We start from the raw sequence: 54,675 nt of genomic DNA on the forward strand, positions 1-54,675 counted from the left end.
GACAACGAACTGGCCGAACTGGAGGCGCTGGTCGCCTCCTTGCAGTCGCGTCGACAGGAGCGCTGATATGGACATGCTCATCGCGCTGATGCAGACGGTGCTGGGGCGGCTGGCGTGGGCCACGCTGCAGTCGCTGCCGCTGGCCGCCGTGGTGTGGGCGTTGTGCCGCTGGGTGCCGCGCCTGGGCGCAAACGCGCGCTGCTGGCTGTGGTGGCTCGTCTCGCTGCAGCTGGTGCTCGGGCTGTGCTGGCCGAGCCCGCTTCGCCTGGCGCTGTTGCCTGCACCGCAAGCCGCTCCGGTGGTCACGCTGAGCCAGCCTGCGACGACCCCCGGCACGGCGGGTGCCACTGTCAGTGCCCGCGCCGCCGCGACGACGCAGGCCGCCGTGACGATCGACGCCGCGCCGACGACGCCGACGCCCGCGTCCACGCCCACACCCGTGACCGGCCGCGCCCCGGCCTGGATGGCGTGGGCGCTGTGGAGCGCCTGGCTCGCCGGGGTGCTGGCGATGGCGATGCGCAGCCTCGCCGACCTGCGCGCCACCCGCCAGCGCCTGCGTACCAGCGAGGCGCGCCTGCCGCCCGCGCTGGCCGCGCAGTACCGCGAACTCACCGCGCGCCTGCACCTGCGCCGCGCCCCCGCGCTTCGCCTCGGCGAAGGGCTGGATTCGCCGCAACTGGCGGGCGTGTGGTCGCCCGTGCTGCTGATGCCGGCACAGCTGCTGCCGCGCATGTCCCCGGCGGCCGTCGAGATGGCGCTGCACCACGAACTGGTGCACTGGCAGCGGCGCGACCTGTTCTGGGGCTGGATCCCGGCCCTGGCGCAGCACTTGTTCTTCTTCCATCCGGTCGCCCATCTGGCCGCCCGCGAATATGGGCTGGCCCGCGAGGCCGCCTGCGACGCGGCGGTGCTCACCGACGATCGCCACGCACCGCAGGACTACGGCCGGCTGCTGCTGCAGTTCGGCGTGGCGCCGCGCGCGGTGGCGGTGGTGGGTGCGGCGTCGCCGAGCTTTGTACTGCTCAAGAGGAGACTCACCATGCTGCAGTCCCGTTCCGCTCCCTGGCGCGCAGGCGCCTTCGTGCTGGTCGCCGCGATCGCCGCGACCGGCGTGCTGCCGTATCGCGTGGTCGCCGCCGCGCCGGATGACCTGGACCCGGCGCACCGCGCCAACCTGGCCGGCGCCGCCGCGCCGGCGGCCAAGCCGGTCGCCAAACCCGTGGCCGCCGCGTTGCCCGCGCCTGCCGCCAAGCCGGCATCGCAGCCGGTGGTCAAGCCGGTCGCCGCGGCGCAGCCGCAGCCGGTGGTCGTGGCGGCGCCGGTGGTGAGCAGCGTGGCGGTGACCACGCCGCGCGTGGTCGTCGCCGGCACGCCGGGGATCGGCGACGTGCTGCCGCCGCCGCCGGCACCTCCGATGCCGCCGAGCCCGGTGGCCCCGGTGCCGCCCGCGCCGCCGGCACCCGCCGTCCAAGCGGTCCCGCCCGCGCCGCCCGCACCGCCGGCGTCCCCGGCGCCCGCGCCGATGCGCGGCACCTTCACCTTCGTAGACAACGACGATGCGCGCAACGCGTGGGTGTTGATGGAAGGCAACCACGTACACGCCTTCGGCACGCCGGACGACCTGCGGGCGGCGCGCTCGCAGCAGAAGAACGGCGAGGCCTTGTGGTGGGTGCGCGAGGGCAAGCAGCGCTACGTGGTGCGCGATGCCGCCACCTTGGCGCGGCTGCGCGATGCCTACGCGCCGCTGGCCGCACTCAGCGCACAGCAGAGCGCGTTGGGCGAGAAGCAGGGTGAACTGGGCCGTGCGCAGGGCGAACTCGGTGCCCGCCAGGGTGAGCTGGGTGTCAAGCAGGGCGAGATCGCCACACGCATCTCGCGGCTGGCGCTGGAACAGCGCAACGCGGAGATGTCCGGCAAACCGCTTTCGCAGGCGCGCCAGCAGGCCGCCGAGCGCGAGCAGCACGAGCTTGCCCGGCAGATGCAGGCGCTGGCCGCGCAGCAGGCCGCGTTGGGCAGCCGCCAAGGCGCGCTCGGCACCCAGCAAAGCGAATTGGGCAAGCGCCAGCAAGCGGCGCTGGCGCAACTTCGCGCCGAGGGCGACCAGCTGGCGCGCGACGCGATCGCCAGCGGCAAGGCGCAGCGGCTGTAACGCCGCCGCGCGATCAGTGCTGTGCCGGTGCGGTGGCTTGCGTAGCCAACGCCGCGCCGGCAGGCGCGACGGGCGCGGCCGTGGCGGAAGGCGCATCGCCGGCCGCGGGCGCATCCGGCATGCGCGTATCGGCATCGGGCAGCACCGGGCCCACGGCCAGCGGCCGCGCGCCTTCGCCCAGCAAGGCTTCCTCCGCATCGTGGGTCATCACCACGATGCTGATGCGGCGATTGATCGGGTTGTCCGGCTGGGTCTTGTCGAATAGCACCGACGAGGCCAGGCCCACCACGCGGCTGACCTTGTCCTCGGCCATGCCGCCATCGACCAGCGCGCGCCGCGCCGCATTGGCGCGGTCCGCGCTCAACTCCCAGTTCCCGTAGCCGCGCGTGTTGCTGTAAGCGGTGATGTCGGTGTGGCCGGTGATGCTGATGTGGTTGGGCACCTGGTTGATGAACTGCGCCAGCTCGTGAAGGATCCCGCCGGTGTAGTCCTTCAGCCGCGCGCTGCCCATGTCGAACATCGGCCGGTTCTGCTTGTCCACGATCTGGATGCGCAACCCGTCGGGCGTGAGGTCCAGCAGCAGCTGGTCCTTGAACGGCTCCAGCGCCTGGCTCTTGCCGATGGCTTCCTTCAGCTCCTGCATCAGCGATTCGAGCTGCGCCTTCTCCTGCGCCTTGCGCTCTTCCTCGGTGGGCCCGGAAGCCTTCTTGTTGAACGGGTCCGGCCCCTGGCCCTTGGGAATTTCCATGGTGCCGCCGAGCTTGATCATCGAGGTGCTCGCGCCGCCGGGCCCGTTCATGCCGGGCGCCGGCGCGGGGCTCTTGCCCTGCAGGGGGCTCGGGTTGCGGAAGTATTCCGACACCGCTTCGCGTTGCTTGGTGGTGGTCGCGCCGACCAGCCACATCACCAGGAAGAAGGCCATCATCGCGGTGACGAAGTCGGCATAGGCGACCTTCCAGGCCCCCCCGTGGTGGCTGGCCGCCTGCACCTTCTTGACCCGCCGCATGACGACGGTGGATTTCTCCGCCATGGCCGCGCGTCCTTACTTGATGCTCTTGAGGTGGGCCTCGAACTCGGAGAAGCCCGGGCGCACGTTCGATGGCAGCGTCTTGCGGGCGAACTCCAGGGCGATCTTCGGGTTGTAGCCGCGCAAGCAGGCCAGCAGGGCGGTCTTGACCGACTCGTAGATGCGCGCGTCCTGTTCGGCACGCGCTTCCACCGCCGCGGCGATGGGCCCGATGAAGCCATAGGCCAGCAGGATGCCCAGGAACGTGCCGACCAGCGCGCCGGCCACGTGCGCGCCGACCTCGGCGATGTCGCCGCCGATGGCGCCCATGGTGATCACGATGCCCAGCACCGCCGCCACGATGCCGAAGCCGGGCAGGCCATCGGCCACCTTGGTCAGCGCGTGCGCCGGGGCCATCACTTCGTGGTGGTGCTTTTCCAGTTCCAGTTCCAGCAGCGGCTCGAGCTCGTGCGGTTCGATGTTGCTGCCGATCATCAGGCGCAGGCAGTCGGTGATGAAGTCGATCAGGTGGTGGTCGGCCAGCACCTTGGGGTAGTTGGCGAACAGGGCGCTCTCCTGCGGGCGCTCGACATGGTCTTCCAGCGCCATGAAGCCCTCGCGCCGCGCCTTGTTGAGCAGCTCGTAGATCAGGCTCAGCACGTCCAGGTAATCCTGGTTCTTGTACTTGGGCCCCTTGAACACCGCCGGCACCGCGGCCAGCGTGGCCTTGACGGTCTTGGCCGGGGTGCCGACCAGGAAGGCGCCCAGTGCCGCGCCACCGATGATCACCAGCTCGAACGGCTGCCAGAGCGCGGCCAGCTTGCCGTGCGCGCCGACGTAGCCGCCCAGCACGCTCAGGACGACGATGAGGAGACCTACGATGATGAGCATAGTGGCAGGGGGGAGGACGGATATCACAGTTTTCGGCCCCCCGGCCGATTTCTGAAGGTCGATCTGCCGCGCTGGCGGCGTGGCGGCGGCCGCGTTGTGTCAGCTGCCCGCGGGGGCGGCCTTCGTGCAGGCCTGCGCCTTGCCGCCGGCGAGGGTAAGTGTCGATTCCCCCTGGTGTTCCCAGAACTCGTTGCCGGCGGCATCGGCGTAGCGGGCGCCGGACGCCGACACGGCCGCGGGCAGGGTCAGCAGCTCGGGACCCACCTGCAGGCGAACCTCCTGGCGGCGGTTGTCGTAGTCGGCAGCCACCGGCTTGCCGTCACAGTTCCAGGCCACGGTGACGTGGCCGTTGTCGGCCGCAGGGGCGCTGGCGCCGCCGGCGTCGGTGCCGGCGGGCGGGGGCATGGTGTCGGCGCTCGGCGTGGCGGGGGACGCCGGGTCGGCGTCCGGTTGGCCGCAGCCGGCCAGGATCAACAGGGCCGCGCCGAGCGGCAGCAGGGCCGGAAGGACGGCGGGGATATCGGCGAGGCGGATGCGCATCGGCGTCTTCCGTGGGGGAAAGGTCGCCGAAGGCTAGCCGCGCACAGGGTGCGCGGCCGTGAAACGCGCGTCCCGGTCAGGCCGTGCCGGCTTCGGCGCCTTCGCGCCCCAGCGGGTTCGGCAGCGGCTGGCCCTGCTCGGTGAAGCCCAGCGAGACCGAGTTGAGGCAATGGCGCTGGCGGGTCGGCGGCGGGCCGTCCGGGAACACGTGGCCGAGGTGGCTGCCGCAGCGTGCACAGGTGATCTCGGTGCGGATCATGCCGTGGCTGGTGTCGCGGATCTCGCGGATGTGCGCCGGGTCGAACGGGGCGAAGAAGCTCGGCCAGCCGGTGCCCGAATCGAACTTCGCGCTGGAGCGGAACAGCGGCAGCCCGCACAGGCGGCAGGTGTAGACGCCCTCCAGCTTGTTGTCGAGGAACACGCCGCAGAACGGCGCCTCGGTACCGTGCTGGAGCAGCACGCGCTTTTCCTCGCCGGTGAGGCCGGCGATCAGGGCGTCGCGCTGCGCGGGGGAGGGAGGCGAGAGGTCGAAATCGCTCATGGCGGTGCGTTCCGTGGAGGCGGCGGGAGCGCCGGTTCGCCAGTGGTAATGTGGGCGCCCCGGTCGCGTTCAAGGAACCGCCATGCCGCATGCCACGGGCAGCTTCGAGGTGAAACTGCAGCCACAGCCCGCCCGCGAGGACGCCGGGCTGGGGCGGATGTCGCTGGACAAGGTCTTCCGCGGCGCGCTGGAGGCCACCTCGCGCGGCGAAATGCTCGCCGCGCGCACTGCGCAGGAAGGCTCGGCGGCGTATGTGGCCATCGAGACCGTGCAGGGCACGCTCGACGGCCGCGCGGGCGGCTTCGTGCTGGTGCATCGCGGGCTGCTGGACCGCGGGGCGCAAACCCAGGCCATCAGTGTAGTGCCCGATTCGGGAACCGGCGCGCTGGCCGGCCTGCGGGGCGAGATGAAGATCCGTATCGAAGGCGGCGCGCACTATTACGACTTCGATTACACCGTGCCGGCGAACTGAGCCGCCGGCCACGCAAGGAGACTGCATGCCGAACAAGAAGCCGCTGGTGGTTGCGATGTCGCTGGTGTGGCTGGCTGCGAGCCTGCCGGCCGCCGCGCAGGTGGTGGACCCGACGCAGACCCGCTCGACCACGCGCGTGGTGGTACCGCCGCCGCCCCCGCCGCCGCCGCGTCCAATCGACACGCCGCGGCCCACGCCGCCGCCGGGCATGCCCACGCGCCTGGACCAACGCGATACGCCCGCGCCGATCCAAGCGCCGGTGCAACGCGCGCCGCAACGCGACAACGACGACGACGGCGCGCGGCGTATCGGCGCGCAGCCGGCAAAGGTGTACGACCGCAATGGCCGGGAACTCTCCGGCATGGAACAGGCCGGGCCCAACCGCGTGCGCGATACACGTACGGGCAAGTACTACGACACCGTGCCCTCCGGCGACGGGCAACGCATCCGCCCCTGAGGCTGAACGCGACGGGGGCATGAACGGTTCAATCCGTTGTGGCGCAGTCAGCTCGATCAATGGCGGAATCACCGGCATTTCTCGCGTGATTAACTGCTTTGGGGCGACCTTGTACGCGTGCCGCAAAACATTGCGCGGCGCATCCCCAAACCAAATAGAGAGTGCCGTCATGGGTAACCAGAATCAGCAGAACCAGCGCGGTCAGCAGGGTCAGCAGGGTGGCATGCAGCAGGACCAGCAGGGCCGGCAGGGTCAGCAAGGTCAGCAGGGTCAGCAGCAGTGGGATCAGGACCAGCAGCGCAACAAGCAGGACCAGAAGCAGGACCAGCAGCGCAGCGGCCAGAAAGACCAGCAGCGCTGATTTCCATCGCTGACAAGACAGACGGCGCGCCTTGGGCGCGCCGTTTCTTTTGCGCGGTCCTGCGCGCGGTCAGTCCGGGATCGGCAGCGCCAGCGTCTCCTTGACCTCTTCCATCACGATGTAGCTCTTGGACTCGCGCACGTGCGGCAGCGTGAGCAGCGTGCTGCCCAGCAGCTTGCGGTAGGACGCCATCTCGTTGATGCGCGCCTTGATCAGGTAATCGAAATCGCCCGACACCAGGTGGCATTCCAGCACGTTGGGCAGCTTCAGCGCGGCGCGGCGGAATTCCTCGAAGATGTCGCCGGACTTGTAGGCCAGGCTGATCTCCACGAACACCAGCAGGCTCGCCTTGAGGTACTGCGGGTCCAGCCGCGCGTAGTAGCCGGTGATGGCGCCCTCGCGTTCGAGCCGGCGCACGCGCTCGGTGCAGGGCGTGGTCGAGAGGCCGACGCGCTCGCCCAGTTCGGTGAAGGAAATGCGTCCCTCCTGCTGGAGGATGCGCAGGATCTTGCGGTCGATCTTGTCGAGTTCGCGGCTGCGGCTGGCCATCGCGTTCGGTCCGGGGTGGTCTGTGTGGGGAATTCCACTGGATGCTTCCATCCAAACGGGATAATGCCCTAAGACTTCGCGAATACAATGTGGCGGATTGGCTGCCTGCCGCCCTCGTGGCAGGGAAAACGACCGGACAGAGGCGAACATGCGGGTACTCGTGCTGGGCAGTGGAGTGATCGGCACGACCAGTGCCTGGTACCTGGCGCAGGCCGGCTTCCAGGTCACCGTGGTCGACCGCCAGCCGGCGCCGGCGCTGGAAACCAGCTACGCCAACGCCGGGCAGCTGTCCTTTGGCTACACCTCGCCGTGGGCCGCGCCGGGCGTGCCGCTCAAGGCGGTGAAGTGGCTGTTCGAACAGCACGCCCCGCTGTCCATCCGCCCGACCCTGGACCTGCAGCAGTACGCCTGGTTGGCGCGGATGCTGCACAACTGCACCGCCGAGCGCTACGCGGTCAACAAGGCGCGCATGGTGCGCATGTCCGAGTACAGCCGCGACTGCCTCGACGCGCTGATGGCCGAGACCGGCATCCAGTTCGAAGGCCGCCGCCTCGGCACCACCCAGCTGTTCCGCACGCAGGCGCAGCTGGATGCGGCCGCGCAGGACATCGCGGTGCTGGCCGAGTACGGCGTGCCTTACGAGGTGCTCGACGCGCGCGGCATCGTGGCCGTCGAGCCCGGCCTGGCCAACGCCGGCGTGGACCTGGTGGGCGCGCTGCGCCTGCCCAACGACCAGACCGGCGACTGCCGCCTGTTCACCCAGCGCCTGGCGAAGATGGCCGCCGAGGCGGGCGTGGAATTCCGCTTCGAGCAGAACATCGAGCGCCTGGTCGGCAGCGGCGGGCGCATCGAGGGCGTGGTGATCGACGGCCGCCTGGAGAAGGCGGATCGCTACGTGCTGGCGCTGGGCAGCTATTCGCCGCTGCTGGCGCACCCCCTGGGCCTGAACCTGCCGGTCTACCCGCTCAAGGGCTTCTCGCTGACCCTGCCGATCGTCGATGCCGCCCGCGCGCCGACGTCCACCATCCTCGACGAAAGCTACAAGATCGCCATCACCCGCTTCGACGACCGCATCCGCATCGGCGGCATGGCCGAGGTGGCGGGCTACGACCTGTCGCTGAACCCCAAGCGCCGCGCCACGCTGGAAATGGTGGTGCGCGACCTGTACCCGGGGGGCGGTGACCTGGCCCGCGGCGAATTCTGGACCGGGCTGCGGCCGGCCACGCCGGACGGCACGCCGGTGATCGGCGCCACGCCGTATTCGAACCTTTTCCTCAACACCGGGCACGGCACGCTCGGCTGGACGATGGCTTGCGGCTCGGGCCGCTACCTTGCCGACCTGATGAGCGGCCGCGCGCCGCAGATCAGCCGCGAAGGGCTGGACATCTTCCGCTACCGCCAGCACGCCGCGCCCCGCACCACCGGAGCTGCCGCGTGCGCCCAGCCCACGCCCTGATCGACCTCGGCGCATTGCGCCACAACTATCGCCTCGCCCGCCGGGTCGCCGGCGGCAAGGCCCTGGCCGTGGTCAAGGCCGACGCCTACGGCCACGGCGCGGTGCGCTGCGCGCAGGCGCTGGAACCGGAGGCCGACGGCTTCGCGGTGGCGTGCATCGAGGAGGCGCTGGAACTGCGCCAGGCCGGCATCCGCGCGCCGATCCTCCTGCTGGAAGGCTTCTTCGACAGCGAAGAACTGGCGCTGGTCGCCGAGCATGACCTGTGGACCGTGGTCGCCACGCCGTGGCAGGTGCAGGCACTGGCCGCCTTCAATAGCCCGCGGCCGCTGCGCATCTGGTTGAAGATGGACAGCGGCATGCATCGCCTGGGTTTGTCGCCGGAGGATTTCCGCGCCGCCTGGCTGCGCCTGCACGGCCTGCCGCAGGTCGCCTCGATCGTGCTGATGACCCACCTGGCGCGCGCCGACGAGCTGGACAGCAGCCGCACCGACGAACAGGCGGTGGCCTTCGCCCTCGCCAGCCGCGGCATGCAGGCCGAGACGAGCCTGTGCAATTCGCCCGGCCTGCTCGGTTGGCCGGCCTTGCGTGGCGACTGGGCGCGCCCCGGCCTGATGTTGTACGGCGCCAACCCGTTCCCGACCCACAACGACTTCACCACGCAGCTGCGGCCGGTGATGTCGCTGCGCTCGAAGATCATCTCCGTGCGCGAGCTGGGTCCGCACGAGCCGGTGGGCTACGGCGCGCGCTTCGTCACCGAGCGCGCCGTCACCCGGGTGGGCGTGGTCGCCATGGGCTACGCGGACGGCTACCCGCAGTTCGCGCCGAACGGCACGCCGGTGTGGGTGGACGGCCGCGCATGCGCGCTGGCCGGCCGCGTGTCGATGGACATGCTTACCGTCGACCTCACCGACCACCCCACGGCCGATGTCGGCAGCCCGGTGCAGTTGTGGGGCGATGCGCCGGATGCCTCCACGCTGGCCGCGCAGTGCGGGGTGAGCGCCTACCAGATGCTGTGCGGCGTGAAGCGCGTGCCGCGCCGGTACCTCGACGCGACCTGAGGTCGACGCGGCCCGCGGCCGGGCGTTCCGGCCCGCGGGCGCAGGGCATCAGCGGCCGGCGGTCGCCTTGCCGTCGAATTCCTTGCGGGTCCAGTCGTCGATCATGCGCTTTTCATAGCGCAACTGGTCGCTGTCGGTGATGTTGATGTTGTTGGTGAGGAAGCCGGCGTCGATCAGGCGCTTCTCGCCCTGCGACACCACCTGGCCATTGGCATCGGTCCACACGTAGTTGAAGCGGATGCGCGGCGGGTAGATGTCCTTCACCACGCGGATGTCCTGCCCGCGCGGGCCGTGCCACGGCTCGTATTCGCCGGCGCGCTTGATGTCGGTGATGGTGATGTCCAGCTTGTCGCCCGGCGGCAACTGCTTGGCCGCCGAGGTGCGGAAATAGGTGGCCAGCGTGGTCACCCAGTCGCCCTGCTGGGCCTGGAAACGGTTGCCGCTGGAGCGAATCTCGGTGAACTGGTTCGGATCGGTCCATTGCACCGAGACCGGCCCGTCGGCCGGCAGTGCGCGGGGCGCGTTGGGGTCGGTGACGTTGCGCACGCGCGCCTCGGCGGCCGACAGGCCGAGCAGGCAGGTGAGCAGCAGGACAGCGCAGGTGAGTGAACGCTTCATGGCGGCGCGCTCTTGGCAGTGGGTGCGTGGGCCGAGTGTGCGCCCACCGCCGGGCGCCAGCAACGTTCGAAAGCCGCTGGCCTGCGAGGGTTTGTGCGCGGTTCATGCGTGACGCGCGGTTCACCACGCTTCGGCACGCGCTTCACGCCAAGGCCGGCAGACTCGCCTTCCATCCCCCCACCTCTCCGGCCAGATGAAGCCCTTCCAGCCGCCTCCCCACGACCTGCGACTGCAGTTCATCGACTGGGCCAAGCAGCACGGCCACAGCCCCCAGACCGGGGCGGCCCCGTTCGTGGACCTGCAGAGCGATTTCGACTTGGCCGGCGGCCCGGCCGACGACGGCGTGCGCGAGCGCGTGCGCCAGGACCTGGCCGCACTGGGCGATGAAACCGACGTGGCGGTGCAGTTCCCCCCGGTCTACGCCTGCACCAACGCCCGCGGCGAGCAGTACCGCTATTCGCTGATGCTGGTGATCGCCGAGGACAGCGTGGAGTGGACCGGGCGGGTATGGCGCGGCCTGGACTACCAGGGCGTGCTGACCGGGCGCGGTTCGGGCCCGCGCAGCAACTACACCCACCTGGCGCGGATGGCCATCGAGCGCGAGCTCGAGCAGCCGCAGCCGCATTACACCCGGGGTTGATCCGTGCACGAGCCGATCATGCCGATCCCGGTGCGTTCCCAGGCCTGCTGGCAGCAGTGCGAGCAGCTGGGCGTGACCCGCGTGCGCGTGCTGCTGGCGCGGGAGGACCTGGCCGAGCCGTTCCCGGGCTGGCGCAACGATGCGCGCGACTGGCTGGACGCGCGCCTGGCGCGCCAGGGCGTCTACGCCTATCGCGGTGTGCTGGGTGCGATCGTGGCGCTGGGCGCGCTGATCACGGGGATGGCCTGGTGGGGTTGGTGAAGGCGCGCGTCCTTGCGCGCTTGACGCGCCTAGTGCGGGTTTTTCACTCTATGCCGGCGCGCGACCGCGCAGCCGGCGCGGACGTATCCCGCGGGTGATCCCATGCAAGCAGGCGACACATTGAAACAGACCGGCCCCGCCGCCAACCGCCCCGTCGTCAGCGCCGCACCCGCGCAGCCCTGCGACGCCGTGTACCGCGAAATCTTCGAGAACGTCGACGCCGGCTTCAGCCTGGTGCGGGTGGTGTTCGACGAAGGGCGTCCGGTGGACTACGTGTTCCTGGAGGTCAACGCCGCCTTCGAACGCTTCACCGGCCTGCAGGACGCGGTGGGCAAGTCGATGCGCGACATGCGGCCGCAGCACGAGGACGAATGGTTCCAGCGCTATGGCGAGGTCGCGCGCACCGGCCGGCGCATGCGTTTCGAGCTGCAGGCGCGCGCGCTGGGCCGGTGGTATACGGTCGATGCTTTCCGCATCGGCGAACCCTCCGAGCACCAGGTCGCGATCCTTTTCATCGACATCACCGAGCGCAAGCGCATCGAGCGCGAGCTGGCCGAGAGCGAGGCGCGCTTCAGCGCGCTGGCCGACGGCCTGCCGATGCCGGTGTGGGTGCTGGACGTGACCGGCGTGATGCGGTTCGTCAACAGCGCCTATGGCGACTTCTTCGGCCTGGATATCTCCAGCGGCGTGGTGTCGGCATGGAGCGAGCTGCTGCATCCGGAAGACCTGCCGGTGTTCCAGTTCGAGTTGTCCGAAGCCCTGGCGCAGCAGCGCGGCATGCGCGCGCTGGTGCGGGCGCGGCGACACGACGGGCGCTGGCGCTGGATGGAGATGAGCGCCACGCCGCGCTACTCGGCCGACGGCCGCTTCATCGGCCTGGCGGGCAGCAGCCCGGACGTGACCGAACGCCGCGAGATCGAACTGGCACGCGAGCAGCTGCTGGAATCCGAGCGCATCGCGCGCGGCGAGGCCGAAAGCATGGCGCGGCTGAAGGACGAATTCCTCGCCACGCTGTCGCACGAACTGCGCACGCCGCTGACCACCATCCTGGGGTGGAGCGAGCTGCTGCTGCAGCGCGTGGGCGAGGGCGACCAGAACTACAAGGGCTTGTCGGTGATCGCCAGCAGTGCGCGGGCACAGAAGCGGCTGATCTCCGACATGCTCGACCTGAGCAGCATGTTGCTCGGCAAGGTACAGCTGGAAGTGGAAACGCTGGACCTGGTGGAACTGCTGCGCGAGGCGATCGGCGCGCAGGATCTGGTCGCCGAGGGCAAGGACCAGCAGGTCAGCCTCTCCGCGCCGTCCACGCCCTGCCTGGTGCTGGGCGACAGCACGCGCCTGCAGCAGGTGTTCTGGAACCTGCTGTCCAACGCCATCAAGTTCACCCCCGCGCACGGCAGCATCGAGGTGCGCGTGGGCCGGGAGGGCAGCCATATCGTGGTGGCGATCCAGGATTCCGGCGACGGCATCGCGCCGGAATTCCTGCCGCACCTGTTTGGCCGCTTCCGTCAGGCCGATGGCACCACCACGCGCCGCCATGGCGGCCTGGGCCTGGGGCTGGCGATCGTGCAGCAGTTGGTGGAAATGCACGGCGGCGAAGTCAGCGCGAGCAGCGCCGGCCGCGGCTGTGGCGCCACCTTCCGCGTGCGCCTGCCCGAGCAGCCGGCGCAGGGGCAGCGGCCGCGCCGCGAGCTGCGCCGCCGCCTCGGCCACGAGCAGGTGGTGGAAGCCCAGGCCCTGGCCGGGTTGCGGCTGCTGGCGGTGGAAGACCAGCCGGACATGCTGGAATACCTGCGGCGTTTGCTCGAGGAACAAGGGGCCGAGGTCGTGATGGCCGGCAGCGCCACCGACGCGCTCGCGCTGCTGGACGACGGCGGCCACGAACGGTACGACGCGCTGCTCACCGATATCGGCATGCCCGGCATGGACGGCTACGGCCTGATCCGCACGCTGCGCGAGAACATGGGCCTGGATGCCGGGGCGATACCGGCCATCGCCGTCACCGCCCTGGCCCGTGCGGATGACCGCAACCGCGCCCTGGCGTCGGGTTTCCAGGAACACCTGGCCAAGCCCTACAGCGTGGCGCAGTTGGTCTCGGCGGTGCGCGCGGCGAGCCGTCATCGCGGCTGAGCCGGTGTTGCCCCGCCTTTCACGGACACGCGCCTAGGCTTGAAGCGTTCCGACAGGAGGTGCCCGCATGGCCAAGTACGCCGAACACGTCTATACCGACCAGGCACAGATCGCCGCGCTGGAAGCCTGGGTGCGGCAATTGCCCGACGAGGCGCGCGTGCAGCTGACGCTGGACGATGGCAGCCGGCTGCTGGGCACGGTCGCCGTGCGGCCTACCGTGCAGTCGTTCCGCGACGAATCCGAGAACGAGGGTGTCAACGGCTTGCTGCGCCTGGACGATCTGGACAGCCCCGCGCAGCAGCATCTGGTGTGGCTGGATAGCATCCGCGAAGTGCGGCCACTGCCGCCGATCGGGCCCTGAGCGCCGTGCGCGGGCCGCATGCGTCCGCGCGTTTGACGTTCTCTTTACCCCCCGCGCGCCGGGGTGGGGCATCATCGCGGACCCCACACCGCAGAGCGAGGGTGCCCCTTCGATGCAATCGCGCGTGATTTCCTTCTCCCGACCGATGGCGCGCTACGCGGCGCCGACCCTCGCCCTGCTGGCGCTGGCCTCCTGTGGCGACACCGCCCGGTACCCGCTGGACGCCGGCACGGGTCCGGACCCGCAGCTGCCCGCGCCGGTCAAGCGCGTGATTCCCACGGTCAAGGTGGCGCCGGTCAAGCGCTGGACCGGCGACGCCGCCCCGGTGCCCGCCGACGACCTGCGCGTGGTGGCGTTCGCCCGTGACCTCGACCACCCGCGCTGGATCTACGTGTTGCCCAATGGCGACGTGCTGGTGGCCGAGACCAATGCGCCCCCGCGGCCCAAGGAAGAAGAAAGCGGCATCCGCGCCAAGGTGATGGCCTCGATGATGCGCAAGGCCGGTGCGGCCACGCCGAGCGCCGATCGCATCACGCTGCTGCGCGATGCCGATGGCGACGGCGTGGCGGAGGTTCGCACCCAGTTCCTGAGTGGCCTGTATTCCCCGTTCGGCATGGCGCTGGTCGGCGACCGTTTCTACGTCGCCAACGCCGATGCGCTGGTCAGCTTTCCCTACAAGCCCGGCGATACGCATATCACCGCCGCGCCGAAGTTCATTGCCAACCTGCCGGGCGGCATCAACCACCACTGGACCAAGTCGCTGGTGGCCAATGCCGATGGCAGCCGCTTGTATGTCGGCGTGGGCTCCAACAGCAATGTCGCCGAGAAGGGGATGGAGGCCGAGTTGAACCGCGCTGCCATCCTGGAGGTCGATCCGCAGAGCGGCAGCACCCGCGTCTATGCCAGCGGATTGCGCAACCCGGTCGGCATGGCGTGGGAACCGGCGCGGCAATCGCTGTGGGTGGTGGTCAACGAACGCGACGAACTGGGCAGCGACCTGGTGCCGGACTACCTCACCCAGGTGAAGGAGGGCGCGTTCTACGGCTGGCCTTATAGCTACTACGGCCAGCGTGTGGACGAGCGTGTCAGCCCGCAGGACCCGGCCAGGGTGGCCTCGGCGATCAAGCCGGATTACGCCCTGGGCGCCCACACCGCCTCGCTGGGCCTGACCTTCGGCACCAGCGATACCCTGCCGTCGCGCTACCGCGGCGGCGCCTTCATCGGCCAGCATGGTTCGTGGAACCGCGATCCGCCGAGCGGCTACAAGGTCGTCTACGTGCCATTCGCCGACGGCAAGCCGCAGGGCAAGCCGCTCACCGTCCTGGAAGGGTTCCTCGATGCCGACGGCAATGCGCAGGGCCGCCCGGTCGGCGTGGCCATCGACAACAAGGGCGGCCTGCTGGTGGCCGACGATGTCGGCAATGCGGTGTGGCGGGTGACGGCGAAGGTCGCCGCGCCGTCTTCGCCGTAATGCGCCAGGCCGGTGCGCTTCAGCGCACCGGCAGCGTCGGGGTGGCCTCGAAGCGACGCGCGTAGCCGCGCTCTTCGGCGATGCGATCTACCTCTTCGTCGGGCAACTCGGGTGCGCCGTACACCACGTAGGCCACGGTGCCGTCGCCGCGCGTGCCCACCTGGTGCAGGCGATAGCGTGGGCGTCCGGCCCCGGTATTTTCGGGGTAATGCAACGGCGGGGGCGCGTTGTCCAGGTCCATTTCGCTGTTGTCGACCACGCCGCCGATGAACAGGGCACGCATGCTTCGCTCCTTCGTGTGGGGTCGCGTTCCACCCTACTCAGGTAATTGTTCGCATTGCATCAATTCGGCGTGGACGGGGACGGGCGAGGGGCGCCGCGCGCGGGGGAGTAGAATGCCGGTCCCCGCACAGCCCCCGACCCGATGTCCGTCGCCGCCGACGCTCCGCTGCACACCCTGTTCCTGCCCTTCGCCCAAGGCTTGCTGCGCTGGCCCGCCGGGCCCGTGCTGTTCCTGCGCGCCCGCGAGGGCTGGCCGCTGCGCGAGCATGCCCAGCCCGGCCAGCTGGACTGCGTGCAGAGCTTCCGGCCCTTCGCCGAAGCGCTGGAACGCGCCGGCTACCCGGTGCACGCCGACCTGCCGGAGGCGGACGACCGCCGCTACGCCCTCGTCCTCGTGCTGCCGCCGCGCCAGCGCGACGAAGCGCGCGCGCTGATCGCCCAGGCGCTGGCCCGGCTGGCGCCAGGTGGTATCGTGGTCGCCTGCCAATCGAACAATGAAGGCGCCCGCTCGGGCGAAGCCGACCTCAAGCAATTGGCGGGCTTGGGCGGCAACCTCACCAAGCATCATTGCCGCGTGTACTGGACCGCCCCGCAGCAGGGCGCGCACGACGCTGCGCTGGCGCAGCGCTGGGCCGCGCTGGACGCGCCGCGTGCGGTGCTCGGCGGCCGCTTCACCAGCCGGCCCGGCGTGTTCGCCTGGGACCGGGCCGACCCGGCCTCGGTGCTGCTGGCCGAACAGCTGCCGGCCGACCTGGCCGGCCAGGGGGCCGACCTCGGCGCCGGTTATGGCTACCTGTCGGCCGAAGTGCTGGCGCGCTGCCCGAAGGTCACCGGCCTGGATCTGTACGAAGCCGAAGGCCGCGCGCTGGCCCTGGCACAGCGCAACCTCGCCGCGCGCGCGGGCCAGGTGGCGCTGGGTTACCACTGGCAGGACGTCACCGCCGGATTGCCGCGCAGCTACGATTTCATCGTCAGCAATCCCCCGTTCCATACGCCGGCACGCGAAGACCGGCCCGACATCGGCCAGCGCTTCATCGCCGTGGCCGCGCAGGCCTTGCGCCCGGGGGGGCGGCTGTTCGTCGTGGCGAACCGGCACCTGCCTTACGAGCAGATCCTCAACGACCGCTTCGGCGACGTGCGCGTGGCGGCCGAGCGCGATGGCTTCAAGGCCATCGTCGCCCGCCGCGGAGGGCGCGCATGAAGCTGGTCAAGCATCTGGCCAACCTGGGCTATGGCAGCCGCAAGGACGTCACCTGGATGTTCCGCGAAGGCCGCATCACCGATGCCGCCGGCGAGGTGTTGTACGCCGATGACCAGGTCGCACACGAAGACGTGCGCGTGGATGGCGAGCCGCTCGATCCGCCGGCCGGCCTCACCCTGCTGCTGCACAAGCCGACCGGCTACACGTGTTCGACCAAGGACAGTGGCCGGCTGATCTACGACCTGCTGCCGCCGCGTTTCCGCCTGCGCGCCCCGCTGCTTTCGCCCGTGGGACGGCTGGATCGCGACACCAGCGGCCTGCTGCTGATGACCGACGACGGCGCGCTGCTGCACCGGATCGTCTCGCCGAAATCGCGCCTGGACAAGGCGTACGACGTCACCCTCGCGCAGGACCTGCGCGGCGACGAAGCCGCGCAATTCGCCAGCGGCACCCTGATGCTCGAATCCGAGGAAAAGCCCTTGTTGCCTGCCGAGATGGACGTGCTGGGCCCGCGCACGGCGCGATTGGTGCTGCACGAGGGGCGCTACCACCAGGTGCGCCGGATGTTCGCGGCGGTCGGCAACCACGTAGCCGCGCTGCACCGCAGCCGGGTGGGCGGGCTGGGCCTGGACGACCTGCCGGAAGGGCAGTGGCGCACACTCGACGCCGCCGACCTGGCGCGGCTATTCGGAGCGCCGGCATGAATGCGCCCGCGCTGCCGTTCCTGCCGCAGGCGGTGATCTTCGACATGGATGGCCTGATGCTCGACAGCGAGCGTGCCATCACGCGTTGCCTGGCCAAGGCGGCGAACGAGCAGGGGCAGGCGATCGAACCGGCGTTCTGGCTGCGCATGGTCGGCAAGGGCGACGCCGCCTGCCGCGCGATGCTTGCCGAGCGCATCGGCGCCGAGGCCGGGCAGGCGCTGCTGGATCGTTGCCACGTGCTGTACGACGAAGTCGTGGAGGCGGGCGTGCCGCTGCGTCCGGGCATTGTCGCGCTGCTGGAGCTGCTGGTGGCGCGCCGCATTCCGCGGGCCGTGGCCACCTCCACGCGCCGCCCGCTCGCGCTGCGCAAGCTCGCGGCCGCCGACCTGCTGCGCCGCTTCGATACCGTGTGCACCAGCAGCGACGTCGCCCACCCCAAGCCGGCGCCGGACATCTACCTGCTCGCGGCCGAACGCCTGCGCGTGGCGCCGGCGCAATGCCTGGTGCTGGAAGATTCGCCCACCGGCGTGCGCGCCGCGCTGGCCGCGGGCATGACGCCGATCCAGGTGCCGGACCTGCTGGCGCCGGACGAGGAAGTGCGCGCGCTGGGGCACCGCATCGTCAACTCGCTTGCCGATGCGCAGCGCTTGCTGGAGCTGCGGTTGGAAGCGGGCGCGTAAGGTGAGATTCCCGACATACGATTGATGGAAGTCCCGAGTTGACGACGCGTAGCGCCAAGGCTACCGTGGCCCCACAACTCCCCCCTCGCCGCGTCATGATGACTCACCGGCTTGGGAAGAAAAAACCGCCGCAAGGCGGTTTTTTCATGTCTGAGGGAAGTGGTGATGGTCAGGAAGACCGCTGTCTACATCGACGGGTACAACCTCTACTACGGTCGGCTTCGCGGCACCGGATTCAAATGGCTGGACGTGGTGTCACTGTTCGAGCACCTGCTCCGGGTCCAGGACGCGGACGCGGAGGTGCGACGGGTGCATTACTTCACCTCGCCTGCGTTGGGACGGCTTGCTACCCATGGTGCGGCCTCGGTCCTGGCACAGCAGGATTACCATCGCGCGCTCACGGCGCTGTATCCGGAGCGCCTCGTGATGACATTCGGCAATCACAGCATCGATCGTGGGGGCACCTGGATGCCGGAATACGTCGCGGGCAGCCCGTGCGACCGCCAGCGCCGCGTAAGGGTGTGGAAGATCGAAGAGAAGCAGACTGACGTCAATCTGGCCTTGGCCATGTGCCGTGATGCGGCATCAGGCGAGTTTGGCCAGTTGGTCATCTGCAGCAGCGACAGCGACTTGACTCCTGCATTTGCAGCGATTCGGGAGGATTTCCCGCAGATTCGGCTCGGTGTGGTGGCGCCGCGGCCACCTGCCCTGGCCCGGGAGCGGGGCCGCGTCGTCAGCGCGGCCCTGGCGGCGCGCGCCGATTGGACGATACGGCACCTGCTGGATGAGGACCTCGCCGGCCACCAACTGCCGCTACGCGTGCCCGCGCGCAAGCGCGCCATCAGCCGGCCGCCCCATTGGTAGCTCCTCAGGCGTACTGCATCTTCCGCGTCATGCCCCCATCGACGATGAAATCCTGCGCGGTGACGAAGCCCGACAGCGTCGGCGCGAGCAGGTAGACCGCCAACTGGGCAATATCGCCCGGGACACCCACGCGGCCCGCCGGGTGCTGCGCGTGGTCGCGGCGCGAGTGCTTCGGCTGCCGCCGCCGCGCGGGGGCGCGCCATGCCTCCGTGGCGATCCAGCCGGGGCTGATGCTGTTCACGCGCACCGCGGGTCCCTCGCTCATCGCCAGGGCATGGGTGAAGGCCACCAGCCCGCCCTTCGCAGCGGCATACGCTTCGCTGTGCGGCTCGGATTGCCAGGCACGGGTCGAGGCGATGTTGACGATCGCCCCGCCACCGTTGGCCTGCACCAGCGAGGGCAGGGCGTGTTTGCTGCACAGGAAGGCGCCGTGCAGGCTCGACAGGCGGCGCTGCCATTGCGCCCAGTCCAGCTCGGCCAGGGGCGCGATGTGGGGGTCGGCGATGCCCGCGTTGTTCACCAGCCCGTCGATCCGGCCGAAGCGGCGCAAGGCCGCCGCGGTGAACGCGGCCACGCTGCGCTCCTGCGCCACATCCAGGCGCTTGAACAAGGCGCGCTCGCGCAGGCCCCACTCGGCGATGCACGCGCGGCCGGCTTCGGCGTCCAGGTCGCCGATGACGACCTGGCCGCCGGCACCCAGCACCGCCTGCGCGATGCCTCGCCCGATGCCCTGCGCACCGCCGGTCACCAGGATGACGCGGCCGGCCAGCGGCTGCGCGGGCCAGTGTTCGAGGGGAGGGGCCAGGCTCATCGGGGGACCTCGCGATACGGGAGGTCCATCATCGCGCGCCGCCGTGCAGCGCGCGTGCAGGTCATTCGCGCAACAGCTGGTGCCACCCGTCGGCACCGAGCTTCTGCAAGGTGTCCAGGTTGCGCTCGACGATCACGTCCGGGTCCGGGAACGCCGCCACGGCGCGCTCCACGCTGTCCTCGCGCAGCAAGTGCAGCGTTGGCCACGGCGAGCGGTTGGTGAAGTTGCCCACGTCGTCCGGCGCGGCACCGGCGAACTGGTAGTGCGGATGGAAGCTGGCCACCTGCAGGATGCCCTGCAGATCCAGCGCTTCCACGGCCGCATCGGCGTTGTCGAGGAAGTCGTTGTAGTCGAGGAAATCTTCGAGCACGTGCGGATGCACGATCAGCGTCGTGTCGATCTCCTCGGCGGAAGTGTCGCGCAGGCGCAGCAACTCCTCGGCCAGTTCCTCCAGCAGCGCCTCGGGTGTGCTGGCGTCGCTGAGCACCAGGCGCACCTGCTGCTTGACGTACACCGCCTTGGCGAACGGGCACAGGTTCAGCCCGATCACCGCGCGCTCGATCCAGCGCCGCGTGTCGCCGAGGTAATCCGGTGCGTCGGGCGCGGCGGGGGCGGGAAGATCAGTCACGGAAGTTGTCGTACTGCAGCGGCAGTTCGAACTCGCTCTTGCGCAGCAGCGCGATCACTTCCTGCAGGTCGTCGCGCTTCTTGCCGGTCACGCGCAACTTGTCGCCGTTGATCTGGGTCTCGACCTTGATCTTGGCTTCCTTGATCTTGGCGGCAATCTGCTTGGCCAGCTTCTGCTCGATGCCCTGCTTGACGGTGATCTTCTGGCGGGCGCCGGCCAGGTTGGTCTCCACGTCGCCGAATTCCAGGCAGCGCGCATCGATCTGGCGGGCGATCAGGCGCGCGCGCAGGATGTCCGTCATCTGCTTGAGCTGGAAATCGCTCGGCGCCGATTGCTGGATGACCTTGTCGTCCAGTTCGAACTTGGCTTCCACGCCCTTGAAGTCGAAGCGGGTGGACAGTTCGCGGTTGGCCTGGTCGACCGCGTTGGTGAGTTCGTGCTTGTCGACTTCCGACACCACGTCGAAGGAAGGCATGGCGGGCTCCTGTGGGGCTTGCGGCCGGTGATTTTAGTCCATCGCGCCGGATGCGTCGTGGAACCGGCAGCGGCGATAATGCCGCCATGTCCTCTTCCCGTTCTCCCCTGGCCGCGGCGGCGTGGATGCTCGCGGCCGTGCTGTGCTTCTCCGGCATGGACGCCGGCATGAAGCTGCTGTCCGCGCACTACCCGGTGCTGCAGGTCACCTGGCTGCGCGGCGCCGCGTCGCTGCCGTTCGTGCTGGTGTGGGTGCTGCTCACCGCCGGCCCGCGTTCGATCGTGCCGGTGCGCTGGCCGCTGCACCTGCTGCGCGGCGTGCTGGGCATCGCGATGATCGGCTGCTTCGTCCATGCGCTGCAGGACCTGCCGCTGTCCACCGCCTACACGATCTACTTCGTCGCCCCGCTGCTGGTGGCGGCGCTGTCGGTGCCGCTGCTGGGCGAGCGGGTCGGCCCGCGTCGCTGGACGGCGATCGGCATCGGCCTGCTCGGCGTCATCGTGGTGCTGCGGCCCGGCGTGGACGGGCTGATCTCCTTCCCCGGCCTGATGGTGTTGCTGGCGGCCACGGCGTATGCGGTGGCCGCGGTGACGGTGAGCCTGCTCACCCGCACCGATACGCCGCAGTCGATGGTGGTGTGGTTCCTGGCGCTGATGGCGCTGGGCGCCGGCCTGATGGCGATCCCGGGCTGGGTGCCGCTGCGCGCCGAGCACGGCTGGCTGATCGCCGGCATGGGCCTGGCCGGCGCGCTGGGCCAGATTGCCCTCACCCAGGCGTTCCTGCGCGGGGAGGCCTCGATGATCGCGCCGCTGGAATACACCGGGCTGGTATGGGTGATCGGCTGGGACTGGCTGCTGTGGCGGACCTTGCCGGACCGCTGGACCTGGGCCGGCGCGGCGATCATCGTCGCCAGCGGCCTGTACCTGCTGCGGCGCGAGCGGGTGCGCCGGGTGGACCATCCCGCCCAGATCGACCATCCCTGACCGAGCGCCGGAGCGCGAGGCTTAGAACAAAAGGGAATAAGTAGGCCCCGCCGAGCGCGGGCGCGGGCGGCCTGCCACTGGTAGGCTGCACGCCCCCCAAGTCCGATGTCCGCGCGGTGATCGAATTCCAGCGCCTGCACAAGTCCTATGAAGTCGGTGGCCGCCAGGTCGCCGCGCTGCAACCGCTCGACCTGAGCATCGGTGCCGGCGAGGTGTTCGGCATCATCGGCCATTCCGGCGCCGGCAAATCGACGCTGATCCGGCTGATCAACCGGCTGGAAGAGCCGACCGGCGGCAGGTTGTTGATCGACGGCGAGGACGTGACCGCGCTCGACCGCGAAGGCCTGCGCGCGCTGCGCCGGCGCATCGGCATGATCTTCCAGCACTTCAACCTGCTGTCCTCGCGCACCGTGGCCGGCAACGTGGCCTTCCCGCTGGAGCTGGCCGGCCTGCCGAAGGCCGAGATCGCCGGGCGCGTGCAGGCCCTGCTGGCGCGCGTCGGGCTGGAGGCGCACGCGGACAAGTACCCGGCCCAGCTCTCGGGCGGGCAGAAGCAGCGCGTGGGCATTGCGCGCGCGCTGGCCACCCAGCCGCGCATCCTGTTGTGCGACGAGGCCACCAGCGCGCTCGATCCGCAGACCACCGGCGCGGTGCTGCAACTGCTGTCGGAGATCAACCGCGAGCTGGGGCTGACCATCGTGCTGATCACCCACGAGATGGAGGTGATCCGCCGGGTGTGCGACCGCGTGGCCGTGCTCGACGGCGGCCAGCTGGTGGAAAGCGGGCCGGTCACCGAGGTTTTCCTGCATCCCAAGCACCCCACCACGCGCCGCTTCGTCGCCGAGGCCGAGCACGTGGACGAGGGCGAACTGCATCGCGATCTCGCCGCCGTGCAGGGCCGCATCGTGCGCCTGACCTTCCTGGGCGCGGATACCTACCAGCCGCTGCTGGGCCGCATCGCCCGCGAGACCGGCGTGGACTACAACATCCTCACCGGGCGGATCGACCGCATCAAGGACACGCCGTACGGGCAACTCACCGTGGCGCTGGTGGGCGGCAACCAGGAGGCGGCGCGCACGGCGTTCAGCGCCGCCGGCGTCACCGTGGAGGAACTGCGCCCGTGAACAGCGCGCTGATCGCCGCCGCGGACGGCTTCTTCCGCAACCTGGATGCCCGCAAGTGGGCCGACATCGGCCAGGCCACGCTGGACACCTTGCTGATGCTCGGCGGCGCACTGCCGCTGACGCTGTTGATCGGCCTGCCGCTGGGCGTGCTGCTGTTCCTGAGCGGCTCGACGCAGCTGCGTCGTCGGCCCGTGCTGCACGGCGTGCTCGCCTTCGTGGTGAACCTGCTGCGCTCGGTGCCTTTCATCATCCTGATGATCGCGATGATCCCGCTCACTTTGTTCGTCATGGGCACCTCGCTGGGCGTGCGTGGCGCGATCCTGCCGCTGGTGGTGGGCGCGGCGCCGTTCTACGCGCGGCTGGTGGAGACCGCGCTGCGCGAAGTGGATCGCGGCGTGGTGGAAGCCAGCCAGGCCATGGGCGCCACCCCCTGGCAGCTGGTGTCCAAGGTGCTGCTGCCCGAGGCCCTGCCCGGGCTGATCGCCGGGGCGACCGTTACCACCATCGCGCTGATCGGCTTCACCGCCATGGGCGGGGCCATCGGCTCCGGCGGCCTGGGCGATGTCGCCTATCGCGAGGGTTACCTGCGCTCGCACGCCGATGTGGCGCTGGTGACGGTGATCGCGTTGCTGGTGCTGGTGCAACTGCTGCAGATGCTGGGCGACCGCCTGGTCGCCCGGTACTCGCGGCGCTGAGCCTGCCGCCCGCGCATGCCGCCCGGCCATCCCGCCGGCGCGGCGAACCTGTTACGTTCCCTGGCGGCCCTGCGCCGTTCCTCCCCGAACCCGGATCCACCATGAAGAAGACCTTGTTCCGTTCCGCCCTGCTCGCCGCCACGTTCGTGCTGGCCGCGTGCGGTCGTTCCGGCGGCGATGCCGGCAGCGAGCGCCTGACCGTGGCCGCCACCGCCGTGCCGCATGCCGAGATCCTCGAAGTGGTCAAGCCGATCCTGGAGAAGGAAGGCCTGCAGCTGGAGGTGCGCGTGTTCAACGACTACGTGCAGCCCAACGACCAGGTCGCGCAGAAGCAGATCGACGTGAACTACTTCCAGACCGAGCCCTACCTGGATGCCTACAACCGCGATCGCGGCAGCCAGCTGGTGACCATCGTCGGCGTGCACATCGAGCCGTTCGGCGCTTACTCGCGCCGCTACAAGGCGCTGGCCGACCTGCCGCAGGGCGCCGAAGTGGCCATTCCCAACGACCCGAGCAACAACAGCCGGGCGCTGATCCTGCTGGACAAGGCGGGCGTCATCAAGCTCAAGGACCCGACCAACGCGCTCTCCACCCAGCGCGACATCGTGGAAAACCCCAAGCAGCTCAAGTTCCGCGAACTGGATTCGGCCATGCTGCCGCGCGTGCTGCCGCAGGTGGACCTGGCGATGATCAATACCAACTACGCGCTGGACGCCGGCCTGAACCCGACGCAGGACGCGCTGGTGATCGAGAGCAAGGACTCGCCCTACGTGAACTTCCTGGTCGGCCGCCCGGACAACAAGGACGACCCGCGCGTGCAGAAGCTCGCCAAGGCGCTCACCAGCCCGGAAGTGAAGGCCTTCATCGAGCAGAAGTACCACGGCGCGGTGCTACCGGCGTTCTGAGCCGCGCGCGCATCGCAGACGGCAGAAAGGGCCCACGCGGGCCCTTTCTGTTTTTCAGCATCGACAGGCGAGCGGCTTAGAAACGCGCGCCCACGCCGATACCCACGGTCCACGGGTCCAGCTTCAGGTCCTCGCCGGTACCGGCGCCACCCACGTTGAGCTCCGGACGCGAGTGCATGTAGCGCGCATCGGCACGGGCGAACCAGGTGGAGTTGATGTTCATGTCCACGCCGACGGTGCCGATGGCGCCCTTGGCGGTATCCAGCGACACGTGCTGGCCGGTGGCCGAGGCCCCGTCGATCTTCTCGTTGCTGAAGTTCGACTCGTAATAACCCACGCCGACGAACGGGCGGAACGTGTTGTCCGCCTGGCCGAAGTGGTACTGCGCACTCAGCGCCACCGGCTGCTGCTCGACGGTGCCGATCTTGCCGGCGTCGCCGCGCACGCGGTGGTTGAACTTGTCGGCCGCACCCCACAGTTCAACGGCGAAGTTGTCGTTGATGTAGTAGCTGGCGCTCACGGTCGGTGCGGGGCCGCCGTCGATCTTGCGGATGCCCGCGGCCGGGTCGTCCTTGGGCTGCAGCAGCGTGACGCCGCCGGTGACGGCCCAGTGCTTGCCCGAGGCGGTGTCGGCGGTGGTGCTGTCCTGCGCGAACGCGGACGGCGCGAAGGCGATAGCGGAAACGGCGGCCAGGCCCAGGATGGAAATATTGCGCATGAGGTAACTCCTCTTTCTCTTATTCTTGGGTCCGCGAAGCGCGGACGGGGCCAACGTAAGGAGCGATGGATGAATCGAAACATGCTCGAACGCGCGCAGCCCGCGAAGCGTTCAGGAACTTTCGCGCGATCGCCCGTCGCGCATGGCGTTGCGCCTGGAAAGGCTTTCATGCAGATGAAACGCGCGTGAGCGACGGTGCGCGCCTGCGGGGCCTTCCCGCGCAAATTCCCGCTGATTGCCGCGTGCTGGTGCTGGGCTCGATGCCGGGGACGGCATCGCTGGACGCGGCGCGCTACTACGCGCATCCACGCAATCGCTTCTGGCCCCTCATGTCGCGCCTGCTGGGCGTGGAGATGGGCGGCGACTACGCGTCGCGGCTGGCGCAGTTGCAGGCGTCGGGCGTCGGGCTGTGGGACGTGATCGGCAAATGCGTGCGCGTCGGTAGCCTGGATGCGGCGATCGAGCGGGCCAGCGTGGTGCCCAATCCGCTGCCCGATACCCTTGCCGGCCTGCCCGCGCTGCGCGCCGTGGCCTGCAACGGCGCCGAGGCCTACCGGCTGTGGCAGCGCTGGATCGCCCCCAGCCTGCCGAGCGCGCTCGCCGGCTTGCCGGTGTTGGCCCTGCCGTCCACCAGCCCGGCGAACGCCGCGTTCGGCATCGACCGGCTGGCGGCCGCATGGGCGCCGGTGCGGGCGTATCTCGCGCCGCGGGCGTGAGCGTTGGCGCAAGCAGAGGGACTGTGCGCCGGCGTATCGTGCCGGAAGCGAACGCTTCGTCCCGCCGCGGCGCCCACATTTTCGCCGGTAACGGTTGGCGCGTGGGCCCCAGCCCGCCACAATAGGGGTTTCCCCACCTGTTGCCCGGAGTACTGTAATGGCCGAAATCAAGGAAGCACTTGTCCCCGATATCGGTGACTACAGCGATATCCCGGTGATCGAAGTGCTGGTCGCCGTCGGCGACACGGTCAAGAAGGACCAGGGCCTGGTGACGCTGGAATCGGACAAGGCCACGATGGAAGTGCCCTCGTCGGTGTCCGGCGTGGTCAAGGAAATCAAGGTCAAGGTGGGCGATACGCTGTCCGAGGGCGGCCTGGTGGCGCTGATCGAGGTCGCCGAGGGTGGGGAGGCCAAGCCGGCCGCCGCCGCCGCGCCGGCTGCCCCGACCAAGGCCGAGGCGCCCAAGCCGGTGGCCGCCGCCGAGACGGGCACCCAGGTCGAGCCGGTCGCCCCGTCCGCGCAGCCGGACAAGCTGGCGCAGCGCGAGATCGCGCAGGAAAACGCCACCGCGCCCGCGCAGCCTTCGGCCGGCGAGCGCAGCGTGCCGCCGGTCAGCTTCGATGCCGACGCCGTGCTGCCTTCCAAGGTGGCCTATGCCAGCCCCGCCGTGCGCGTGTTCGCCCGCGAACTGGGCGTGGACCTGCTGCAACTCAAGGGCACCGAGAAGGGCGGGCGCATCACCCGCGAGGACGTGCAGCGCTACGTCAAGGCCGCGCTCAGCGGCGGCGTGCCGGCCGCGGGCGGCACCGTGGCCGCCGGTGGCGGCCTGAACCTGCTGCCGTGGCCGAAGGTGGACTTCAGCAAGTTCGGCGAGACCGAAACCCAGCCGCTGTCGCGCATCAAGAAGATTTCCGGCGCCAACCTGGCGCGCAACTGGGCGATGATCCCGCACGTCACCCAGTTCGAGCAGGCCGACATCACCGAGCTGGAAGCGCTGCGCGTGGCGCTCAACAAGGAGAACGAGAAGGCCGGCATCAAGCTGACCATGCTCGCCTTCCTCATCAAGGCCAGCGCCGCGGCGCTGAAGAAGTTCCCCGAGTTCAACGCGTCGCTCGATGCCAGCGGCGAGAACCTCACCCTGAAGAAGTATTTCCACATCGGCTTTGCCGCCGATACGCCCAACGGCCTGGTCGTGCCGGTGATCCGCGACGTGGACAAGAAGGGCGTGGTGCAGATCGCGCAGGAAACCGGCGAGCTCGCCAAGAAGGCGCGCGACGGCAAGCTCGGCCCGGCCGACATGAGCGGCGGCTGCTTCTCGATCAGCTCGTTGGGTGGCATCGGTGGCACCGCGTTCACCCCGATCGTCAATGCGCCGGAAGTGGCGATCCTGGGCGTGTCCAAGTCCTCGATCCAGCCGGTGTGGGATGGCAAGCAGTTCCAGCCCAAGCTGATGCTGCCGCTGTCGCTGAGCTACGACCATCGCGTGATCGACGGCGCGCTGGCCGCGCGTTTCACCACCTACCTGGGCCAGGTGCTCGCCGACATGCGTCGCGTGCTGCTGTGAGGGCAGCGCTGCTGATGATGGCCGCCGCGGCGTTCGTCGCGGCGGTTCCCGCGCCGGCCTTCGCCTGGGGCACTTGCAACGTCAACCTCGGGCGCGGCTGGCCGCCGGCCGTGGGCAACTACGGCGGCGCGGTGGAAAAGCTGTTCGACGGGCAAGCACAGCCGGCGCTGTCGCTGGTGACGCTGCCGGCGCGCGGCGTGGAAACCGGCATCTCGTTGCTGCCGTCCGAGCGCGGCGACTGGACGCTGCGCTACAGCCGGGCCGAACAGCGCGTGTACAACCGCATCGAGACCGGCCAGCGCATCGGCGTGGAGCTGCGTACCGCGCAGACCCCGGAGACCTTCGAGATCCCGATTCCGGCTGCGCTGGCGCAGCGCCTGCTCAGCAGCTGGAGCAGCGCGCTCGGGCAGATGTCGCCGCAAGGCCGCGATGCGCCGGTGATCGATGGCGAAGTGCTGTCGTTCGTGGTCAACGGCGTGCGCTACAGCGGCACGCGCCCGACGTGCGGCGCCGGCGAGTTGATGCTGCAGCAGGTCGCGCTGCTGATCGAGGCCAGCGAAGGCAAGGAAAAGAAGCGCGAGAAGCGCTGGAACGAAATCGAATCGTCGCTGGATGAACTCCAGCAGACGTTGGCCGGCACGGCCGGCTGATCCCCCACAGGAGAAGTTTCATGGCAGTCATCGAAATCAAGGTCCCGGACATCGGCGACTACAGCGACGTCCCGGTCATCGAGGTGCTCGTCGCCGTTGGCGACAAGGTTGCCAAGGACCAGGGCCTGGTGACGCTGGAGTCGGACAAGGCCACGCTGGAGGTGCCTTCCAGCGCCGCGGGCGTGGTCAAGGAACTCAAGGTCAAGCTGGGCGACACGCTTTCGCAGGGCGACGTGGTGCTGCTGCTGGAGAGCGAAGGCGAGGGCGCCGCGCCCGCGCCGGCCGCCGCCAAGCCGGCGCCGGCCCAGGCCGAAGTGCCGGCCAGCAAGCCGCCGGTCACCCCGTCGCACCGCGCGCCGGCCGAGCCGGCCGCCCCGAAGCCGGCGCTGTCCACCGGCAAGCCGGCCGACATCGAATGCCGCATCGTCGTGCTGGGCTCGGGCCCCGGCGGCTACACCGCCGCGTTCCGCGCCGCCGACCTGGGGCTGGATACCGTGCTGGTCGAGCGCTACAGCTCGCTGGGCGGCGTGTGCCTCAACGTGGGCTGCATCCCGTCCAAGGCGCTGCTGCACGCTGCCAACGTCATCGACGAGGCGCACCACGCCGGCGAGGACCTGGGCATCGAATTCGGCAAGCCGAAGATCACCCTGGACAAGCTGCGCAGCTACAAGGAAAAGGTGGTCGGCAAGCTGACCGGCGGCTTGGCCGCGATGGGCAAGCAGCGCAAGGTGCGCGTGGTGCAGGGCGTGGGCACGTTCGTTTCGCCGAACGAGCTGGAGATCGTCGGCGCCGACGGCAAGACCCAGCTGCTGCGCTTCGAGCAGTGCATCATCGCCGCCGGTTCGCAGGCGGTGAAGCTGCCGAACTTCCCGTGGGACGACAAGCGGGTGATGGACTCCACCGACGCGCTGGAACTGGCCGACGTGCCGGGCAAGCTGCTGGTCGTCGGCGGCGGCATCATCGGCCTGGAAATGGCCACCGTGTACAGCGCGCTGGGCAGCCAGGTCACCGTGGTCGAGTTCATGGACCAGCTGATGCCGGGCGCCGACAAGGACCTGGTCAAGCCGCTGGCCGACCGCCTGAAGAAGCAGGGCATCGAGGTCCACCTCAAGACCAAGGCCGCCGGCGTCAAGGCCGAGAAGGCCGGCATCACGGTGAGCTTCGAGGCAGCCGCCGAAGGCGAGACGCCGGCGCTGGCCTCGGGCACCTACGACCGCGTGCTGGTCGCGGTGGGCCGCGCGCCGAACGGCAAGAAGATCGGCGCCGAACTGGCGGGCGTCAACGTGACCGAGCGCGGTTTCATCCCGGTCGATCGCCAGATGCGCACCAACCAGCCGCACATCTTCGCCATCGGCGACATCGTCGGTAACCCGATGCTGGCCCACAAGGCCACGCACGAAGGCAAGCTGGCCGCCGAAGTGGCCGCCGGCGAGAAGAAGGAGTGGGTGGCGCGGGTGATTCCGTCGGTGGCCTACACCAACCCCGAAATCGCCTGGGTGGGCGTGACGGAGACCGAAGCCAAGGCCAAGGGCCTGAAAGTGGGCGTGGCCAAGTTCCCGTGGGCGGCCAGCGGCCGCGCGATCGGCATTGGCCGCACCGAGGGCTTCACCAAGCTGATCTTCGACGAGGAGACGCACCGCGTGATCGGTGGCGCCATCGTCGGCGTGCATGCCGGCGACCTGCTGGCCGAGATCGGCCTGGCCATCGAGATGGGCGCCGAGGCCGAGGACATCGGCCACACGGTCCATGCGCATCCGACGCTGAGCGAATCGGTCGGCATGAGCGCGGAGATCTACGACGGCACCATCACCGATCTGTACATTCCGAAGAAGAAGTAACGCGACGTCCGGATCGACCGCCAACGCCCCCGCTCGCCGGGGGCGTTCGCGTTTAAGCGCTTCTCGATGTGACCAAGTTCCGATTGCGCGTTTTTCGGGCGATCTTTCGCACGCATGGGGCGATTCCTGCTGCGGCGTCGTGCCGCTTCTGATTCCCTGTCGGCTCCTTTATCGCGGGGAGGTGACATGAAGCTGCAAGGAATTCTGCTGGCCGGCCTGCTGTGCGGCGCATGCGTGGGGCATGCGCAGGCCGAGCGCAACAAGGTGCTGGTGATCGGGCTCGATGGCTTTCGCGCCGATGTCTACGGGCATGCCCGCACGCCGCATCTGGACGCACTGGTGAGGGAGGGCTATCTCTCCGGCGAAGGCTGGACGGCGGACACCGCGGTCAGTGGCAGCGGCTGGGCGTCGATCATCACCGGCGTGGAGCGCGACAAGCACGGCGTGCGCGACAACCGTTTCGAAGGCAGCCGCTTCGCCGACCATCCGGAGGTATTCACCCACATCGAGCGCGCCAAGCCCGGGCTGCGCACCGCCGCGCTGCTGAGTTGGCCGGCGCTGGCCAGCCACGTCCCGTGGGGCGCCGACGTGGTCTTCGATGGCGGCTACGACGACGACCGCGTGCTGCAGAAGGCGCAGGCGCTGCTGGCATCGAAGTCCTCCCCGGATGTCATGCTGGTCAACTTCAACGAGCCCGATGGCAGCGGGCACGCCGGCGACTACTTCGATCTCGACGCGCCGGGTTACCTCCAGGCGATCGAAACCGCCGACGCGCGCATCGGCGCGTTGATGCGCGCGATCCGCCAGCGGCCCGAAGCGCGCAACGAAAACTGGCTGGTGGTGGTCGCCACCGACCATGGCGGGTCGCGCCACCACGGCGAGAACATCCCCGAGCATCGCAAGACGCTGGTGGGCTTCAGCGGCAAGTCGGTCGCCGCGCTGGGCGTGGACCCGCTGCGGCTGGCGCCGCGGCAGGTCGACATCGTGCCTTCCGTACTCGCGCATCTCGGGCTGCCGCAGCCGAACGGGCTGGACGGGCGCCGCATGCTGCGCCCGCTGGCCGAGCCCGCCGCCGCGCTGGGCCGCAACCAGTTGGTCAACGGTGACGCCGAGTATTCGGTCGGACGGCTCGATCGTGCCTACGACAGCGACGTGCCCGGCTGGCGCAAGGGCAATGGCGGCCAAGTGGTGGACTACGCCACGCACGCGTGGCTGCCGGCCCCTGGTGCGCGCGCGGGCGCGAACCTTTTCATCGGCCGCGACGCCGGCCAGTCCCTCAACACACTGACGCAGCGCGTGCCGCTGCAAGGCGCGCTGGCGAATGCGCGCAGTTTCCGCCTCAGCGCCGACCTCGGCGCGGCACCCGGCCACCGCGCACGGGTGTTCGTGCGCTTCACCGGCGAGGGGCGGGTCACCGGCTTCACGCGCGATGGCGTACTGCACCTGTTCAAGGGCCTGGGCTACTGGCGCTATTCACTGGCCGAACAGCGCGTGCTGCCCGGCTATCCGGAGCCGATACGCACCGCCTGGCCGGGCTTGGCCGGCTTCGCCGGCGGTGCGGCGGACCTGGACAGCGTGTTGCTCAAGGGCGAAACGGCGTATTTCTTCAAGGATGGGCAATACCTGGCCTATGACCTGGGCACGCAAGCGGTGGTGGGCGGTCCCCAGGTCATCGACGGCGCCTGGCCGGGCCTGGATCGATTCGCCGGCGGTGCGCGCGAGTTCGACGGTGCGTTCCGTGCCGCCTCGGGAGACCGTGCCTTCGTGTTCAAGGGGGATCGCTACGTCCGTTATGACGTGGGGGCCGGCCGCGCGGATGCCCACTATCCCGCGTACCTGTCCGATAGCACCTGGCCCGGCACGGGCTTCTGGCCCGCCGATTGGCATGGCCTGGTGGAGGGCGAGGGCGCGCAGGCGTTCGTGTTCAAGCCCGGCGAATACCTGGTGTACGACCGCGGCGCCGACCGTGCCCTGCAAGCCAGACCGGGCTCGTTCCACCACGGCGCGTTGGCCGGGCTGGAAGACCTGTATGACGGCGAATGGTTCGAGGTGGCCTCGGGGGCGGGGAGCGGCGTACTGCAGACGCAGGTCCTGCAAGGCGATGTACCGCCCGGTGCGCGCGTGGCAGAGGTCGAAATCCGCTTCGAGCATCCGGTCCCCGGCGCGAAAGGCGATGCCTACGCCGACAATCTATCGCTAACGTTCTTGCCCTGAAGGCGGCGGAAAGCAGGGCGCGGGCGCGCCCTGCTTTCATGTGGATCAGAACGCCAGGGTCACGCCGGCAACCGGGCCCTTGAATTCCTGCTTCAGGCCGATCAGGCCATCGCTGCCCTTGCGGTCGACATCCAGCTTGAACCAGTCGTAGCCCGCGAACAGGCCGAAGTTCTTGGTGAAGCGGTACTCGACGATGGCGTTGGCGCGGCTCAGGTCGCCATCGTAGTTGTCGAAGCTACCCCAGTCGGTGTTGAGGTACTGGCCCTGCAGGTTGATCAGCCAGTGCTCGCTGGGCTGCACGGTGAAGCGCATGCCCACCACCGGCGCGGCGCCGTCTTCGCTCTCGTCGACGAACTTGCCCTGATACAGGTCCGCGCCCAGGTCGGCGTAGCCGTTGGCTTCGACCTTGGCCCATTCGCCACCGATCTGCAGGCCCAGGCTGAACTTCTCGGTGTCCACCACCGAGTAGTCGTAGACGAAGCTGGCGACCTGGTACTTGATCTCACCCTTGATGAAGCTGCCGGCCGGCACCGTGACGCCATCGTAGGTGAAGGTGTCGCCGAGTTCCTCGCGGCGATCCTTGTCGTACTTGAAGTAGTCGAAGATCAGGCGCTGGCGCTTGCTGATGCGGAAAACGCCGTCCACGCGCGGCTCCCACTCCTTGCCCCCGAAGTCGAAATCCTCGGCGAACGAGACATCGTTGCCCATGACATCGGTGCGACCGCGGATCGTGCTGTCGGTGTCGATGTTCATCATGCCCAGGCGCAGCTGGAAGCGATCATCGGTGTCGGCGGCGTGCGCCGGCGCCGCGACGGCGGCACCCAAGGCAAGGGCGAGGGAAGAGAGGACGAGGTACTTCATGTGGGAGAGCTCCGATGTGCACGGCGACAACGCCAAGTGCGGGGACTATCGTCAAGCCGCGGTCGAACATCGGTGAACAGGTTGTCCAGCGCATGTGAACGCTGGCGTATGGAAGACCCGGGGATGCCGGCGGGTCCTCGGGCGGGATTGCGCCGCCGGGAAAGGTGAAGCCCCGGTTGCCCGGGGCTTCTGGGGCCTGACTTAGGAGCTGTCGACGAGGTGGAACACAGGCCTCGCAAGAACAGACCGGCCCCCCGGGCGAAAGTTCCCGTAAATTTCATGACGCGGCGCAGCAGGGCTGAATGACTTGTCCCGGTTGTCTCGCAATTAGCCCAATTGCTATAATTTGGCGGCTCGACGAGGCGCATCCGCGCCCAACCTCCTCCAAACCGCTAAGGGATACGTGTGCTGAACTCCGTTGACTCGGGTCGGCGGCTGATGCTGCGCGCAGCGCTGTACCCCCTGCTGGCGGTGGTGGCAGCGGCGGCAGGCTTTTTCCTGCTGTTGGGCCTCAAGCAGGCGCTGGCGGTCTTGTTGACCGGCCTGGCGACTGTGGCGGGTGGGTGGTTGGCGGCGCGCACCGCGCTGGGAGGCGGGGTCCAGGCTGCAGGTACGGCCATGGTCCGGCTGATCCTGGCGATGGTGTTCAAGTGGGTGCTCGTCATTGCGGCGCTGGTCCTGGGCTTCGGCCTGTGGCGGCTGCCGCCCGTGGGGCTGCTGGCGGGTATCGCCATCGGGCTCATCTTCCAGGTGCTGGCTCTGGCCAAGCGCTGACCGAATTCATACATCAAGGTTCCGGACACATGGCGGGCGAGGCAGAAACCCCTACCTCCTATATCCAGCATCACCTGCACAACCTCACCTTCCATATCCAGGAAGGCGGTTTCTGGGCGATCCACGTCGATACCATCGTGACTGCGGTGCTCATGGGCCTGGTCATGGTCGTGGCCTTCTGGCTCGGTACCCGCAACGCCACCTCCGGCGTGCCGGGCAAGTGGCAGGCGTTCGTGGAGATCTGCCTGGAGTTCGTCGACCGCCAGGCCAAGGACACCTACCACGGGCACAGCAAGCTGGTGACGCCGATCGCGATCACCATCTTCTTCTGGATCCTATTGATGAACCTCATCAAGATGATCCCGGCCGATTTCATCGCCATCCCGCTGAGCTGGGCAGGCATCCACTTCTGGAAGCCGGTGCCCACCGCCGACGTCAATGCCACCCTGGGCATGTCGATCAGCGTGTTCTTCCTGATGCTGTTCTTCTCGCTGCGGTCCAAGGGCCTGGGCGGGTTCACCAAGGAATTCCTGACCGCCCCGTTCGGCAAGTGGATGCTGCCGTTCAACCTGATCCTCAACATCGTCGAATGGCTGAGCAAGCCGATTTCGCTGGCGATGCGACTGTTCGGCAACATGTTCGGCGGCGAGATCGTCTTCCTGCTGATCTGGGTGCTGGGCGGCGCGGGCCTGCTCGGCGCGGTCGCCGGCGGCGTGTTCGGCCTGGGCTGGATGCTGTTCCACCTGCTGGTGATTCCGCTGCAGGCGTTCATTTTCATGATGCTGTCGATCGTGTACCTGAGCCTGTCGGAAGACAGCCACTAAAGCGTTTCCTGTTTCACCCTTCATCCGTCTTTATTCCATCCTTTCATCACCCTTAGCAAAACGTTCCTGGAGACAATCATGTTCCTCGCCGTCCTGACCAACTTCGCCCAGATCCAGAGCTCCACCGCCCTTGCCGTCGGCATCATGATCGGCCTCGCCGCGCTGGGCGCCGGTCTGGGCCTGGCCATCATGGCCGGCAAGTTCCTGGAGTCGGCCGCGCGCCAGCCGGAACTGATCCCGGTCCTGCAGGTCCGCATGTTCATCACCGCCGGCCTGATCGACGCCGCGTTCATCATCAGCGTCGCCGTCGGCCTGCTGCTGGCCTTCGCCAACCCGCTGTCCGCCGCGCTGGCCGAAGCGGCCGCCAAGGCCGTCGCGGGCTGATCCAGCGATAGCGGGATGCGGCCGGAGCCCGCCCAGCGGGCTTCGGTTGCGGATGAAGGTTAGGACGCGCCGCCCGCCGGGCGGCGCGCCCACCCCGTCAACATCGATTGAGCAAACCCCATGGATATCGGCTTTACTCTCATTGCCCAGGCGCTGGCGTTTGCCGGTCTGATCTGGATCGTCGCGACCAAGATCTGGCCGCCGCTGATGAAGGCGATCGAAGAGCGCCAGCAGAAGATCGCCGAAGGCCTCGCCGCCGCCGACCGTAGCCAGAAAGACCTGGCCCAGGCGCAGGAGAAGGTCAACGAGGCGCTGAAGGAAGCCCGCACCAAGGCCAACGAGATCATCGACCAGGCCCACGCGCGTGCGAACCAGATCGTCGACGCCGCCAAGAGCGAGGCCATCGCCGAGGCGAACCGTCAGAAGGATCTGGCCCAGGCCGAGATCGACGCGGCCGCCACCCGGGCCCGCGAGGAACTGCGCAAGCAGGTGTCCGTGCTGGCCGTGAGCGGTGCGGAAAAGCTGCTCAAGCGCGAGATCGATGCCAACGCGCACAAGGCGCTGCTGGACGAACTCGCTTCGGAGATCTGATTCATGAGCCAGGCCCTCACCCTTGCCCGCCCTTATGCCCGCGCCGCTTTCGCGATCGCGCGTGACGAAGGCCGCTTCCCGCAGTGGGGCGACGCGCTGTCGTTCTCGGCGCAGGTCGCCGGCGATCCGCGCGTGGCCGGACTGCTACTGAACCCGGAGCTGGGCCAGGGCGATGCCGTGGGCCTGCTCGCCCCCGAGGGCGCCAGCGAGGAATTCCAGCGTTTCCTGGCGCTGCTGGCGCAGTCGCAGCGCCTGACCCTGCTGCCCGAGATCTCGGGCCTGTACGACCAGCTGCGCGCGGACGCCGAGCGCGTGGTCAAGGCCACCGTCACCAGCGCCGCGGAACTGGCGCCGGCCGAGCTGGACAAGATCGTCGCTGCGCTGAAGAAGCGCTTCGGCCGCGAGGTGGAAGTCACCACCGCGGTCGATGCCTCGCTGATCGGCGGCGCGGTGATCGACGCCGGCGACGTCGTGATCGACGGTTCGCTCAAGGGCAAGCTCGAGCGCCTGCAGAACTCGCTCGCACACTGACACTCATAAACGCGCGGCCTTGCGGCCGGCACCTAGGACTGAACGATGGCAACCACGCTCAACCCCTCCGAAATCAGCGAACTGATCAAGACCCGCATCGAGAAGGTCAAGCTGTCGGCCGAATCGCGCAACGAAGGCACCGTGACCAGCGTGTCCGACGGCATCGTGCGCATCTTCGGCCTGGCCGACGCGATGCAGGGCGAAATGATCGAGCTGCCGAACAACACCTTTGCGCTGGCGCTGAACCTGGAGCGCGATTCGGTCGGCGCCGTGGTCCTGGGTGACTACGAGCACCTGCGCGAGGGCGACGTGGCCAAGACCACCGGCCGCATCCTCGAAGTGCCGGTGGGCAAGGAGCTGCTGGGCCGCGTGGTGAACGCGCTGGGCGAGCCGATCGACGGCAAGGGCCCGCTGGGCGCGCAGCTGACCGCTCCGGTCGAGCGCGTTGCCCCGGGCGTGATCTGGCGCAAGTCGGTCGACCAGCCGGTGCAGACCGGTTACAAGTCGGTCGACGCGATGATCCCGATCGGCCGTGGCCAGCGCGAGCTGATCATCGGCGACCGCCAGACCGGCAAGACCGCGATGGCCATCGACGCGGTCATCAACCAGAAGGGCACCGGCATCAAGTGCGTGTACGTGGCGATCGGCCAGAAGGCCTCGACCGTCGCCAACATCGTGCGCAAGCTGGAAGAGAACGGCGCCCTGGCGCACACGATCGTCGTGGCCGCCACCGCGTCCGAATCGGCCGCCATGCAGTACATCAGCGCCTACTCGGGCTGCACCATGGGCGAGTACTTCATGGACCGCGGCGAAGATGCGCTGATCGTGTACGACGACCTGTCCAAGCAGGCCGTGGCGTACCGCCAGATTTCGCTGCTGCTCAAGCGCCCGCCGGGCCGCGAAGCCTACCCGGGCGACGTGTTCTACCTGCACTCGCGCCTGCTCGAGCGTGCCGCCCGCGTGTCGGCCGAGTACGTGGAGAAGTTCACCAACGGCGAAGTGAAGGGCAAGACCGGTTCGCTGACCGCGCTGCCGATCATCGAGACCCAGGCCGGCGACGTCTCGGCGTTCGTGCCGACCAACGTCATCTCGATCACCGACGGCCAGATCTTCCTGGAAACCGACCTGTTCAACGCCGGTATCCGTCCGGCCGTGAACGCCGGTATCTCGGTGTCGCGCGTCGGTGGCGCGGCCCAGACCAAGATCATCAAGAAGCTGTCGGGCGGCATCCGCATCTCGCTCGCCCAGTACCGTGAGCTGGCCGCGTTCGCGCAGTTCGCCTCGGACCTGGACGAAGCCACCCGCAAGCAGCTCGAGCGCGGCCAGCGCGTCACCGAGCTGATGAAGCAGAAGCAGTACCTGCCGATGTCCATCGCCAACCAGGCGCTGACCATCTACGCCGTCAACGAGGGCTACCTCGACGACGTGCCGGTCGCCAAGCTGCTGTCCTTCGAGGACGGCCTGCACGCCCACTTCGCCAACACCCAGGGCGAGCTGGTCGGCAAGATCAACAGTACCGGCGACTGGAACGGCGACATCGAGGCCGCTTTCAAGAAGGGCATCGAAGAGTTCAAGACCACCGGCAGCTGGTAATACCGGCAACCGGGCAGGGTACGGGGCGCGGCGACGCGCCCGGGCCCCACCAGACAGCGATCAGAGCGAGCGAAGATGGCAGGCGGACGCGAAATCAAAACCAAGATCAAGAGCGTGCAGAACACCCGCAAGGTGACGCGCGCGCTCGAGATGGTCTCGGCCTCCAAGATCCGCAAGGCACAGGAGCGGATGAAGACCTCGCGTCCCTACGCGCAGGCGATGAAGCAGGTGATCGGCCACCTGGCGCAAGCCAGCACCGACTACCAGCACCCGTTCCTGGTCGAGCGCGAGCAGGTCAAGCGGGTTGGCTACATCGTGGTCTCCTCCGACCGCGGCCTGGCCGGCGGCCTGAACAACAACCTGTTCCGCAAGATGCTGGGCGAGGTGCGCCAGTGGCAGGACAAGGGTGCCGAGGTGGACGTGGTGACCATTGGCCAGAAGGCTTCGACCTTCTTCCGCCGGGTCAAGGTCGACATGGTCGGCAGCGTCACCCACCTGGGTGATACCCCGCATGTCGAGCAGCTGGTGGGCGTGATCAAGGTGATGCTGGATGCCTTCACCGAAGGCCGCGTGGACCGTGTGTACCTGGTCTACAACCACTTCGTGAACACCATGACGCAGAAGGCCAGCTTCGACCAGCTGCTGCCGCTGCCGGCCTCCGAGGCGAAGGTCGCCCACCACGACTGGGACTACCTGTACGAACCCGATGCCGCGACCGTGCTCGAGCACGTGATGACGCGCTACATCGAGTCGCTGGTGTACCAGGCGGTGCTGGAGAACGTGGCCTCCGAACATGCCGCGCGCATGGTGGCGATGAAGGCCGCCAGCGACAACGCCAGCAAGCTGATCGGCACCCTGCAACTGGTCTACAACAAGGCCCGCCAGGCTGCGATCACCCAGGAAATTTCCGAAATCGTCGGCGGCGCAGCGGCAGTCTGACGCGCGCGGCTCAACAGCATCACATCTAGAGGATCCATCCATGAGTCAGGGCAAGATCGTTCAGATCATCGGCGCGGTCGTCGACGTCGAATTCCCGCGCAGCGAAGTGCCGAAGGTGTACGACGCGCTGAAGGTTGAAGGCACCGCGATCACGCTGGAAGTCCAGCAGCAGCTGGGCGACGGCGTCGTGCGCACCATCGCCCTCGGTTCGACCGACGGCCTGAAGCGCAACCTGGTGGCCAACAACACCGGCCGCGGCATCTCCGTGCCGGTCGGCAGCGGCACCCTGGGCCGCATCATGGACGTGCTCGGCAACCCGATCGACGAGGCCGGCCCGGTCAAGAGCACCGACAGCTGGGAAATCCACCGCAGCGCGCCGAGCTTCGACGAGCAGGCCTCGGCCACCGAGCTGCTGGAAACCGGCATCAAGGTCATCGACCTGATGTGCCCGTTCGCCAAGGGCGGCAAGGTCGGCCTGTTCGGCGGCGCCGGCGTCGGCAAGACCGTCAACATGATGGAACTCATCAACAACATCGCCAAGGCGCACTCGGGTCTTTCCGTGTTCGCCGGCGTGGGTGAGCGTACCCGCGAGGGCAACGACTTCTACCACGAGATGATCGAGTCCAACGTCGTCAACGTCGAGAAGCCGGAAGACTCGAAGGTGGCGATGGTCTACGGCCAGATGAACGAGCCGCCGGGCAACCGCCTGCGCGTCGCGCTGACCGGCCTGACCATGGCCGAGTACTTCCGCGACGAGAAGGACGCCAACGGCAAGGGCCGCGACGTGCTGTTCTTCGTGGACAACATCTACCGCTACACGCTGGCGGGCACCGAGGTCTCGGCGCTGCTGGGCCGCATGCCGTCGGCGGTGGGTTACCAGCCGACCCTGGCCGAGGAAATGGGCGTCCTGCAGGAACGCATCACCTCGACCAAGACCGGTTCGATCACCTCGATCCAGGCCGTGTACGTGCCCGCGGACGACCTGACCGACCCGTCGCCGGCCACCACCTTCGCCCACCTGGATTCGACCGTGACGCTGTCGCGCTCGATCGCCTCGCTCGGCATCTACCCGGCGGTCGACCCGCTGGACTCGACCAGCCGCCAGATGGACCCGAACGTCATCGGCAACGAGCACTACGACACTGCCCAGCGCGTCCAGCAGACCCTGCAGAAGTACAAGGAGCTGAAGGACATCATCGCGATCCTGGGCATGGACGAGCTGTCGCAGGAAGACAAGCAGGCCGTTTCGCGCGCCCGCAAGATCGAACGCTTCTTCAGCCAGCCGTTCCACGTGGCCGAAGTGTTCACCGGCTCGCCGGGCAAGTACGTGTCGCTGAAGGAGACCATCCGCGGCTTCAAGGGCATCGTGGACGGCGAGTACGACCACCTGCCGGAGCAGGCGTTCTACATGGTCGGCACCATCGACGAAGCCGTCGAGAAGGCCAAGAAGATGGCCGAGAAGGCCTGATCCCCGGCCCCTGACCTGGTGCCTTCCCGCGTGCGGGAAGGCATCGAACGGAAGAGAAGCGAACCATGAGCAGCACCATCCGTTGCGACATCGTCAGCGCCGAGCAGGAGATCTTCCGCGGCGAGGCGACCCTGGTCGTGGCCACCGGCGAACTGGGCGAGCTGGGCATCGCGCCCAAGCACGCGCCGCTGATCACCCGCCTGAAGCCGGGCAAGGTGGTTGTCACGACCGCCAGTGGCGAACAGCTGGACTTCGCCATTTCCGGCGGCATCCTGGAAGTGCAGCCGCAGGTCGTGACCGTGCTGGCCGATACCGCCGTGCGCGCGCAGGACATCGACGAAGCCGCCGTGCGCAAGGCGAAGGAAGAAGCCGAGCGCATCCTGGCCAACCGCGGCGAGGCGATGGAAGTGGCCGAGGCCCAGGCCAAGCTGGCCGAAGTCACCGCCCAGCTGCAGGCGCTGGAGCGCCTGCGCCGCAACCTCAAGCACTGAGCGGTATCGCGGCTTGATCGGAAACGCCGGCCTCGTGCCGGCGTTTTCGTTTGTGGCGGGTCGTCAGCGGTAGACGACGTGGCGCATCAGCAGGAACGACAGCACCGCCAATCCTGCCTCGACCACCGGCTTGGCGAGCCACGCCAGCTTCAACCCAAGATGCGCGGCCAGCGCGCCGACGAGCAGGGTGCTGGTAGCGGTCAGCACCAGCCATACCGCGATATAGCGCGAAAGCGAACGCCAGCCCAGCCGATGCTGGCCGTCCTGGGCAAACGTGAACCGGCCGTTTAGCCAGAAGCCCACCAACGCCGCGCACACGCGGCTGCAAACGTTCGCGACCGGCACCGGCATGCCCGCGCCGGTGAAGGCAACGAACAATGACCAATCCAGGCAGAGCTGGACGAGGCCGATCACGATGAACTGGGTGCCTTGGCGAAGAATCATTGCGCGGTTGCGGAGACGAGGGCAGGCAATCGTATCGTTCTGCGCATAAAATCCCTACAACAACGCTCATTCGGTTCAGTGCCCATGTCGCTTCCCCTGCACGTCATCATCCTGGCCGCCGGCGAGGGCAAGCGGATGAAATCCGCGCTGCCGAAGGTGCTCCAGCCCATCGCCGGCCGGCCGATGCTCGCGCACGTGATCGACGCGGCGCGGCAGTTGCATCCGGAGGCGATCCACATCGTCCACGGGCATGGCGGCGAACAGGTGCGCGCGGCGTTCGCGGGCCAGGCCGACCTGCGCTGGGCCGAGCAGGCCCAGCGCCTGGGCACGGGCCATGCGGTCGAGCAAGCCATGCCCCACGTGCCCGACGCGGCCAACGTGCTGGTGCTGTACGGCGACGTGCCGTTGATCCGCGCCGAGACCCTGCAGCGCCTGCTCGACACGCAGGCCCGCCTGGCGGTGCTGGTGGCCGAGCCGGCCGATCCCACCGGCTACGGCCGCATCGTGCGCGATGCCGAGGGCAAGGTGGCCGCCATCGTCGAGCAGAAGGATGCCGACGACGAGCAGCGCCGCCTCCGCGTGGTCAACACGGGCATCATCGCCGCCGAATCCACCGCGCTGCGCCGCTGGCTCGCGCACCTTTCGCCGAACAACGCGCAAGGCGAGTACTACCTGACCGACGTGTTCGCCAGCGCCGCCGCCGAGTTCAGCCCGGCCGACATGGTGGGCGTGGCCGACCCGCAGGAAGCCGAAGGCGCCAACGACCCGTGGCAACTGGCCCAGCTCGAGCGCGCGTTCCAGCTGCGCGCCGCCAAGGCGCTGTGCCTGCAGGGTGCGCACATGGCCGATCCGGCGCGCGTGGACCAGCGCGGCACGGTGAAGGTGGGCCTGGACGTGCGCATCGATGTGGACGTGGTGTTCGAAGGCGAGGTCGAGCTGGGCGATGGCGTCGTCATCGGCCCGTTCACCCGCCTGCGCGACGTCAAGCTGGCGGCGGGCACGGTCGTGCGCGCGCACTGCGACCTGGAAGGCGTCGTTGCCGAAGGCGCGGTGCAGATCGGCCCCTACGCGCGCCTGCGCCCCGGCACCGTGCTGGCCGATGGCGTGCACGTCGGCAATTTCGTGGAGACCAAGAAGGCCCGCCTGGGCGTGGGCAGCAAGGCCAACCACCTCACCTACCTGGGCGATGCGGAGATCGGTGCCGGCGTAAACGTCGGCGCGGGCACGATCACCTGCAACTACGACGGCGTGAACAAGTGGGTGACGAAGATCGGCGACGGGGTGTTCGTCGGCTCCAACAGCGCGCTGGTGGCGCCGATCGAGATCGGCGACAACGCCACCATCGGCGCGGGCTCGGTGGTCACGCGTAACGCGCCGGCGGGCCAGCTGACGGTCGCGCGCGCCAAGCAGGTCAGCATCGAAGCGTGGCAGCGGCCCAAGAAAAAATGAGTCGCCGGCCCTAGGCGGGCAGCAAGATCACCACGCACAGGCCGCCATCGCTGCGGTTCTGCAACGAAATGCGCCCGCCGTGCGCTTCGACGATCTCGCGCGTGAGCGCCAGGCCCAGGCCGGTACCGTTGCGCTTGGTGGAGTAGAACGGCATCAGGGCGTTCTGCAGCACGGCCTCGTTCATGCCGTTGCCCCGATCCAGCACTTCGATGCGCAGCCATTGCGGCAACCGGCTCAGGCGCAGCTCCACGTCGTCGTTCGGTATCGTGGCCTCCGCGCACGCCTCGTGCGCGTTCTTGAGCAGGTTCAGCAGCGCCTGGCCCAGCTGCGCCACGTCCACGCGGCTGCACATGTCCGGCGACTGCAAGTGCAGGCGGAACGGAATCTGCTGCTGCAGGCCGGACAGGAACTGCTCCCACTGCACCGTCTGCAGTTGCGGCTGCGGCAGCTTGGCGAAGCGCGCGTAGCCGCGGATGAAGCCTTCCAGATGCCGCGCGCGGTCCTCGATCGTGCCGAAGATCTCGCCCAGCCGCTCGGTCTTCTGCCGCCGCACCAGTTCGGCGCCGGAATGCGCCAGCGAGGCGATCGGTGCCAGCGAGTTGTTCAACTCGTGGCTGATCACCCGGATCACCTTCTTCCAGGTCTGCACTTCCTGCCGGCGCAGCTCCGGCGTCAGCAGGCGGATCAGCAACAGTTCGTGCACGCGGCCGTTGAGGTGGAAGCTGCGGTGGGCGAGGTGGTAGATCTGCTCGTCGTCCTCGTCCCCGTCCTCCTCGCGCACGGCAAACAGGCTGTCGCCGCCGCGGGCAATCGCATCGCGCAGCTCGGCCGGCATCTGCTCCAGCAGCGCGTCGATGCGCTGGCCCTCCAGCCGCCAGCCACCATGCAGAAGCTTGCGCGCGGCGATGTTGGAGAAGGTGATGCGGCGGATGCCGTCGCCGCCGGCGGCCACCAGGATCATCGCCACCGGCGTGTTCTGCACCATCGCATCGAGCATCAGCTCGCGCTGCACCAGGCTCTGGCGCTGTTCGCGCAGTACCTCGCCCAGCTCCGAATGGGCCTGCACCAGTTGCGCGAGCTCGTCATCGCCGCGCCAGTGCACGCCGAAGTTGTACTCGCCATCGCGATAGCTGCTGGTGGTGCCGGCCAGCGCGCGGAACAGCGAACGCATCGGCGCCGTCGCACGGTGCAGCACCCACCACATCAGCCATAGCAGCAGCGCACCGGATACCGCCGCGACTTCCCAACCGCGGTCGAGCCAGTACGCCAGCAGCCAGGGCATCGCCGCGGCCAGTGCCAGCACCGGCAGCAGCCGCACGAACAGGCGGAAAGTGAAGGAGCGGCTCATCATCCCTCGCGTGGAATTCCGTAACGGTCCATGCGCCGATACAGCGCCTGGCGGCTCATGCCCAGGTCCGCCGCGGCCTGCGCGATCACCCCATGCGCGCGCGAGAGCGCCTGCTCGATGCGGGCGCGATCCGGCTCCTGGCCATTGCTAGCCAGGCGCACCGCCGGCGGCGTCGGCAAGTTGAGGTCGCTCGCCTCGATGCGCGCGCCTTGCGAAAGCAGTTCGGCACGCTGGATCACGTTGCGCAGCTCGCGCACGTTGCCCGGCCACGGGTGGCGTTGCAGCAGGCTGCGGGCCTGCGGCGACAACGGCTTGCCGGACGCCAGGAAGTGCTGCGCCAGCGGCAGGATGTCGCCGGGCCGCTCGACCAACGGCGGCATGGCCACTTCCACCGTGTTGAGCCGGTAGTACAAGTCCTCGCGGAAGCTGCCCTCGCGGATCATGCCAGGCAGGTTGGCATTGGTGGCGCTGATCACGCGCACCTTGGCCTGGCGCTCGCGGTTGGAACCCAGGCGCTCGAAGCGCCCGGTCTCCAGCACGCGCAGCAGCTTCATCTGCCCGGCCGCGGAGAGGTTGCCGATCTCGTCCAGGAACAGCGTGCCGCCATCGGCCGCCTCGAACTTGCCTTCGCGCGCCTTGTTCGCCCCGGTATAGGCGCCGGCTTCGGCACCGAACAGTTCGGCCTCGATCAACTCGGAAGGAATGGCGCCGCAGTTCAGCGCCACGAACGGGCCGTTGCGCACCGAGGAGTTGGCCTGGATGATCTCGGCGATCTTCTCCTTGCCGCTGCCGTTCGGCCCGGTGATCAGCACCGGCAGGTCCGAGCGCGCTACCTGGCACGCCAGCGCGATCGCGCGCTCGCTCGCCGGGTCGGCGAAGACCGCGCCGCGCAGGTCGAAGCGCTCGGCCAGCTGTTGGCGGCTGCGTTGCTCGCGGTCGCGGCGGCGGTCCAGCTCGCGCCGCGCCTCGGACAGTTCGAGCAGGTTGTTCACCGTGGTCAGCAGCTTGCGGTCGTCCCACGGCTTGGCGATGTAGTCGGCGGCGCCGGCCTTGACCAGCTCCACCGCGCTATCCAGGTGTGTCCACGCGGTAAGCAGGATCACCGGCAGGTCCGGGTGGCGCTCGCGGATCTGCGCGAACAATGCCTGGCCCTCCTCGCCGGACGTGGTGTCCGCGGTGAAGTTCATGTCCTGGATCACCAGGTCGAACGCCTGCTCCTCCAGCCTTGCCAGGCCGGCCTGCGGCGAGTCGGCATGGCCGGTCTCGATGTCATGCAGCGAGAACAGCACTTCCAGTGCCGTGGCGACCGCGTGGTTGTCATCGATGATCAGGACGTTGGACATCGTGTCGAAGGCAGTCGGCTGTGGGGATGGAAGGATGATCGCAGTTGCCCGGGGGAAAGTCGCGCCGCGCCGCCGAAAGGCTCAAGCCCAGCGAATGCCGGCGGCCAGCGGCACCGCGTCGGCTTCGCGGGTGATCGGCCACATCGCGCACTGGCCGGTCAGCACCACCAGTGCCGCGGCGAGTGCCTGCAGCGCGATGCCGCCGGTCTCCAGCTGCATGCCCAGCCAGGGCCACGCGCGCAGCAGCAGGTGTAGCCAGGCCAGGCCGGCCAGCGCACCCACGCCGGCCAGCAGCAGGTTCTCGCGCCGCAGTTGCCAGCGGATCTGCGCGCTGCGCGCACCCAGCGCGCGGCACAGGCCGATCTGCCGCACCCGCGCCTGCAACAGAAGGTCGGCGAGGTTGGCCAGCCCCACGCCGGTGCACAGCAGCCACAATCCCATGCCGAGCAGCAGGCCGGTGGCCAGCCAGCGGTCATGGCGGAAGTAGGCCTCGCGCAGTTCGGCCAGGCTGCGATAGTCCGACACCCACCGCCGCGCCCCTGGTGTGGCGATCGCCTCGCTCACGCGGTCGGCCTTCGGCGGCGTCTGGCCGTGCAGGCGGAGCAGGTAGACGCCCACCTGGCCCAGGTCCAGATGCGCCGGCAGGATCAGCGTCGGTCGTCCGTCGGCACGTGGGCCCTGCAGCGGCGCGTACACGCCGACCACGCGCAGCGGCGGTGCGCCGAGGGCATGGAGCGTGCGACCCACCGCCGGCTCGCCATGGAACAGCTGCCGGGCCAAGGTGGCATCCACCTGGACGCTGTGGGCGGCATGCAGGCGTGTGCCGGTGTATTCCCGCTGCAGGAAGTCGCGGCCCTCCCGCAGTGGCACGCCCAACTGGGCGCGCAGCGCTTCATCGCCGAAGTACACGGTGGCGCTCACCCTGCCACGCGTGCCATCGGGCGAAAGACCGAACTGCGCCGACCAGTCGTCGATGCCGAAGGGCACCTGATTGATCGTGACCACGCGTTGCACCTCGGGCAACCGCGCCAGCGCCGCCCGCTCGCGCGCCAGGACCTGGGCATCGGCCGCACCGCGGATGACGAGCCGGATCAGCCGGGTCTCGTCCACGCCGCTGGGCGCGGTGATGCGCGCTCGCCATTCGCCGGCCTTGGCCAACGCCAAGGCCAGCACCACGGTGGTGAGCGCGCACTGCAGCACGATCAGCCCGGCGGCCAGCCGGTGCCGCCGCAGCGATGCCAGGAACGGGTCGCCACCCAGCATCGCCGTCGCCGGCTCAGGCGCTGCGGGTCGCCACGGCCGGCGGCACCGCCGCGGCGCGCCGTGCCGGGCCCAGCACCGCCAGCTGCCCCAGCAACCACAGCGCGATCGCGCCGCACGGCAGGTAGATCAGCGGCAGCCGCGGCAATTCGTAGCGCTGCATCAGCCACAGGTTGGCCGAGTAGGCCAGCGTCATGCCGATGACGATGCCGATGGTCGCCAGCAGGAAGTTCTCGGTCTGGAAGTAACGCAGGATCTGCCCGCGCGTGGAGCCCAGCGCACGACGAATACCGATCTGCTTGGTGCGCTGCTGCACCCAGAAGCTGGCCAGGCCCACGATCCCCAGCGCGGTCACCACCAGCAGCGCCACGCACACCGCCACCAGCAGCCAGGCCATCGAGCGATCCTGCTGGTAGTAGCCTTGGCGCATGTCCTGCAGCGTTTCCTGCTTGAGGATGATGCGGTTCGGGCTGTTGCGCTCCAGCGCGGCCACCGCGGCCTTCATCACCTCGTCGCGGCGCGCCGGGTCGGTGCGCAGCAGGTAGTTGCCGCCCATCACGTAGGAAATGCGGATCGGGAAGACCATCGAGTACTCGTAGGCATCCGCGCCGCGACCGCCTTCGTTGGGCCGGGCGAGGTGCTCGACCACGCCGACCACCTTGATCGGCCGGTCGCCCCAGCTGTAGATGCTCTTGCCCAGGGCCGACTCACCCGGGAACAACTTGTTCGCCATCGCGCGGGTGATGATGACGGCCGGCACCTTCTGCTCGTCTTCGTCGGCTTCGACGAACTCGTCCGGGTTGAACTTGCGGCCTTCCACGAGTTGCAGGCCCAGCGTATCGAGCAACTGCTCGCCGCCCAGGTAGGTGGTGGCGTTGAGCGTGGAGCGCTTCTGGTCCGGGGTGAGGTTCACGCCGCTGTTCCAGGAAGAATTGCCGAACATCACCTGGTTGGCGACGCTGGCGAACTTCACGCCGGGGATGCCGCGCAGTGCCGCCTCGTCGGAGGCGGTCATCGCGCGGGGATTGTCGTCGCGCCCGATGCCGGTGATCTGCACGCGCACGACCTCGTCCTCCGCCGCGCCGCTGACGCGATCCATGCGTTCGAGGCGGTTGCCGATGAGGAACAGGGCGTTGCAGATGATGGCGCAGCTCAGCGCGATCTCGACCACGATCAGCGCCGCGGCGGTCTTGTGCCGGCGCAAGGTGGAGAGGATGGGACGGATTTCCATGAGGGTCTTCCCGTGAAGGTCCGCTGTCCCGGCCGTCGGAGAGAGAGCTCCGGGGACGGCCGGGTCAACGGAAAGCGGTTATTGGGACTTGAGCTGCAGCGCCGGGGCGACCTGGCAGGCACGCCATGCCGGCAACAGGCCGGCGAGCAGGCTGGCCGCCAGGGCGAGGACGAAGGTGGTGATGAGCATCAGCGGGTCCAGGTGCGCCAGTTCTGCGTAGCTGGCCGGCTGCTGCCGCACCGCCCACAGGCCAAGCAGTGCCAGCAACAAGCCGAGGATGCCGCCGGCCAGGCCGATCGTGCCGGCCTCCACCAACGCCTGCGCGAAGATCGAGCGGCGCGAGGCGCCCAGGGCGCGACGCACACCGATCTCGCCGCTGCGGCGCATGAACTTGGCCAGCAGCAGCCCGATCGTGTTGACCAGGCACACCACCAGGAAGCCGAATGCCAGCCAGGTCTGCAGGCGCACGTCGTTGGGCACCACGTTCTTGAACTCCAGCCACTCCATCACGCTGCGCAGGCGCACGTTGGTCGGACGCTCGAAGCGGCCGGCCTGGCGCTGCTGGTCGGAGTAGTTGGACAGGTACTGGCGGAACTCGGACACCTTGGAGGCGTCGTCCAACTGCACCCAGTACTGCAGCCACACGCAGGGGGCGCTCACCGAGGTCTCGTCCTTGCCCGAATCCCCCCAGCAGTCCATGGAGCCGGAGCGGCTGAACTTCAGGTCCACGGCGGTGGAGAAGGGCACGAACACTTCTTCCACCGTGCCGTAGCGGTCGCTGTTGAGGTCGTAGAAGCGCGGGGTCGGGCGCCAGTACTTGAGCACGCCGATGATGCGGAAGTCGTTCTGCTCCAGGCGGATCGTCTTGCCGACGCTGTTCTTGCCGTCAAACAGCTTCTCGTTGAGTTCCTTGGAGATCACCGCCACGCGTGCGCGGCCGGCGTCTTCGCTGGCGTTCCACGCGTTGCCGTACTCGAACGGCAAGCCGAACATCGGGAAGAAATCGGCCGAGGTGAAGCGGGCATCGGTGTTGAACGGGCGCAGCCCGGATTTCTCCGGCTCCAGCGCGATGTTGCCGCCGGTCATCACCGCCTGCCGGTCGGCCTTCTTCTCGGCGAGCATCTTCTCGGCATCGAAGCGGGTGACCTGCTCGGAGGGCTCCTCGCCGGCGAGGTAGCCGTCCATCGAAGCCGGGTCCATCTGCACGTAGTACAGGTGGTCGCTGCGCCCCGGCAGCGGATCGCCGGAGAGGATGTAGAACACCGTCAGCGTGGTCATGCTGGTGCCGATGCCCAGTGCGATGGCCAGCACCATCAGCGAGGTCAGCACCTTGTTGCGGCGGAAGCTGCGCAGCGCGAGGTTGAAGTAGTAGCCGAACATGGCGCGGGCCTCACTCGTGGGCGGCGATCGGGGTGGGCACGCCCTGCGGGCGCAGCAGGACCGCATCGCGCGCCAGGTCGGTGGCCTGGCCGTCGACGATGTGCACATTGCGCTGCGCACGCGCAGCCAGTTCCGGGTCGTGGGTCACCATGACGATGGTGGTGCCCTGGGCGTTGATCTCCTCCATCAGCTCCATCACCCCGCGTGCCATCTGCGAGTCGAGGTTGCCGGTCGGTTCGTCGGCCAGCAGCAGGCGCGGGCTACCGGCCAACGCACGCGCGATGGCCGCGCGCTGCTGCTGGCCGCCGGACAGCTCGGCCGGGTAGTGCTTCATGCGCGAGCCCAGCCCGACCTTGCCCAGCGCATCCTCGATGCGCGTGCGGCGCTCGGCCGCCGGCATGCCGCGGTAGCGCAGCGGCACGTCCACGTTGTCGAACAGGTTGAGGTCCGGGATCAGGTTGAAGCCCTGGAAGATGAAGCCGATCTTGCGGTTGCGCAGGCGCGAGCGGGCATCGTCGCTGAGGTGGCTCACATCCTCGCCGTCGAGCAGGTACTGGCCGCTGGTGAAGGTTTCCAGCAGGCCGGCGATGTTGAGGAAAGTGGTCTTGCCCGAACCGGACGGGCCGGTCACGGCGACGAACTCGCCTTCGCGCACGTGCAGGTCGAGCGAGCGCAGCGCGTGGGTTTCCACCTGTTCGGTGCGGAAGACCTTGGAGACCGACTGCATCTGGAGCATGGGGCGTTCCTTCTGGGTTTGAGGAATGACAGGGTGGAAAGGCATCAGTGGACGGTGACGCGTTCGGCATCGCCGAACTGGTCGCTGCCGGAGACGACCACGCGGTCGCCCGGCTGCAAGCCGGAGATCACCTCGATCTCGCCGAGGCTGGCGGCGCCGAGCTGCACGGGACGACGCACCGCCGCGCTGCCGTCCATGACGTAGGCATAGCGGCCGCCGGACTGTTCGACGAACGGGCCGCGCTCGACCTTGAGCACGTTGCGGCGGGTATCCATCACCACCCGCGCGCTCATGCGCTGGTTCTGGCGCAGGCCGGCCGGCTGCTTGTCGCTGAAGCGGATGCGCGCGTTGACCTCGCCGTTGACGACCTCGGGCGATACCGCCGAGATCGCGCCGGCGAAAGGTTCGCCGCTGCCGCTGGTGAGCTGCGCCGGCATGCCGATCGCCAGGTCGCGGGCGAAGCTCTCCGGCACCTTGATCTCGATCTCGAACTTGGACAGGTCCACCACGCCCAGGATCGGCGCGTTCGCCGCCACGTTGGTGTGCTGGGTGGCCTGCACCTGGCCCACCTGGCCGTCGAACGGGGCGCGCAGGGTCAGCGCGTCGACCTGGCGCTGCACTTCGGCCACCACCGCGCGCTGGCGATCAGCCAGCAGGCGCTTGTTGCGTGCATCCAGGTCGGCGCCCTGGCTTTCCAGCGCCGAGTCCTTCTGCGCGTGCTGCAGTTCGATCTCGGCCTTCTTCAGTTCATCGCGCGCCTTGGCCAGGTCGACCTCCGGCACCGCGCCGCCATCGAAGCCGCGCTGGTAGCGGGCCAGGTCGCGCTCGGCGGCAGTGCGCACCAGGCCGGCCTGGTCGGTGGTCTTGCTGGCGGTGGCGCGGGCGAGCACGGCGTCGAGCGCGGCGCGGCTGGCTTCCGCTTCCAGGCCGGCGAGAGTGGCCTGCTCCTGCGCCAGCTTGCTGCGCAGTTCCGGGCTGTCGATCACCGCCAGCTCCTGGCCCTGCTTGACCACGTCGCCGGCCACCACCTTCAGGGTGACCGTGCCGGCGGAGATCGCATACAGGACCGGGCTGTTGGCGGCGATCACCCGGCCATCGGCGGAGATGTCGCGCACCAGGTCGCCGCGCTGCACTTCGGCGATGCGCACGCGCGAGGCCTGGAAGGAGCGGCTGCCCGCCAGCCAGCCCGAGACGGCCCACGCAATGCCCACCAGGACCACCACGGCGGCGACGCCCGGCCAGATCCAGCGGCGCCACGGCGCGGGCGCGGCCTGGCGGGAGATGACGTGGTCCTGGGCAGAGGTGTCGCGGATGGCCATGGGTGCTTGGAGGGATGGAGTCCGCCAGATCAAAGCAGTTTCCGTGCCACATGCAAGTCATTGAATTCAAAGCATGTACGCAGGGGGCGGAAGTGTCCGCAGTGTCCGCGGACACCGCGGCGGACGCGATGTCCGGCCGTGGTCAGGGGTCGGTCAGAAACGGACATGGCACAATGTCCACCTTTACCCCGGCAGACTCTCCATGTGCGGCATTGTTGGCGCGATCGCGGATCGCGATGTGGTTCCCGTCCTGATCGAAGGGCTCAAGCGCCTGGAATACCGCGGCTATGACTCCTCCGGCATTGCCGTGCTGGATGGCCCGCAGCTGCGCCGCGTGCGCAGGACGGGGCGGGTATCGGAGATGGCCGCGGCTGCCGAGGCCGAGGGCTTCTCCGCCCGCCTGGGCATCGGCCACACCCGTTGGGCCACCCACGGCGGGGTGACCGAGGCCAACGCCCATCCGCACATCAGCCACGGCGTGGCGCTGGTGCACAACGGCATCATCGAGAACCACGAGGCCAAGCGCGAAGAACTGCGCGCGCTGGGCTACGTGTTCGAGTCGCAGACCGATACCGAGGTCATCGCGCACCTGATCCACCACCATCTGCAGCAGGGCCGCGACCTGCTGGGCGCGTTGCAGGTCACGGTGAAGGAACTTACCGGCGCCTACGCGTTGGCGGTGGTCAGCCAGGCCGAGCCGGAGCGGCTGGTGGTCGCCCGCATGGGCTGCCCGCTGCTGGTCGGCCTGGGTGAAGGCGAACAGTTCGTCGCCTCGGACGTGTCGGCGATCGTGCAGGCCACGCGCCAGGTGATCTTCCTGGAAGAAGGCGATACCGCCGAGCTGCGCCGCGAGAGCGTGCGGGTGTTCGACGAACACGGTGCGTCGGTCGAGCGGCCGGTGCATGTGTCGGACGTGTCGCTGGCTTCGCTGGAGCTGGGACCGTATCGCCACTTCATGCAGAAGGAAATCCACGAGCAGCCGCGCGCGCTGTCGGACACCATCGAGGCGGCCATCGACGCCGGCGGCTTTCCGGCCGAACTGTTCGGCCGGGAAGCCGCCGAGGTGCTGCGCGATATCGAAGGTGTGCAGATCCTGGCGTGCGGCACCAGCTATTACGCCGGCTTGACCGCGCGCTACTGGATCGAAGCCATCGCCGGGCTGCCGTGCAGCGTGGAGATTGCCAGCGAGTACCGCTACCGCGCGGCCTATGCGAACCCCAAGCACCTGGTGGTGACGATTTCGCAGTCCGGAGAAACGCTGGACACGATGGAGGCGCTCAAGTACGCCAAGTCGCTCGGCCACAAGCACACGCTGTCGATCTGCAACGTGCCGGAAAGCGCGATCCCGCGCGCCAGCGAACTGGTGTGCTACACCCGCGCCGGCGCCGAGATCGGTGTGGCTTCCACCAAGGCGTTCACCACCCAGCTGGCGGTGCTGTTCCAGCTGACGGTGGTGCTGGGCAAGCTGCACGGCCGCATCGACGCCGCGCAGGAAGCCGACTACCTGGAGCAGCTGCGCTTCCTGCCTGGCAGCGTGCAGCACGCGCTGAACCTGGAGCCGCAGATCATGGCGTGGGCCGAACGCTTCGCCACCCACCAGAACGCGTTGTTCCTGGGCCGCGGCCTGCATTACCCGATCGCGCTGGAAGGCGCGCTCAAGCTCAAGGAGATCTCCTACATCCATGCCGAGGCCTATCCGGCGGGCGAACTGAAGCACGGGCCGCTGGCGCTGGTGGATGCCGCGATGCCGGTGGTGGTGATCGCGCCGAACGACCGCCTGCTGGAAAAGGTGAAGTCCAACATGCAGGAAGTGCGCGCACGCGGCGGCGAGCTGTTCGTGTTCACCGACCAGGACAGCCACTTCACCGAATCGGAGGGCGTGCACCTGATGCGCACCCCGCGCCACGTCGGCGTGCTGAGCCCGATCGTCCACACCATTCCGGTGCAGCTGCTGGCCTATCACACCGCGCTGGCGCGCGGCACCGACGTGGACAAGCCGCGCAACCTGGCCAAGTCCGTCACCGTCGAATAAAGCATTCAGGCTGAACCGGTCAGCGGCGCACGGCAGCTGCGCCGCTCCGTCTCACGGATTGAGACGGAGCGTGTCCACAGTCCCACGATGGAACTCATGGACAAGCTGGCGGTGCTGGCCGATGCCGCGAAATACGATGCCTCCTGCGCCTCCAGTGGCGCGGGCAAGCGGAACTCGCTGGGCACTGGCGGGATCGGCAGCACCGAGGGCATGGGCATCTGCCACTCCTACACGCCCGATGGCCGGTGCGTGTCGCTGCTCAAGATCCTGCTGACCAACTTCTGCATCTTCGATTGCGCTTACTGCGTCAACCGCGTGTCCAGCAACGTGCGCCGCGCGCGCTTCACGCCGGAGGAAGTGGTGCGGCTGACGCTGGATTTCTACAAGCGCAACTACATCGAAGGCTTGTTCCTCTCCAGCGGCATCATCCGCGACAGCGACTACACCATGGAGCAGCTGGTGGCGGTGGCGCGTTCGCTGCGCGAGGAGCATCGGTTCGCTGGCTACATCCATCTCAAGACGATTCCCGACGCGGCGCCCGAGCTGCTGGCCGCCGCGGGCCGGTATGCCGACCGCCTCAGCATCAATGTCGAACTGCCCACCGAGGGCGCCCTGGGCCGGCTCGCACCGGAGAAAAGCCAGCCGCGCATCCGTGCGGCGATGGGCGAGCTGCGCTGGCGTATCGAGGAAGGCGTCGAAGCGCGCAAGGCGGCCGCGCCCGGCCGCGCCAAGCCGCCGCGGTTCGCGCCGGCCGGGCAGAGCACGCAGATGATCGTCGGCGCCGATGGCGAGGCGGATCGCACGATCCTGGCCACCTCCGACAACCTCTACGGCAACTTCCGGCTGCGGCGCGTGTACTACTCCGCCTTCAGCCCGATTCCCGACGCCTCCACGCGCCTGCCGCTGCAGGCGCCGCCGCTGCAGCGCGAGAACCGGCTGTACCAGGCGGACTGGCTGCTGCGCTTTTATGGCTTTTCCGTGGAGGAGATCGTGCCGGCGCAATCTGCCGGCATGCTCGACCTGGACATCGACCCGAAGCTGGCCTGGGCCTTGCGCCATCCCGAGCAGTTCCCGGTCGATATCAACGTGGCGAGCCGCGAAACGTTGCTGCGCGTGCCCGGGTTGGGGACGCGCAGCGTGGGGCGAATCGTCACGGCACGCCGGCACGGCCGGCTGCGCTTCGCGGATTTGCAGCGGCTGCGGCTGCCGATGAAAAAGGTGGCGCCATTCATCCGCGTGCTCGACCACCATCCGCGCGGGCAGCTGGATGATCCCGCGCGCCTGCGCGCTTCGCTGGCGCCGGCGCCGCGCCAGGCCAGCCTGTTCGACTGATTCCCGGCGATGCACCTGCTGAATGTCGAACCTGCTTGGGACGCCACCGCCTGGCGCGTGCAGGCGCGCAAGGCGCTGGGGGCCGGTTGGCCGCCGGAATCCCTCCGCTGGGACGACGCCGCGCAGGGTGGCTTGGCCTTCGACTCGCCTGCAGAGGCCACGCCTGTCGCCGTGCCCGCCCCGCAGTTTCGCGTCTCGCGCGACTTCATCGCGCTGGCCGAGGCCGTCTGCTGTCATCGCGATCCGCAGCGGCATGCGTTGCTGTACCGCCTGCTGTGGCGCATGGCGCACGGCGAGCCGCGCTTGATCGAGCGCAGCACCGACCCGGACGT

58 protein-coding genes (2 of these 58 only partly in view) are annotated in these 54,675 nt (G+C 68.8%); 38 read left to right on the forward strand and 20 right to left on the reverse strand.

The annotated features are described in order from the left end of the window. Positions 1 to 66 carry the 3' end of a BlaI/MecI/CopY family transcriptional regulator gene (locus tag P6166_RS07465; RefSeq protein ID WP_277763840.1) on the forward strand. Its footprint begins 321 nt before the window's first position, so only the last 66 of its 387 coding nucleotides appear in the window; its start codon lies off the left edge, out of view; the stop codon is at positions 64 to 66. Position 67: 1 nt separating this feature from the next. After that, the gene (locus tag P6166_RS07470) at positions 68 to 2,149 is read left to right on the forward strand and encodes a M56 family metallopeptidase (protein WP_277763841.1); all 2,082 of its coding nucleotides are present in this window, start codon (positions 68 to 70) and stop codon (positions 2,147 to 2,149) included. 13 nt (positions 2,150 to 2,162) lie between these two features. On the opposite strand, the gene motB is transcribed toward P6166_RS07470, so the two are convergent. From motB to msrB, 4 genes are all read right to left on the reverse strand, one after another. Next, positions 2,163 to 3,179, reverse strand: coding sequence for a flagellar motor protein MotB (gene motB / locus P6166_RS07475; protein ID WP_277763842.1), 1,017 nt, complete (start codon positions 3,177 to 3,179; stop codon positions 2,163 to 2,165). A 12-nt stretch (positions 3,180 to 3,191) separates the two neighbouring features. Next, positions 3,192 to 4,046 (reverse strand): flagellar motor stator protein MotA, encoded by an 855-nt coding sequence (gene motA / locus P6166_RS07480; protein WP_277763843.1) that lies wholly within the window; start codon positions 4,044 to 4,046, stop codon positions 3,192 to 3,194. 99 nt (positions 4,047 to 4,145) lie between these two features. Beyond that, positions 4,146 to 4,586, reverse strand: a complete 441-nt coding sequence (locus tag P6166_RS07485; RefSeq protein WP_277763844.1) for an MliC family protein — start codon at positions 4,584 to 4,586, stop codon at positions 4,146 to 4,148. Positions 4,587 to 4,662: 76 nt separating this feature from the next. Next, positions 4,663 to 5,127, reverse strand: coding sequence for a peptide-methionine (R)-S-oxide reductase MsrB (gene msrB, locus P6166_RS07490; RefSeq protein ID WP_277763845.1), 465 nt, complete (start codon positions 5,125 to 5,127; stop codon positions 4,663 to 4,665). Positions 5,128 to 5,209: 82 nt separating this feature from the next. Here msrB and P6166_RS07495 point away from each other — a divergent pair, with 82 nt between their 5' ends. From P6166_RS07495 to P6166_RS07505, 3 genes are read left to right on the forward strand one after another with little or no spacing between them, the layout of a single operon-like run. Beyond that, positions 5,210 to 5,599: a DUF3224 domain-containing protein gene (locus P6166_RS07495; protein ID WP_277763846.1), complete on the forward strand. Its 390-nt coding sequence runs from the start codon at positions 5,210 to 5,212 to the stop codon at positions 5,597 to 5,599. A 25-nt stretch (positions 5,600 to 5,624) separates the two neighbouring features. Then, on the forward strand, positions 5,625 to 6,056 hold the full coding sequence (locus P6166_RS07500) for a classical arabinogalactan protein 4 (protein WP_277763847.1): 432 nt from the start codon (positions 5,625 to 5,627) through the stop codon (positions 6,054 to 6,056). A 19-nt stretch (positions 6,057 to 6,075) separates the two neighbouring features. After that, positions 6,076 to 6,417, forward strand: coding sequence for a hypothetical protein (locus tag P6166_RS07505; RefSeq protein ID WP_277763848.1), 342 nt, complete (start codon positions 6,076 to 6,078; stop codon positions 6,415 to 6,417). A gap of 69 nt (positions 6,418 to 6,486) precedes the next feature. Here the strand turns inward: P6166_RS07505 and P6166_RS07510 are convergent, their stop codons facing one another. Next, a complete protein-coding gene (locus P6166_RS07510; RefSeq protein WP_130317360.1) occupies positions 6,487 to 6,966 on the reverse strand; it encodes an AsnC family transcriptional regulator in 480 nt (159 codons plus the stop codon). Positions 6,967 to 7,114: 148 nt separating this feature from the next. Here P6166_RS07510 and P6166_RS07515 point away from each other — a divergent pair, with 148 nt between their 5' ends. Both P6166_RS07515 and alr read left to right on the forward strand, forming a co-directional pair. Next, positions 7,115 to 8,422, forward strand: coding sequence for a D-amino acid dehydrogenase (locus P6166_RS07515; protein WP_277763849.1), 1,308 nt, complete (start codon positions 7,115 to 7,117; stop codon positions 8,420 to 8,422). Then, on the forward strand, positions 8,401 to 9,480 hold the full coding sequence (gene alr, locus P6166_RS07520) for an alanine racemase (RefSeq protein ID WP_277763850.1): 1,080 nt from the start codon (positions 8,401 to 8,403) through the stop codon (positions 9,478 to 9,480). Before P6166_RS07515 ends, alr begins: the two co-directional genes overlap by 22 nt. Before the next feature lie 48 nt (positions 9,481 to 9,528). Here the strand turns inward: alr and P6166_RS07525 are convergent, their stop codons facing one another. Then, positions 9,529 to 10,098: a DUF3016 domain-containing protein gene (locus P6166_RS07525; protein WP_277763851.1), complete on the reverse strand. Its 570-nt coding sequence runs from the start codon at positions 10,096 to 10,098 to the stop codon at positions 9,529 to 9,531. 193 nt (positions 10,099 to 10,291) lie between these two features. On the opposite strand from P6166_RS07525, the gene P6166_RS07530 reads away from it, so the two are divergent. The 5 genes from P6166_RS07530 to P6166_RS07550 all read left to right on the forward strand — a co-directional run bounded on the left by P6166_RS07530 (position 10,292) and on the right by P6166_RS07550 (position 14,961). Beyond that, positions 10,292 to 10,738 carry a hypothetical protein gene (locus tag P6166_RS07530; RefSeq protein WP_277763852.1) on the forward strand — a complete coding sequence of 149 codons (447 nt, stop codon included), beginning with the start codon at positions 10,292 to 10,294 and terminating at the stop codon, positions 10,736 to 10,738. An 18-nt stretch (positions 10,739 to 10,756) separates the two neighbouring features. Then, positions 10,757 to 10,999, forward strand: coding sequence for a hypothetical protein (locus P6166_RS07535; RefSeq protein ID WP_277763853.1), 243 nt, complete (start codon positions 10,757 to 10,759; stop codon positions 10,997 to 10,999). Positions 11,000 to 11,119: 120 nt separating this feature from the next. Next, positions 11,120 to 13,129, forward strand: coding sequence for an ATP-binding protein (locus tag P6166_RS07540; protein WP_277763854.1), 2,010 nt, complete (start codon positions 11,120 to 11,122; stop codon positions 13,127 to 13,129). A gap of 67 nt (positions 13,130 to 13,196) precedes the next feature. Further along, the gene (locus tag P6166_RS07545) at positions 13,197 to 13,490 is read left to right on the forward strand and encodes a DUF3247 family protein (protein ID WP_277763855.1); all 294 of its coding nucleotides are present in this window, start codon (positions 13,197 to 13,199) and stop codon (positions 13,488 to 13,490) included. 145 nt (positions 13,491 to 13,635) lie between these two features. Then, the gene (locus tag P6166_RS07550; protein ID WP_277763907.1) at positions 13,636 to 14,961 is read left to right on the forward strand and encodes a sorbosone dehydrogenase family protein; all 1,326 of its coding nucleotides are present in this window, start codon (positions 13,636 to 13,638) and stop codon (positions 14,959 to 14,961) included. 19 nt (positions 14,962 to 14,980) lie between these two features. Here the strand turns inward: P6166_RS07550 and P6166_RS07555 are convergent, their stop codons facing one another. Continuing rightward, positions 14,981 to 15,244 (reverse strand): hypothetical protein, encoded by a 264-nt coding sequence (locus P6166_RS07555; protein WP_277763856.1) that lies wholly within the window; start codon positions 15,242 to 15,244, stop codon positions 14,981 to 14,983. A 141-nt stretch (positions 15,245 to 15,385) separates the two neighbouring features. Between P6166_RS07555 and P6166_RS07560 the strand changes: the two genes are divergently transcribed. From P6166_RS07560 to P6166_RS07575, 4 genes are all read left to right on the forward strand, one after another. Continuing rightward, on the forward strand, positions 15,386 to 16,444 hold the full coding sequence (locus P6166_RS07560; protein ID WP_277763857.1) for a class I SAM-dependent methyltransferase: 1,059 nt from the start codon (positions 15,386 to 15,388) through the stop codon (positions 16,442 to 16,444). After that, the gene (locus tag P6166_RS07565; RefSeq protein WP_277763858.1) at positions 16,441 to 17,148 is read left to right on the forward strand and encodes a pseudouridine synthase; all 708 of its coding nucleotides are present in this window, start codon (positions 16,441 to 16,443) and stop codon (positions 17,146 to 17,148) included. The genes P6166_RS07560 and P6166_RS07565 overlap by 4 nt, the downstream gene beginning before the upstream one ends. Beyond that, positions 17,145 to 17,828 carry an HAD family phosphatase gene (locus P6166_RS07570; RefSeq protein ID WP_277763859.1) on the forward strand — a complete coding sequence of 228 codons (684 nt, stop codon included), beginning with the start codon at positions 17,145 to 17,147 and terminating at the stop codon, positions 17,826 to 17,828. The genes P6166_RS07565 and P6166_RS07570 overlap by 4 nt, the downstream gene beginning before the upstream one ends. Before the next feature lie 165 nt (positions 17,829 to 17,993). After that, entirely contained in the window at positions 17,994 to 18,692 is a 699-nt protein-coding gene (locus P6166_RS07575) for an NYN domain-containing protein (protein WP_277763860.1), read from the forward strand. 4 nt (positions 18,693 to 18,696) lie between these two features. On the opposite strand, the gene P6166_RS07580 is transcribed toward P6166_RS07575, so the two are convergent. The 3 genes from P6166_RS07580 to P6166_RS07590 form a co-directional block, all read right to left on the reverse strand. Beyond that, entirely contained in the window at positions 18,697 to 19,503 is an 807-nt protein-coding gene (locus P6166_RS07580) for an SDR family oxidoreductase (protein WP_277763861.1), read from the reverse strand. A 61-nt stretch (positions 19,504 to 19,564) separates the two neighbouring features. Next, a complete protein-coding gene (locus P6166_RS07585) occupies positions 19,565 to 20,131 on the reverse strand; it encodes a DUF1415 domain-containing protein (protein ID WP_277763862.1) in 567 nt (188 codons plus the stop codon). Beyond that, the gene (locus tag P6166_RS07590; protein ID WP_277763863.1) at positions 20,124 to 20,606 is read right to left on the reverse strand and encodes a YajQ family cyclic di-GMP-binding protein; all 483 of its coding nucleotides are present in this window, start codon (positions 20,604 to 20,606) and stop codon (positions 20,124 to 20,126) included. The genes P6166_RS07585 and P6166_RS07590 overlap by 8 nt, the downstream gene beginning before the upstream one ends. Positions 20,607 to 20,692: 86 nt before the next feature. On the opposite strand from P6166_RS07590, the gene P6166_RS07595 reads away from it, so the two are divergent. The 4 genes from P6166_RS07595 (at position 20,693) to P6166_RS07610 (ending at position 24,313) form a co-directional block, all read left to right on the forward strand. Further along, positions 20,693 to 21,589: a DMT family transporter gene (locus P6166_RS07595; protein ID WP_277763864.1), complete on the forward strand. Its 897-nt coding sequence runs from the start codon at positions 20,693 to 20,695 to the stop codon at positions 21,587 to 21,589. Positions 21,590 to 21,705: 116 nt separating this feature from the next. Further along, complete coding sequence (locus P6166_RS07600; RefSeq protein ID WP_277763865.1) at positions 21,706 to 22,713, forward strand: methionine ABC transporter ATP-binding protein; 1,008 nt, start codon at positions 21,706 to 21,708, stop codon at positions 22,711 to 22,713. After that, a complete protein-coding gene (locus tag P6166_RS07605; protein WP_277763866.1) occupies positions 22,710 to 23,408 on the forward strand; it encodes a methionine ABC transporter permease in 699 nt (232 codons plus the stop codon). Before P6166_RS07600 ends, P6166_RS07605 begins: the two co-directional genes overlap by 4 nt. A gap of 101 nt (positions 23,409 to 23,509) precedes the next feature. Further along, a complete protein-coding gene (locus P6166_RS07610) occupies positions 23,510 to 24,313 on the forward strand; it encodes a MetQ/NlpA family ABC transporter substrate-binding protein (protein WP_277763867.1) in 804 nt (267 codons plus the stop codon). A 76-nt stretch (positions 24,314 to 24,389) separates the two neighbouring features. On the opposite strand, the gene P6166_RS07615 is transcribed toward P6166_RS07610, so the two are convergent. After that, on the reverse strand, positions 24,390 to 25,031 hold the full coding sequence (locus tag P6166_RS07615; protein ID WP_277763868.1) for an OmpW family outer membrane protein: 642 nt from the start codon (positions 25,029 to 25,031) through the stop codon (positions 24,390 to 24,392). Positions 25,032 to 25,096: 65 nt separating this feature from the next. Between P6166_RS07615 and P6166_RS07620 the strand changes: the two genes are divergently transcribed. The 5 genes from P6166_RS07620 to P6166_RS07640 all read left to right on the forward strand — a co-directional run bounded on the left by P6166_RS07620 (position 25,097) and on the right by P6166_RS07640 (position 32,013). Further along, positions 25,097 to 25,747, forward strand: a complete 651-nt coding sequence (locus P6166_RS07620) for a DNA-deoxyinosine glycosylase (RefSeq protein ID WP_277763869.1) — start codon at positions 25,097 to 25,099, stop codon at positions 25,745 to 25,747. A gap of 157 nt (positions 25,748 to 25,904) precedes the next feature. Next, positions 25,905 to 27,311: a dihydrolipoyllysine-residue acetyltransferase gene (gene aceF, locus P6166_RS07625; protein WP_277763870.1), complete on the forward strand. Its 1,407-nt coding sequence runs from the start codon at positions 25,905 to 25,907 to the stop codon at positions 27,309 to 27,311. Continuing rightward, the gene (locus P6166_RS07630; protein WP_345781863.1) at positions 27,308 to 27,961 is read left to right on the forward strand and encodes a hypothetical protein; all 654 of its coding nucleotides are present in this window, start codon (positions 27,308 to 27,310) and stop codon (positions 27,959 to 27,961) included. Before aceF ends, P6166_RS07630 begins: the two co-directional genes overlap by 4 nt. A 20-nt stretch (positions 27,962 to 27,981) precedes the next feature. Beyond that, positions 27,982 to 29,799 (forward strand): dihydrolipoyl dehydrogenase, encoded by a 1,818-nt coding sequence (lpdA, locus tag P6166_RS07635; RefSeq protein ID WP_277763871.1) that lies wholly within the window; start codon positions 27,982 to 27,984, stop codon positions 29,797 to 29,799. Positions 29,800 to 29,985: 186 nt separating this feature from the next. Beyond that, on the forward strand, positions 29,986 to 32,013 hold the full coding sequence (locus P6166_RS07640) for an alkaline phosphatase family protein (protein ID WP_277763872.1): 2,028 nt from the start codon (positions 29,986 to 29,988) through the stop codon (positions 32,011 to 32,013). A 45-nt stretch (positions 32,014 to 32,058) separates the two neighbouring features. Here P6166_RS07640 and P6166_RS07645 read toward each other — a convergent pair whose 3' ends face one another. Continuing rightward, the gene (locus P6166_RS07645; protein WP_277763873.1) at positions 32,059 to 32,874 is read right to left on the reverse strand and encodes a hypothetical protein; all 816 of its coding nucleotides are present in this window, start codon (positions 32,872 to 32,874) and stop codon (positions 32,059 to 32,061) included. A gap of 405 nt (positions 32,875 to 33,279) precedes the next feature. Here P6166_RS07645 and P6166_RS07650 point away from each other — a divergent pair, with 405 nt between their 5' ends. The 9 genes from P6166_RS07650 to P6166_RS07690 all read left to right on the forward strand — a co-directional run bounded on the left by P6166_RS07650 (position 33,280) and on the right by P6166_RS07690 (position 40,469). Then, on the forward strand, positions 33,280 to 33,648 hold the full coding sequence (locus P6166_RS07650; protein ID WP_277763874.1) for a hypothetical protein: 369 nt from the start codon (positions 33,280 to 33,282) through the stop codon (positions 33,646 to 33,648). Positions 33,649 to 33,677: 29 nt separating this feature from the next. Beyond that, entirely contained in the window at positions 33,678 to 34,472 is a 795-nt protein-coding gene (gene atpB / locus P6166_RS07655) for a F0F1 ATP synthase subunit A (RefSeq protein WP_277763875.1), read from the forward strand. Between the two features lie 78 nt (positions 34,473 to 34,550). Further along, positions 34,551 to 34,856 carry a F0F1 ATP synthase subunit C gene (atpE, locus tag P6166_RS07660; RefSeq protein WP_057646362.1) on the forward strand — a complete coding sequence of 102 codons (306 nt, stop codon included), beginning with the start codon at positions 34,551 to 34,553 and terminating at the stop codon, positions 34,854 to 34,856. Positions 34,857 to 34,976: 120 nt separating this feature from the next. Beyond that, the gene (locus tag P6166_RS07665) at positions 34,977 to 35,447 is read left to right on the forward strand and encodes a F0F1 ATP synthase subunit B (protein WP_277763876.1); all 471 of its coding nucleotides are present in this window, start codon (positions 34,977 to 34,979) and stop codon (positions 35,445 to 35,447) included. Between the two features lie 3 nt (positions 35,448 to 35,450). Then, on the forward strand, positions 35,451 to 35,978 hold the full coding sequence (locus P6166_RS07670; protein ID WP_277763877.1) for a F0F1 ATP synthase subunit delta: 528 nt from the start codon (positions 35,451 to 35,453) through the stop codon (positions 35,976 to 35,978). A 45-nt stretch (positions 35,979 to 36,023) separates the two neighbouring features. After that, positions 36,024 to 37,571: a F0F1 ATP synthase subunit alpha gene (gene atpA, locus P6166_RS07675; protein ID WP_277763878.1), complete on the forward strand. Its 1,548-nt coding sequence runs from the start codon at positions 36,024 to 36,026 to the stop codon at positions 37,569 to 37,571. 75 nt (positions 37,572 to 37,646) lie between these two features. Continuing rightward, the gene (gene atpG, locus P6166_RS07680; protein WP_277763879.1) at positions 37,647 to 38,510 is read left to right on the forward strand and encodes a F0F1 ATP synthase subunit gamma; all 864 of its coding nucleotides are present in this window, start codon (positions 37,647 to 37,649) and stop codon (positions 38,508 to 38,510) included. Between the two features lie 40 nt (positions 38,511 to 38,550). Beyond that, positions 38,551 to 39,978, forward strand: a complete 1,428-nt coding sequence (atpD, locus tag P6166_RS07685; RefSeq protein WP_277763880.1) for a F0F1 ATP synthase subunit beta — start codon at positions 38,551 to 38,553, stop codon at positions 39,976 to 39,978. A 65-nt stretch (positions 39,979 to 40,043) separates the two neighbouring features. Then, entirely contained in the window at positions 40,044 to 40,469 is a 426-nt protein-coding gene (locus P6166_RS07690; protein ID WP_277763881.1) for a F0F1 ATP synthase subunit epsilon, read from the forward strand. Between the two features lie 63 nt (positions 40,470 to 40,532). On the opposite strand, the gene P6166_RS07695 is transcribed toward P6166_RS07690, so the two are convergent. Continuing rightward, positions 40,533 to 40,913, reverse strand: a complete 381-nt coding sequence (locus P6166_RS07695) for a GtrA family protein (protein WP_277763882.1) — start codon at positions 40,911 to 40,913, stop codon at positions 40,533 to 40,535. Between the two features lie 84 nt (positions 40,914 to 40,997). Here P6166_RS07695 and glmU point away from each other — a divergent pair, with 84 nt between their 5' ends. Continuing rightward, on the forward strand, positions 40,998 to 42,362 hold the full coding sequence (gene glmU, locus P6166_RS07700; protein ID WP_277763883.1) for a bifunctional UDP-N-acetylglucosamine diphosphorylase/glucosamine-1-phosphate N-acetyltransferase GlmU: 1,365 nt from the start codon (positions 40,998 to 41,000) through the stop codon (positions 42,360 to 42,362). 10 nt (positions 42,363 to 42,372) lie between these two features. Here the strand turns inward: glmU and P6166_RS07705 are convergent, their stop codons facing one another. From P6166_RS07705 to P6166_RS07735, 7 genes are all read right to left on the reverse strand, one after another. Then, positions 42,373 to 43,713, reverse strand: a complete 1,341-nt coding sequence (locus P6166_RS07705) for a HAMP domain-containing sensor histidine kinase (RefSeq protein WP_277763884.1) — start codon at positions 43,711 to 43,713, stop codon at positions 42,373 to 42,375. Beyond that, positions 43,710 to 45,053 (reverse strand): sigma-54 dependent transcriptional regulator, encoded by a 1,344-nt coding sequence (locus P6166_RS07710; RefSeq protein ID WP_277763885.1) that lies wholly within the window; start codon positions 45,051 to 45,053, stop codon positions 43,710 to 43,712. The genes P6166_RS07705 and P6166_RS07710 overlap by 4 nt, the downstream gene beginning before the upstream one ends. 81 nt (positions 45,054 to 45,134) lie before the next feature. Next, the gene (locus P6166_RS07715; RefSeq protein ID WP_277763886.1) at positions 45,135 to 46,316 is read right to left on the reverse strand and encodes an FtsX-like permease family protein; all 1,182 of its coding nucleotides are present in this window, start codon (positions 46,314 to 46,316) and stop codon (positions 45,135 to 45,137) included. 13 nt (positions 46,317 to 46,329) lie between these two features. Then, a complete protein-coding gene (locus tag P6166_RS07720) occupies positions 46,330 to 47,544 on the reverse strand; it encodes an FtsX-like permease family protein (RefSeq protein WP_277763887.1) in 1,215 nt (404 codons plus the stop codon). A 78-nt stretch (positions 47,545 to 47,622) separates the two neighbouring features. After that, positions 47,623 to 48,924 carry an ABC transporter permease gene (locus tag P6166_RS07725; RefSeq protein ID WP_277763888.1) on the reverse strand — a complete coding sequence of 434 codons (1,302 nt, stop codon included), beginning with the start codon at positions 48,922 to 48,924 and terminating at the stop codon, positions 47,623 to 47,625. A 10-nt stretch (positions 48,925 to 48,934) separates the two neighbouring features. After that, on the reverse strand, positions 48,935 to 49,660 hold the full coding sequence (locus P6166_RS07730) for an ABC transporter ATP-binding protein (protein ID WP_277763889.1): 726 nt from the start codon (positions 49,658 to 49,660) through the stop codon (positions 48,935 to 48,937). 44 nt (positions 49,661 to 49,704) lie between these two features. Next, positions 49,705 to 50,979 carry an efflux RND transporter periplasmic adaptor subunit gene (locus tag P6166_RS07735; RefSeq protein WP_277763890.1) on the reverse strand — a complete coding sequence of 425 codons (1,275 nt, stop codon included), beginning with the start codon at positions 50,977 to 50,979 and terminating at the stop codon, positions 49,705 to 49,707. 202 nt (positions 50,980 to 51,181) lie between these two features. Between P6166_RS07735 and glmS the strand changes: the two genes are divergently transcribed. The 3 genes from glmS to P6166_RS07750 all read left to right on the forward strand — a co-directional run. Further along, a complete protein-coding gene (gene glmS / locus P6166_RS07740) occupies positions 51,182 to 53,011 on the forward strand; it encodes a glutamine--fructose-6-phosphate transaminase (isomerizing) (protein ID WP_277763891.1) in 1,830 nt (609 codons plus the stop codon). Positions 53,012 to 53,098: 87 nt separating this feature from the next. Beyond that, a complete protein-coding gene (locus P6166_RS07745; RefSeq protein WP_277763892.1) occupies positions 53,099 to 54,343 on the forward strand; it encodes a putative DNA modification/repair radical SAM protein in 1,245 nt (414 codons plus the stop codon). A 9-nt stretch (positions 54,344 to 54,352) separates the two neighbouring features. Then, positions 54,353 to 54,675 carry the start of a UdgX family uracil-DNA binding protein gene (locus P6166_RS07750; protein ID WP_277763893.1) on the forward strand. The gene runs 1,150 nt beyond the window's last position, so only the first 323 of its 1,473 coding nucleotides appear in the window; it begins with the start codon at positions 54,353 to 54,355; the stop codon falls past the right edge of the window.

The sequence above is a fragment of the Stenotrophomonas sp. HITSZ_GD genome (assembly GCF_029543105.1).
Lineage (GTDB): Bacteria > Pseudomonadota > Gammaproteobacteria > Xanthomonadales > Xanthomonadaceae > Stenotrophomonas_A.

Coding starts and splice junctions, on each gene's coding strand:
- P6166_RS07470 (WP_277763841.1), top strand. CDS start 68: ATGGACATGCTCATCGCGCTGATGCAGACGGTGCTGGGGCGGCTGGCG.
- motB (WP_277763842.1), bottom strand. CDS start 3,179: ATGGCGGAGAAATCCACCGTCGTCATGCGGCGGGTCAAGAAGGTGCAG.
- motA (WP_277763843.1), bottom strand. CDS start 4,046: ATGCTCATCATCGTAGGTCTCCTCATCGTCGTCCTGAGCGTGCTGGGC.
- P6166_RS07485 (WP_277763844.1), bottom strand. CDS start 4,586: ATGCGCATCCGCCTCGCCGATATCCCCGCCGTCCTTCCGGCCCTGCTG.
- msrB (WP_277763845.1), bottom strand. CDS start 5,127: ATGAGCGATTTCGACCTCTCGCCTCCCTCCCCCGCGCAGCGCGACGCC.
- P6166_RS07495 (WP_277763846.1), top strand. CDS start 5,210: ATGCCGCATGCCACGGGCAGCTTCGAGGTGAAACTGCAGCCACAGCCC.
- P6166_RS07500 (WP_277763847.1), top strand. CDS start 5,625: ATGCCGAACAAGAAGCCGCTGGTGGTTGCGATGTCGCTGGTGTGGCTG.
- P6166_RS07505 (WP_277763848.1), top strand. CDS start 6,076: ATGAACGGTTCAATCCGTTGTGGCGCAGTCAGCTCGATCAATGGCGGA.
- P6166_RS07510 (WP_130317360.1), bottom strand. CDS start 6,966: ATGGCCAGCCGCAGCCGCGAACTCGACAAGATCGACCGCAAGATCCTG.
- P6166_RS07515 (WP_277763849.1), top strand. CDS start 7,115: ATGCGGGTACTCGTGCTGGGCAGTGGAGTGATCGGCACGACCAGTGCC.
- P6166_RS07525 (WP_277763851.1), bottom strand. CDS start 10,098: ATGAAGCGTTCACTCACCTGCGCTGTCCTGCTGCTCACCTGCCTGCTC.
- P6166_RS07530 (WP_277763852.1), top strand. CDS start 10,292: ATGAAGCCCTTCCAGCCGCCTCCCCACGACCTGCGACTGCAGTTCATC.
- P6166_RS07535 (WP_277763853.1), top strand. CDS start 10,757: ATGCCGATCCCGGTGCGTTCCCAGGCCTGCTGGCAGCAGTGCGAGCAG.
- P6166_RS07545 (WP_277763855.1), top strand. CDS start 13,197: ATGGCCAAGTACGCCGAACACGTCTATACCGACCAGGCACAGATCGCC.
- P6166_RS07550 (WP_277763907.1), top strand. CDS start 13,636: ATGGCGCGCTACGCGGCGCCGACCCTCGCCCTGCTGGCGCTGGCCTCC.
- P6166_RS07555 (WP_277763856.1), bottom strand. CDS start 15,244: ATGCGTGCCCTGTTCATCGGCGGCGTGGTCGACAACAGCGAAATGGAC.
- P6166_RS07560 (WP_277763857.1), top strand. CDS start 15,386: ATGTCCGTCGCCGCCGACGCTCCGCTGCACACCCTGTTCCTGCCCTTC.
- P6166_RS07565 (WP_277763858.1), top strand. CDS start 16,441: ATGAAGCTGGTCAAGCATCTGGCCAACCTGGGCTATGGCAGCCGCAAG.
- P6166_RS07570 (WP_277763859.1), top strand. CDS start 17,145: ATGAATGCGCCCGCGCTGCCGTTCCTGCCGCAGGCGGTGATCTTCGAC.
- P6166_RS07575 (WP_277763860.1), top strand. CDS start 17,994: ATGGTCAGGAAGACCGCTGTCTACATCGACGGGTACAACCTCTACTAC.
- P6166_RS07580 (WP_277763861.1), bottom strand. CDS start 19,503: ATGAGCCTGGCCCCTCCCCTCGAACACTGGCCCGCGCAGCCGCTGGCC.
- P6166_RS07590 (WP_277763863.1), bottom strand. CDS start 20,606: ATGCCTTCCTTCGACGTGGTGTCGGAAGTCGACAAGCACGAACTCACC.
- P6166_RS07595 (WP_277763864.1), top strand. CDS start 20,693: ATGTCCTCTTCCCGTTCTCCCCTGGCCGCGGCGGCGTGGATGCTCGCG.
- P6166_RS07610 (WP_277763867.1), top strand. CDS start 23,510: ATGAAGAAGACCTTGTTCCGTTCCGCCCTGCTCGCCGCCACGTTCGTG.
- P6166_RS07615 (WP_277763868.1), bottom strand. CDS start 25,031: ATGCGCAATATTTCCATCCTGGGCCTGGCCGCCGTTTCCGCTATCGCC.
- P6166_RS07620 (WP_277763869.1), top strand. CDS start 25,097: ATGGATGAATCGAAACATGCTCGAACGCGCGCAGCCCGCGAAGCGTTC.
- aceF (WP_277763870.1), top strand. CDS start 25,905: ATGGCCGAAATCAAGGAAGCACTTGTCCCCGATATCGGTGACTACAGC.
- lpdA (WP_277763871.1), top strand. CDS start 27,982: ATGGCAGTCATCGAAATCAAGGTCCCGGACATCGGCGACTACAGCGAC.
- P6166_RS07640 (WP_277763872.1), top strand. CDS start 29,986: ATGAAGCTGCAAGGAATTCTGCTGGCCGGCCTGCTGTGCGGCGCATGC.
- P6166_RS07645 (WP_277763873.1), bottom strand. CDS start 32,874: ATGAAGTACCTCGTCCTCTCTTCCCTCGCCCTTGCCTTGGGTGCCGCC.
- atpB (WP_277763875.1), top strand. CDS start 33,678: ATGGCGGGCGAGGCAGAAACCCCTACCTCCTATATCCAGCATCACCTG.
- atpE (WP_057646362.1), top strand. CDS start 34,551: ATGTTCCTCGCCGTCCTGACCAACTTCGCCCAGATCCAGAGCTCCACC.
- P6166_RS07665 (WP_277763876.1), top strand. CDS start 34,977: ATGGATATCGGCTTTACTCTCATTGCCCAGGCGCTGGCGTTTGCCGGT.
- P6166_RS07670 (WP_277763877.1), top strand. CDS start 35,451: ATGAGCCAGGCCCTCACCCTTGCCCGCCCTTATGCCCGCGCCGCTTTC.
- atpA (WP_277763878.1), top strand. CDS start 36,024: ATGGCAACCACGCTCAACCCCTCCGAAATCAGCGAACTGATCAAGACC.
- atpG (WP_277763879.1), top strand. CDS start 37,647: ATGGCAGGCGGACGCGAAATCAAAACCAAGATCAAGAGCGTGCAGAAC.
- atpD (WP_277763880.1), top strand. CDS start 38,551: ATGAGTCAGGGCAAGATCGTTCAGATCATCGGCGCGGTCGTCGACGTC.
- P6166_RS07690 (WP_277763881.1), top strand. CDS start 40,044: ATGAGCAGCACCATCCGTTGCGACATCGTCAGCGCCGAGCAGGAGATC.
- P6166_RS07695 (WP_277763882.1), bottom strand. CDS start 40,913: ATGATTCTTCGCCAAGGCACCCAGTTCATCGTGATCGGCCTCGTCCAG.
- glmU (WP_277763883.1), top strand. CDS start 40,998: ATGTCGCTTCCCCTGCACGTCATCATCCTGGCCGCCGGCGAGGGCAAG.
- P6166_RS07705 (WP_277763884.1), bottom strand. CDS start 43,713: ATGATGAGCCGCTCCTTCACTTTCCGCCTGTTCGTGCGGCTGCTGCCG.
- P6166_RS07710 (WP_277763885.1), bottom strand. CDS start 45,053: ATGTCCAACGTCCTGATCATCGATGACAACCACGCGGTCGCCACGGCA.
- P6166_RS07715 (WP_277763886.1), bottom strand. CDS start 46,316: ATGCTGGGTGGCGACCCGTTCCTGGCATCGCTGCGGCGGCACCGGCTG.
- P6166_RS07720 (WP_277763887.1), bottom strand. CDS start 47,544: ATGGAAATCCGTCCCATCCTCTCCACCTTGCGCCGGCACAAGACCGCC.
- P6166_RS07725 (WP_277763888.1), bottom strand. CDS start 48,924: ATGTTCGGCTACTACTTCAACCTCGCGCTGCGCAGCTTCCGCCGCAAC.
- P6166_RS07730 (WP_277763889.1), bottom strand. CDS start 49,660: ATGCTCCAGATGCAGTCGGTCTCCAAGGTCTTCCGCACCGAACAGGTG.
- P6166_RS07735 (WP_277763890.1), bottom strand. CDS start 50,979: ATGGCCATCCGCGACACCTCTGCCCAGGACCACGTCATCTCCCGCCAG.
- glmS (WP_277763891.1), top strand. CDS start 51,182: ATGTGCGGCATTGTTGGCGCGATCGCGGATCGCGATGTGGTTCCCGTC.
- P6166_RS07745 (WP_277763892.1), top strand. CDS start 53,099: ATGGAACTCATGGACAAGCTGGCGGTGCTGGCCGATGCCGCGAAATAC.